General features: G+C 37.8%; 38 protein-coding genes and 1 pseudogene. 26 read left to right on the top strand and 13 right to left on the bottom strand.

The features are described from left to right. The first annotated feature begins 117 nt into the window (after nt 1-117). The 11 genes from ACWITO_RS11795 to dapA all read left to right on the top strand — a co-directional run bounded on the left by ACWITO_RS11795 (nt 118) and on the right by dapA (nt 12,810). On the top strand, nt 118-540 hold the full coding sequence (locus ACWITO_RS11795; RefSeq protein WP_448530198.1) for a Fur family transcriptional regulator: 423 nt from the start codon (nt 118-120) through the stop codon (nt 538-540). A 3-nt stretch (nt 541-543) separates the two neighbouring features. Then, nucleotides 544-2,262, top strand: a complete 1,719-nt coding sequence (locus tag ACWITO_RS11790; RefSeq protein ID WP_448530197.1) for an AAA family ATPase — start codon at nt 544-546, stop codon at nt 2,260-2,262. Between the two features lie 30 nt (nt 2,263-2,292). Then, nucleotides 2,293-3,957 carry an ArnT family glycosyltransferase gene (locus tag ACWITO_RS11785; protein ID WP_448530196.1) on the top strand — a complete coding sequence of 555 codons (1,665 nt, stop codon included), beginning with the start codon at nt 2,293-2,295 and terminating at the stop codon, nt 3,955-3,957. A gap of 83 nt (nt 3,958-4,040) precedes the next feature. Further along, nucleotides 4,041-4,331, top strand: coding sequence for a hypothetical protein (locus ACWITO_RS11780; RefSeq protein WP_448530195.1), 291 nt, complete (start codon nt 4,041-4,043; stop codon nt 4,329-4,331). 214 nt (nt 4,332-4,545) lie between these two features. Next, entirely contained in the window at nt 4,546-5,277 is a 732-nt protein-coding gene (locus ACWITO_RS11775) for a hypothetical protein (RefSeq protein ID WP_448530194.1), read from the top strand. Between the two features lie 8 nt (nt 5,278-5,285). Then, nucleotides 5,286-6,494: a chromate efflux transporter gene (gene chrA / locus ACWITO_RS11770; RefSeq protein WP_448530193.1), complete on the top strand. Its 1,209-nt coding sequence runs from the start codon at nt 5,286-5,288 to the stop codon at nt 6,492-6,494. 2 nt (nt 6,495-6,496) lie between these two features. Continuing rightward, entirely contained in the window at nt 6,497-7,510 is a 1,014-nt protein-coding gene (gene murB, locus ACWITO_RS11765) for a UDP-N-acetylmuramate dehydrogenase (RefSeq protein ID WP_448530192.1), read from the top strand. 123 nt (nt 7,511-7,633) lie between these two features. After that, nucleotides 7,634-8,155: a hypothetical protein gene (locus ACWITO_RS11760; RefSeq protein ID WP_448530191.1), complete on the top strand. Its 522-nt coding sequence runs from the start codon at nt 7,634-7,636 to the stop codon at nt 8,153-8,155. A gap of 147 nt (nt 8,156-8,302) precedes the next feature. After that, a complete protein-coding gene (locus ACWITO_RS11755) occupies nt 8,303-11,314 on the top strand; it encodes an ATP-binding cassette domain-containing protein (RefSeq protein WP_448530190.1) in 3,012 nt (1,003 codons plus the stop codon). 1 nt (nt 11,315) lies between these two features. After that, nucleotides 11,316-11,954, top strand: a complete 639-nt coding sequence (locus tag ACWITO_RS11750; protein ID WP_448530189.1) for a hypothetical protein — start codon at nt 11,316-11,318, stop codon at nt 11,952-11,954. Continuing rightward, nucleotides 11,929-12,810, top strand: coding sequence for a 4-hydroxy-tetrahydrodipicolinate synthase (gene dapA, locus ACWITO_RS11745; protein WP_448530188.1), 882 nt, complete (start codon nt 11,929-11,931; stop codon nt 12,808-12,810). Before ACWITO_RS11750 ends, dapA begins: the two co-directional genes overlap by 26 nt. A gap of 2 nt (nt 12,811-12,812) precedes the next feature. On the opposite strand, the gene ung is transcribed toward dapA, so the two are convergent. From ung to ACWITO_RS11730, 3 genes are all read right to left on the bottom strand, one after another. Further along, on the bottom strand, nt 12,813-13,475 hold the full coding sequence (gene ung / locus ACWITO_RS11740; protein ID WP_448530187.1) for a uracil-DNA glycosylase: 663 nt from the start codon (nt 13,473-13,475) through the stop codon (nt 12,813-12,815). Between the two features lie 98 nt (nt 13,476-13,573). Beyond that, entirely contained in the window at nt 13,574-14,191 is a 618-nt protein-coding gene (locus ACWITO_RS11735; RefSeq protein ID WP_448530186.1) for a Uma2 family endonuclease, read from the bottom strand. Further along, a complete protein-coding gene (locus tag ACWITO_RS11730; RefSeq protein WP_448530185.1) occupies nt 14,188-14,721 on the bottom strand; it encodes an inorganic diphosphatase in 534 nt (177 codons plus the stop codon). Before ACWITO_RS11730 ends, ACWITO_RS11735 begins: the two co-directional genes overlap by 4 nt. 92 nt (nt 14,722-14,813) lie before the next feature. On the opposite strand from ACWITO_RS11730, the gene ACWITO_RS11725 reads away from it, so the two are divergent. Both ACWITO_RS11725 and coaBC read left to right on the top strand, forming a co-directional pair. Further along, nucleotides 14,814-15,359, top strand: coding sequence for a hypothetical protein (locus ACWITO_RS11725; protein WP_448530184.1), 546 nt, complete (start codon nt 14,814-14,816; stop codon nt 15,357-15,359). Beyond that, nucleotides 15,346-16,542 (top strand): bifunctional phosphopantothenoylcysteine decarboxylase/phosphopantothenate--cysteine ligase CoaBC, encoded by a 1,197-nt coding sequence (gene coaBC / locus ACWITO_RS11720; protein WP_448530183.1) that lies wholly within the window; start codon nt 15,346-15,348, stop codon nt 16,540-16,542. Before ACWITO_RS11725 ends, coaBC begins: the two co-directional genes overlap by 14 nt. Before the next feature lie 38 nt (nt 16,543-16,580). Here the strand turns inward: coaBC and ACWITO_RS11715 are convergent, their stop codons facing one another. From ACWITO_RS11715 to pbpC, 4 genes are read right to left on the bottom strand one after another with little or no spacing between them, the layout of a single operon-like run. Next, entirely contained in the window at nt 16,581-17,969 is a 1,389-nt protein-coding gene (locus ACWITO_RS11715; protein WP_448530182.1) for a hypothetical protein, read from the bottom strand. Then, entirely contained in the window at nt 17,959-19,026 is a 1,068-nt protein-coding gene (locus ACWITO_RS11710; RefSeq protein ID WP_448530181.1) for a DNA adenine methylase, read from the bottom strand. Before ACWITO_RS11710 ends, ACWITO_RS11715 begins: the two co-directional genes overlap by 11 nt. Next, nucleotides 19,027-19,953 (bottom strand): DNA adenine methylase, encoded by a 927-nt coding sequence (locus ACWITO_RS11705; protein WP_448530180.1) that lies wholly within the window; start codon nt 19,951-19,953, stop codon nt 19,027-19,029. Between the two features lie 48 nt (nt 19,954-20,001). After that, nucleotides 20,002-22,314 carry a penicillin-binding protein 1C gene (gene pbpC / locus ACWITO_RS11700; protein WP_448530179.1) on the bottom strand — a complete coding sequence of 771 codons (2,313 nt, stop codon included), beginning with the start codon at nt 22,312-22,314 and terminating at the stop codon, nt 20,002-20,004. Between the two features lie 160 nt (nt 22,315-22,474). Here pbpC and ACWITO_RS11695 point away from each other — a divergent pair, with 160 nt between their 5' ends. After that, the gene (locus tag ACWITO_RS11695; protein WP_448530178.1) at nt 22,475-22,918 is read left to right on the top strand and encodes an Hsp20/alpha crystallin family protein; all 444 of its coding nucleotides are present in this window, start codon (nt 22,475-22,477) and stop codon (nt 22,916-22,918) included. A gap of 303 nt (nt 22,919-23,221) precedes the next feature. Here the strand turns inward: ACWITO_RS11695 and ACWITO_RS11690 are convergent. The 6 genes and pseudogenes from ACWITO_RS11690 to ACWITO_RS11665 all read right to left on the bottom strand — a co-directional run bounded on the left by ACWITO_RS11690 (nt 23,222) and on the right by ACWITO_RS11665 (nt 29,031). Beyond that, nucleotides 23,222-24,190: pseudogene (locus tag ACWITO_RS11690) on the bottom strand (Na/Pi cotransporter family protein). Between the two features lie 71 nt (nt 24,191-24,261). Next, nucleotides 24,262-25,143 carry a bifunctional methylenetetrahydrofolate dehydrogenase/methenyltetrahydrofolate cyclohydrolase FolD gene (folD, locus tag ACWITO_RS11685; protein WP_448530177.1) on the bottom strand — a complete coding sequence of 294 codons (882 nt, stop codon included), beginning with the start codon at nt 25,141-25,143 and terminating at the stop codon, nt 24,262-24,264. A 20-nt stretch (nt 25,144-25,163) separates the two neighbouring features. Continuing rightward, nucleotides 25,164-26,273 carry a non-hydrolyzing UDP-N-acetylglucosamine 2-epimerase gene (gene wecB, locus ACWITO_RS11680; RefSeq protein ID WP_448530176.1) on the bottom strand — a complete coding sequence of 370 codons (1,110 nt, stop codon included), beginning with the start codon at nt 26,271-26,273 and terminating at the stop codon, nt 25,164-25,166. After that, entirely contained in the window at nt 26,233-27,498 is a 1,266-nt protein-coding gene (locus ACWITO_RS11675; RefSeq protein WP_448530175.1) for a glycosyltransferase family 4 protein, read from the bottom strand. Before ACWITO_RS11675 ends, wecB begins: the two co-directional genes overlap by 41 nt. Beyond that, entirely contained in the window at nt 27,495-28,064 is a 570-nt protein-coding gene (locus ACWITO_RS11670) for an anthranilate synthase component II (protein WP_448530174.1), read from the bottom strand. The genes ACWITO_RS11675 and ACWITO_RS11670 overlap by 4 nt, the downstream gene beginning before the upstream one ends. Nucleotide 28,065: 1 nt before the next feature. Continuing rightward, nucleotides 28,066-29,031 carry a sodium-dependent bicarbonate transport family permease gene (locus ACWITO_RS11665; RefSeq protein WP_448530173.1) on the bottom strand — a complete coding sequence of 322 codons (966 nt, stop codon included), beginning with the start codon at nt 29,029-29,031 and terminating at the stop codon, nt 28,066-28,068. 114 nt (nt 29,032-29,145) lie between these two features. Between ACWITO_RS11665 and ACWITO_RS11660 the strand changes: the two genes are divergently transcribed. The 12 genes from ACWITO_RS11660 to ACWITO_RS11605 all read left to right on the top strand — a co-directional run. After that, nucleotides 29,146-31,350 carry a S9 family peptidase gene (locus tag ACWITO_RS11660; protein WP_448530172.1) on the top strand — a complete coding sequence of 735 codons (2,205 nt, stop codon included), beginning with the start codon at nt 29,146-29,148 and terminating at the stop codon, nt 31,348-31,350. Between the two features lie 81 nt (nt 31,351-31,431). After that, on the top strand, nt 31,432-32,739 hold the full coding sequence (murA, locus tag ACWITO_RS11655; RefSeq protein WP_448530171.1) for a UDP-N-acetylglucosamine 1-carboxyvinyltransferase: 1,308 nt from the start codon (nt 31,432-31,434) through the stop codon (nt 32,737-32,739). Between the two features lie 266 nt (nt 32,740-33,005). Then, nucleotides 33,006-37,298: a T9SS type A sorting domain-containing protein gene (locus ACWITO_RS11650; RefSeq protein WP_448530170.1), complete on the top strand. Its 4,293-nt coding sequence runs from the start codon at nt 33,006-33,008 to the stop codon at nt 37,296-37,298. A gap of 67 nt (nt 37,299-37,365) precedes the next feature. Then, nucleotides 37,366-37,650 (top strand): hypothetical protein, encoded by a 285-nt coding sequence (locus ACWITO_RS11645; RefSeq protein ID WP_448530169.1) that lies wholly within the window; start codon nt 37,366-37,368, stop codon nt 37,648-37,650. 11 nt (nt 37,651-37,661) lie between these two features. Further along, on the top strand, nt 37,662-40,532 hold the full coding sequence (uvrA, locus tag ACWITO_RS11640; protein WP_448530168.1) for an excinuclease ABC subunit UvrA: 2,871 nt from the start codon (nt 37,662-37,664) through the stop codon (nt 40,530-40,532). Nucleotides 40,533-40,632: 100 nt separating this feature from the next. Continuing rightward, complete coding sequence (locus ACWITO_RS11635) at nt 40,633-41,106, top strand: ribosome maturation factor RimP (protein ID WP_448530167.1); 474 nt, start codon at nt 40,633-40,635, stop codon at nt 41,104-41,106. Between the two features lie 42 nt (nt 41,107-41,148). After that, nucleotides 41,149-42,420 (top strand): transcription termination factor NusA, encoded by a 1,272-nt coding sequence (nusA, locus tag ACWITO_RS11630; RefSeq protein ID WP_448530166.1) that lies wholly within the window; start codon nt 41,149-41,151, stop codon nt 42,418-42,420. A 183-nt stretch (nt 42,421-42,603) separates the two neighbouring features. Beyond that, nucleotides 42,604-45,540 carry a translation initiation factor IF-2 gene (gene infB, locus ACWITO_RS11625; RefSeq protein WP_448530165.1) on the top strand — a complete coding sequence of 979 codons (2,937 nt, stop codon included), beginning with the start codon at nt 42,604-42,606 and terminating at the stop codon, nt 45,538-45,540. Between the two features lie 92 nt (nt 45,541-45,632). Next, a complete protein-coding gene (locus ACWITO_RS11620) occupies nt 45,633-46,601 on the top strand; it encodes a glycosyltransferase family 2 protein (RefSeq protein ID WP_448530164.1) in 969 nt (322 codons plus the stop codon). Nucleotides 46,602-46,606: 5 nt separating this feature from the next. After that, the gene (locus ACWITO_RS11615) at nt 46,607-47,653 is read left to right on the top strand and encodes a dipeptide epimerase (protein ID WP_448530163.1); all 1,047 of its coding nucleotides are present in this window, start codon (nt 46,607-46,609) and stop codon (nt 47,651-47,653) included. A gap of 122 nt (nt 47,654-47,775) precedes the next feature. Then, nucleotides 47,776-48,507: an iron-sulfur cluster repair di-iron protein gene (locus ACWITO_RS11610; protein ID WP_448530162.1), complete on the top strand. Its 732-nt coding sequence runs from the start codon at nt 47,776-47,778 to the stop codon at nt 48,505-48,507. A 100-nt stretch (nt 48,508-48,607) separates the two neighbouring features. Beyond that, the coding region (locus ACWITO_RS11605) for a peptidylprolyl isomerase (RefSeq protein WP_448530161.1) at nt 48,608-49,635 on the top strand (1,028 nt) is incomplete at its 3' end.

Below are 49,635 nucleotides of genomic sequence, written 5' to 3'. Positions count from 1 at the left end.
AAGATTTTAGAAAATAGATAGCAAACAGAAAAAATGAGAGATAAAGCCCTTGAAGGCTTAAACATAAAAAGATAACTTTTTGAACATAAATAATTACAAAAACTCAAAATTGCTTTTATGAGTAATGTTGCCGATATTCTTACCAAACACCAGCTACGCCATACCGATTGCCGTTTAGAAACGCTTTCTGTTTTTATCAATAAAAATTTTGCTATTAGCCACAACGATTTAGAAGAAATTTTAGTGCCTGCCTTTGATAGAGTAACGCTTTACCGAACGCTCAAAACTTTTTTAGAAAAAGGGATTATTCATAAAGTTTTAGATGACGAAGGAACGCCCAAATATGCTCTCTGTTCGCCGCATTATTGCTCTACCCACGAACATCATCACAATCACGTCCATTTCAAATGTTCTACCTGTGGCAAAACCCAATGTTTGGATAATACAATTATTCCCGAAATCTCTTTGCCCAAAGGTTTTGTAGCCAAAGAGTTCAATTTGCTTATTCAAGGGTTCTGTAATGCGTGTTCTCAAAGATAAAATATGCAAAATAATGTTTTATTTCCGTATGGCATTAGCAATTTTGGAAAAGTAGTACAAGAAGGACTGATTTTTGTAGATAAAACACACTACTTACCTCTCTTGGAACAGCGTTCTAATGCAGTTTATTTGCGTCCTCGCCGCTTTGGCAAAAGTTTATTTGTATCAATGTTGGAAAATTATTACGATATAAGACGAAAAGAGCAGTTTTTTGAACTATTTGGAAAGTTTTATATTGGAAGCAATCCCACACCATTGGCTAATAGTTTTAGAATACTACACTTCAATTTTAGTGGTATCAATACAGAAAATTTGAGCAGTAGCAAAGAAGGTTTTGACAATCGGGTTCGGGCACAGGTAAATAATTTTATGGGCAAGTATCAAATTTTTACCCAAGAACAACGCAATAAAATTCTTGACCTATCGGGTGCTGAAAAAATATTAGCCAATTTTTTTTATGAGTACGAAATTTCCGAAAAAATTCCTATTTATCTCATCATAGACGAGTATGACCATTTTACCAATGAAATTCTTACAAGAGATGTAAGAGAATTTCAAGAAAGCGTATCGTTGAATGGGTATGTTCGTAAATTTTATGAAGTAATTAAAAATGCCACTCAACAGGGGGTTATGGATAGGTTCTTTATTACAGGTGTTTCACCTATCACAATGGATAGCCTCACGAGTGGTTTCAATATTGTTCAGCATCTTACCCACGAAGAAGATTTTGAAGCAATGATGGGATTTTCAGAAATGGAAGTTCGTAGCTTATTAAATTTGGTTTTGTGGGATAAAAATCGTGAAAACAAAATAATGCAAGACCTGAAATATTTTTACAATGGTTACAAGTTTTATCCTTTTAGCCAACAGAGCATTTACAACGCTGATATGATTTTGTATTTTTTGGATAACTTTAAGAAAAAACAACAATATCCTTTGCAAATATTAGACCCCAACATTGCTCCCGACTATGGTAAGCTAAAACGCTTGTTTGAAACAGCCAAATGGATAGAAAATACCGCGGTTTTGGAGGAAATTTTGAGAAAGGGTGAAGTGCAAAGCGAACTTATTTATCAGTTTAGCTTTGAAAAAGATTTTGGTGAGAAAGAATTTATTAATTTTTTATACTATCTCGGCAACTTGACAATCAAAGAAGCAAATATTGCAGGTGAAATAATTTTCAAAATCCCCAACTATGTGATTGGGGAGTTGTATTGGCAATATTATGGCTATTTGTTGCAGAAATTACACGATTTGCCACTGGAAGAAGAAAAGGTCAGAAAAGCTGTGGTGGCAATGGCTTTTGGAAATGTAAAAGATTACTTTGAGGTAGTAGGAAGACTGCTAAAACTATTATCCAATAGAGATTATCAACGCTTTGATGAAAAATATATCAAAATGATTTTTATTGCCTATGCAATGCAAGGCAATGTTTTTCTGATACATACGGAGCGAGAAATTGCGGGTGGAGGATATGTAGATTTGGAACTTTTTGTAAGACCTACCAACCATCATTCGCATCATCAATACGCAATGGAAATCAAATATCTGAAAAAAGAACAAGAACATCTTTTAGCCGAAACATTATCGCAGGCTAAAAAGCAGTTGTGGCAATATTTTGAGCAAGACGAAATCTTACAAAGTAAGCCAATGTTGCATCTTTTGGCTGTTGTAGTGGTGAAAGATGAAATTTATTTTGAGGAGTTAGTTCCTACCCGATAGATTTTTTCCAAAAAACATATCATAAATATTATGCCTACGACTTATCGTTTATATCAACTTTTTTTCCTATTAGCAGGATTGCTTTTTTTTACGACCTTTTTGGGCAGTGTTCATCTTTTTGATTGGGACGAAGTGAATTTTGCCGAATCGGCTCGTGAAATGCTTGTTACTGGCAATTTTACACAAGTACAAATCAATTATCGCCCTTTTTGGGAAAAACCGCCACTCTTTTTTTGGTTGCAAAGCCTTTCAATGAGTTTGTTTGGCATCAATGCTTTTGCGGCACGCTTGCCTAATGCTATTTTTGGGGTAATCACACTGCTTACATTTTTGCGTATAGGTACACGCAAATACTCTTTGCAAATGGGTTTTTGGTGGGCAACGGCATATTTGGGGAGCTTTTTGCCTTTTATGTACTTCAAATCTGGTATTATTGACCCTGTTTTCAATTATTTCATCTTTTTAGGGGTGTATTATCTGGCAGAAACCATTGAAGTCCCAAGCAATCGTAAAGCTATTTTAGCAGGTATTTTTACAGGTTTGGCTGTGCTTACCAAAGGTCCCGTAGGCTTTTTGCTAATATTGCTAACTTTTTTAGTGTTTTGGATAAGTGAGCGTTTTCGCCGAATAGCTACTTGGCAAGCGGTAGTTTTGTATACTTTGTCAACGGCTTTGGTTTCTTCGGCTTGGTTTGCAGTGGAGCTATGGCGGGGAGGCTGGTGGTTTTTCAAAATGTTTATTGAGTACCAAATTCGTTTATTTTCTACCCCCGATGCAGGACACGAACAACCTTTCTTTTATCATTTTGTAGTAGTTTTTTTGGGTTGCTTTCCGATGTCAGTATTTGCTTTGTGGGGTTTTCGTAGAAATCCGAAAGATGAAAGCCCTATTTTTCATAAAAAAATGTTGTTTTTGTTTTGGGTAGTAATGATTTTGTTTTCAATTGTAAAAACGAAAATTGTGCATTACTCTTCAATGGCATATTTTCCGCTTTCATTTTTCGCCGCCAGAGCCATTACACAATTTATTTCTCAAAATTCAATTCCCAAGCGTTTTAATTGGTTTTTAGGAATATTAGGCGGGATTTTTGCTCTTATTCTTATGGCTTTGCCGCTATTTGCCTATTACAAGGAAAATTTTTATACTTACATTGATGACCCTTTTGCCGTAGATTGCCTGAAAACTGATGTAAAGTGGGCAGGTTGGGAATTTTTGATAGGTTTTTTGTATGGTGTAGCGGTATTGTGGGCTGTTTGGAAAATAAAAAAGCAGGTAGCAAAGGCTTCCATAACACTTTTTTTGGCTTCGGCGTTGGTTATAGCTACTTATTTGGCAGTGGTTGTACCGCTCATTGAGCAATACTCACAAGCCCCCGCTATTGAGTTTTACAAAATGCTTCGCCGAGAGAATCCAAATAGTTATGTAACTACGGTTTGGTTCAAAAGTTATGCTCATTATTTTTACTTTCAATATCCACGCTACCAAAATCCTAATTTTTATCAAAAAGAAACTTATCAGGAAAATACCGAGTGGCTCTTGAATGGTAAAATTGATAAAGATGCTTATTTTGTGTTGAAAACCGATGAGCTTCAGAGGTTTCAGCAAACGTATCCACATCTTACGATACTTTACAAAAAAGGTGGGTTTGCTTTTTTCAAGCGAGAAGCCTATGAGCCGCCTCGTAGTGAGGACTAAATCTTTCCTTTTTCTAAATCTTGTTTCTTTGTATCTTGTTTCCTGTTTCCTTACCGCAAACTATACCTAAACAATTACAGCATTTGGAAATACTTACAAACTTACGTAATTTGCAAGAAATTATTGCTAAACTTTTAGAAAAAATGGCACTCACATACAATTTAGAAAACGATTTGCGTTTCAAACAAGGTTTGCATAAGGGCTTACAGAAAGGCTTACACAAAGGTATCCATAAGGGGAAAAACCGCAAAGCTATTGTAGCGATTAAAGAAATGCTCGCTGACGGACTTCCTTTTGATTTGATTGCAAGATATTTGCATGTATCTGTTGATTTTGTCCAGAAAGTAGCTGAAAAAGTGCAAAAAAATAAGTAATTGCTTATTTCCCAAAAATTTAGAGTATGGGGTTCGGGACTCTAATCTTGAATTTGTGCCTTAATTCAATTGTCTAAAATCTCGTTTCTTGTATCTTGCTTCCTGTTTCATTACTACAAAGACCTCTTTTCGCTAAATTTCTGTAAAATCATTTGATTTTGGCGAATAAAATTTTAGCTTTGCGGTGTTTTTGGCTTAAAAATCAGAAAAATATATGCTTAGAATAGTAATTTTAGCACTTTTCTTGCTAAACTTTCCTCTTTTTGCTCAAATTCCCTTTGAAAAAGCTAAATTAGAAATTCTTTGTCAGGCAATAAAATTTAACCATATCCAACAAAATAAAGCAGAAATAGCTAATAAAATTGACTGCTCCACCCTGCAAACCTTGGAAAAAACAACACCTAATGCTTCACGGGCTTCTAAAAACATTATTTCTGCCTACAAAAATAAAAATTACTCTAATTTGAGCAGTGAGGAAGAAAAAATAAAGCAATTCAAAAAAGATATTTGGAAAGAACTTCGCAGTTTAGCTCCTCGTATTAGTAAATCTGCTGATTTTCAGGCGAAATGGAAAACAGGTTTGGATTCGCTTTCGGCTTCTTTGGATAAAACTTTGGGTATTACAACTACCGATGAGGGTGTGCAAATGAATGATAGCAAAAACGATACAAACACAGGAGAAATTGAAGAAACCATTATCCCCGCTGAAAATCAGAAGTTACCCCCACCCGAACACAGTAGCAATACAGGACTTTGGATAATCACTATTCTTTCCATTCTTATAGCCTTTGTAAGTGTGGGTTATGCGTATCTGGTAGCCAAAACAACTTCGCATCGCATCAAAGAAATGGAAAATATGTTCAAAGAACGTTATCAGCATTTAGATACTCGTATGGATAAAATGCTTACTCGCGAAGAGTTCAAAAAACTCACCAATACTCACTGATGCTGTAAATGGAATTTCGCAAAATACGATACCTGATTTTTTTGCGTGAGATTTTCGTAATGTCTTGGACATCATTTGGTGGTCCGCAGGCTCATTTGGCACATTTTATCCGTATTTTCTGCGAAAAAAGAGCCTACCTTTCCGAAAGTGCCTTGCTTGAAATTTATGCCCTTTGCCAAATTTTGCCTGGTCCTACTTCTACACAAACCATTACAGGCATAGCTTATCGTTTGGGCGGAGCAAGTTTGGCTTATCTGACACTCGTGATTTGGGTTTTCCCTTCTCTGCTCATAATGACGCTTGCCGCTATTTTTATCACCTATTTAGAACAAAACCAAGTAGATTTTTCTTTTGCACGTTTTACACAAGCCATTGCAGTAGGTTTTATTTTTTCGGCGGCTTGGCAAATAACCCCCAAAGTAGTGCAAAGCAAAGTTTCTGCGTTTTTAGTAGTTTTTTCAGCCATAGTAGCCTATTTTTATCACTCACAATGGTTTTTGCCTTTGCTGATAATTTTTGGCGGCTTGGTAACTACGCGTAATTTTGAAAAATATCCCAAAGTAGCCGATAAAAAAATAAAAATTCGTTGGCGAAACCTCACTTATTTTGTTCTGATTTTTGCTGTTTTGGCTTTTTTTAGCGAATTTACCAGACGTTATACTTTCGGATTGCCTTTTCGTTTGGCTGAAAATTTTTACCGAACCGGCTCTATTATTTTCGGAGGAGGGCACGTGCTTGTGCCACTAATGCTTACGGAATTTGTGTATATCAAAAAGCTGATTACTCGTGAAGAGTTTGATTTAGGCTATAATTTCAATCAGATTTTACCCGGTCCTACTTTTGCTTTTTCTGCTTTTATTGGGGCAATGGCAATGCGTGATTTTGGTACCTGGGGGCAGGTATTAGGGGCTTTTTTGGCAAGTTTTGGTATTTTTATGCCCGGAACTTTGTTTATTTTTTTTGTAATGCAGTTTTGGGACGAGCTGAAAAAATATCGTCCTGTTCGTGCCGCACTGGAAGGCATACACGCCGTAAGCGTAGGACTTGTACTGGTTGCCGTAGTGCTTATGGGGCAGGCTATTTTTGAGCAAAATTCTACCAATGAAATTTTTTTGGATATTGGCGTTGCCATCGGAACTTTTGTAATTTTACACTTTACTAAAATTCCGCCGCCTTTTATTGTAATTGCAGGTTTAATACTTGGTTATTTGCTCTGATTATGAATATTTTGGAAAACGTTTCGCTCAAATCTTTCAATACTTTTGGTATTGATGTAAAGGCTCGTTATTTTGTGGAATGTTGGCATATTCACGAAATTTGTGATGCCGTGCATTGGCAAAAAACAAACAATCTGCCTTTGCTGATTTTAGGAGGAGGAAGCAATGTGCTTTTTACCCAAGATTTTGAAGGATTGGTTCTAAAAATCAGTCTTTTAGGGAAAGAGGTTATCAGGGAAGATGAGGAGAATGTTTGGCTGAAAGTGCAGGCAGGTGAAAACTGGAATACACTTGTGGAGTATTGTGTGGCTCGTAGTTGGGGAGGCATTGAAAACCTGACACTCATACCTGGTACCGTGGGGGCGGCACCTATGCAAAATATTGGGGCTTATGGGGTTGAGTTACAAGAAGTTTTTGAATATTTAGAGGCTTTTGATATTGCATCAGGCACAATTTATCGTTTTGATAAAAAAGATTGTAAATTTGGCTATCGCGAAAGTATTTTCAAAAATGAATTAAAAAATCGTTTCATCATACTTGCAGTGGTTCTGAGGCTTTCCAAAAAGCCTACCTTAAATTTTTCGTATGCTGATGTTGAGAAATTTCTCAAAGAGCGTCATATGGAGCCTTCTATCCAAAGCATCAGTGAGGCGGTTCGGCAAATTCGTACCGAAAAACTTCCCAATCCCGCGGAAATAGGTAATGCAGGTAGTTTTTTCAAAAATCCATATATTTCTAAAATGCACTATGAGTATCTGAAAAGAGATTATCCGAGCTTGCCTGCTTACCCACTCGACGAGAATACTTACAAAGTGCCCGCGGCTTGGCTTATTGAGCAAGCAGGCTGGAAAGGCTATCACGAAGGAAACGCAGGCGTACATCATAGACAGGCTTTGGTGCTTATCAATAAAGGAAACGCACAGGGCAAAGAAATTTGGCAACTTGCTCAAAAAATCAAAAAAAGTGTAGAAGATAAATTCGGGATTGTTCTGCAAACCGAAGTGAATATTTACTAATTGGCTTGAGACTAAACTTTTCAAAAATTTAAATCGGAGCTGTCTAAAAAAATTACTCATTTTCTTGTTTTTCAAGCATATTTTGTAAATTGAAAGCGTTTTCCACAATAAAAACGCTTTTTTATGTATCGTTTATTTCTGCTTTTCTTGCTTTGCTTGGTCATCTCTTTACCGCTTTTTGCTCAAAAAAATACCTTGCTAAAAGAATGGCAAGGTGTATGGAAAGGTAATTTGGAAATTTGGAGTACCAAAGCAGAAAAGCCACAAATTGTTCCAATGGAACTGCATATTTTGCCTACTGATTCGGCACAAAAATTTATATGGAAAATTGTGTATAACCAAGAGCCACGCAATTACATTCTTTATGCCCAAAATCCTGAAAAAGGTATATTTTTGCTTGATGAGCAAAATGGAATAAAAATGGAAATGAAGTTGTGGCAAAATCTTTTCGTAAGCACTTTTGAGGTAGAAAATAATTTGCTGGTAGGTACTTATCGCTTGCAGAAAAAGGAAATTTGGTTTGAAATTCTATTTTATCCTAAAAGCAATGCCCAAAAAACAGGTAATTTGCCCGAACAAAAAATCCCCGAAGTTGTATTTTATCCATCGCAGGTTTTGCAAAGAGCCGTTTTGAAAAAAAAGTGAGCTGGCTATCAGAATGCTGTGGCTAAAAAATTCAAGATTTGCAAAAAGTAATTGTTTAGCACTAATTTGCAGTAGGGAAGCAGGAAACAGGATTTGGGACAATTGATGTAAGCACAAAAGTAAATCAACTTAATCGTACTATAAAAAATGAGTGAAAAAGTTTTACGAGCCATTATTCAACTGCTTGCGGCTTCAGCTCAGATAGATGGCGTAACTGACGAAGAAAAGCAAATTATTCGCAAATTTTTAGAAGAAAATTTTGATGAAGAAATTGTAGCCAAGTATATTGCTATTTTTGATAACTACGCCGCAGGAAAGCTCAACCCTCGTGAAATTTGCGAGCAACTCAATAGCGAACTTACCAAAAACCAGAAAATTATTATTCTTGCTTACCTACTAGAACTCAGCATTGCCGATGGAGTAGCAAGCGAAAGAGAACAACGATTTGCCCAAAGAGTTAGCGATTACTTTTTTTTAGAGCCAGCCGAGTACGAATTATTGCGGCATTTTATTTTAGAAGATTTTTGCGAAAGCAATATTCACAACAATATCGTATGGATTGACGGCAAAGAAAGCACCGAAAGAGAATACAAGCATATTTATCGTAAAAGTTTGGAAGGGGCTATCGGCATTTTACGCATTCCCAGTGCCGAAATGTATCTGCTGAAATATGTTGGCAAAACCGACTTGTATCTCAATTCTTTGCCTATCAAAGACCACCACGTTTATCCCTTTCCTGTGGGAAGTAGCATTAGGAATGAAAACATTAAGCCTGTTTATTATAGTGATGTGGTAGGGCTATTTTTGAGCGAAACGAATGAAGTGAAGATTTCTTTTGAGGCACAAGATATTTGGTACAAATTTGCCAATGGACGCATAGGCTTGCGAGGCATTAGCCTTGCCGAAGGAGCAGGGCAACTGATTGGACTAATGGGGGCGAGTGGTTCGGGAAAATCTACTTTGCTCAATGTACTCAATGGTACGCTCAAGCCCACACAAGGCAAAGTGCTTATCAATGGCATTGATATACACGAAAATAAAGAAGCTACCGCAGGGCTTATTGGCTATGTACCCCAAGATGATTTGCTCATTGAGGAACTCACCGTATATCAGAATTTGTATTATGCGGCAAAATTGAGCATTAGCGATGCCTCTGAAAAAGAACTTGATGAACTTGTGCAGAAAACCCTCAAAAGTTTGGGTATTTTGGAAATACAAGACCTCAAAGTGGGCAATCCACTGCAAAAAACTATTAGTGGTGGGCAAAGAAAGCGGGTAAATGTAGCTTTGGAGCTACTGCGTGAGCCGTATATTCTTTTTGTTGATGAGCCTACTTCGGGGCTTTCTTCAAGAGATTCCGAGAATATTATGGTGCTATTCAAAGAGCTTGCTCTGCGTGGAAAACTCGTTTTTATTGTTATTCATCAGCCCTCTTCCGATATTTTCAAAATGTTTGATAAACTGCTCATTCTTGATGTTGGGGGCTATCCGATTTATTATGGCAATCCTTTGGAAGCGATTACTTATTTCAAAGGCATTGCAGGCTTTGTGGATAAGGATAAGAATATGTGCGGCGAGTGTGGGAATGTCAATCCTGAGCAAATTTTTAATATCATTGAAACCAAAATGGTGAATGAATACGGCTCACTGACCGATAAACGCAAAATGACGCCTCGGAAGTGGCACGAATTTTACGAAAAACATATTCCACCGCCACAAATTGCTACACAAACCGAAAAACCTACGATACATTTCAAAATTGCCTCTTTTTTCAAGCAAATGCAAGTGTATCTGACAAGAGATGTGCTTTCCAAGCTCAGCAATACGCAATATATGGTTATCAATTTGTTGGAAGCACCACTTTTGGCTCTTATTCTTGCCTTCATCGTCCGATTTTATCAAGTTTCTGACGGCACTTATATCTTTGCCAAAAACAATAATTTGCCTGCCTATATTTTTATGTCGGTTATTGTGGCTCTTTTTGTGGGGCTTTCGGTGAGTGCCGAAGAGATTATTAAAGATGCCAAAATTCGCAAAAGAGAGCGTTTTTTGCATTTGAGCCGAATGAGCTACCTCATTTCCAAAGTAATACTGATGTTTTCGTTTTCGGCAATTCAGATGTTGAGTTTTGTACTGATTGGCAACTGGATTTTGGGCATAGAAGGAATGAATACAATGTATTGGCTTGTGCTTTTTAGCACGGCTTGCTTTGCCAATATGCTTGGGCTGAATATTTCGGCTACTTTCAACTCAGTGGTTACGATTTACATACTTATTCCATTGCTTCTTATTCCGCAATTGCTTTTGGGGGGTATTGTAGTGCGTTTCAATGAAATAAACCCTGTACTTGGCTCAAACCGAAAAGTGCCACTACTTGCCGAATTTATGGCTTCTCGTTGGGCTTTTGAGGCACTTGTAGTGGGGCAATTCAAGAACAATCGTTTTGAGCAAGATTTTTATTCTTACGACCAAAAAATTGCCCAAGCCGAATACCACAAGGTGCTTTATGTACCCGAATTGGAAACCAAATTGGATAATGCTTTCAATTTCCAATCTGCTGATTCTCTTAAAGATGAAGCCAAAGAAAATTTGGTAATCCTAAAAAATGAATTGCAAAAACAAAATGCACTGACGGGTATTATTTGGGAAAATCCTGAAAAGTTGGATTTGCCTGCTTTGAAAGAAAAATATCACGCTCTTAAAGAGCATTTACAGAAAATTAAAAAGTTTTACATTCTTTCTTACAACGAATACAGCGAGCAGAAAGATAAACTGATAGCTTCACTTACCAAGAATGAAACAGAACGCAAGAATTTTCTGGCTATGAAAAACTATTACCATAACGAAGCGATTGAAAAACTTGTCAAGGCGGTAGAAACTCCCGAAAGAATCATTACCGATGGCAGAAGGCTTATTCAAAAAATTTATCCCATTTTCCAAAATCCTGAGCCTAACCATTCACTCGATTTTAGGACACATTTTTTTGCACCGCAAAAGCATTTTTTAGGCAAATTATGGGATACACCTTATTTCAACGTAGCCGTTGTTTGGCTGATGAGCGGAGTGTTTTTCGTAACACTTTATTTCAATGTTTTCAGGAACTTTTTAGAATACCTAACTAATAAAATAGGCAAATTGCAACATAAACAAAAAAACTGATATGCACTTATTCATTGCTATTTTGGTTTTTGTGATTTTCGGCGGCATAGTGTTTTTTGTATTTTATTTTCGCCTGCAAACCATTCAAGAAAGCCGAAAAATAGTGGGTTATTTTGAAAAAATTGCAGAAAAATTTGCTTTACAAGCCGATTTAGAGCGTAAAAATGGAAATGTAGCACTACCACATTTACAAGGAGTATGGGAAAATAGACACGTGCTTGTAGAGCGTACTATTCAGGAAAAATACAATTATTTGGTAATAAGCATAGAGCTAAAAAACTTACAAAAAATTCATTTGCAAATTACTCCGAAAAACCATTTAAGAGCCAAAGAAAAAGCCGATGAAAGTCAGCTTATTCGTACTGAAATTGATTGGATTGATAAGGATTATTTTGTCAGTGGCTCGCCTGCCGAAATGGTGAAAGAAATTGCTCAAAAGTTTTTTGTGCCTTTTGCCAAAAAATATGCTCAAATTTGGTTTTTGTTCAGTACGTTTCTTATTTTCCAAAATCGTATTACGATGGTACTGCTTTCTTCGCCTAAAAAATTACGTTACGATTTGATTATTGAACAAATGCTATTAGATTTGCACCATTTGGCAAAACAATTAGAAAATGAAACTACCACAAAACCAACTTAAAGGGGTAGGTGTTGCTCTTGTTACACCTTTTACAGAAGACTATCAACTTGACCTTGCCAGCTTTGAAAAGCTCTTGGCTCATACCACTGCTATTGGCGTGGATTATTGGGTAATTCAAGGCACTACGGGTGAGTCGCCTACCACTACTGCAAAAGAAAAGAAAGTTTTGTTAGAGTTTGCTAAACAAAACAACCCCAAAAATTTGCCCATTGTATATGGCATAGGTGGAAACAATACAGAAAATTTATTGCAAATTATTCAGGAAACGGACTTTTCGGGTATTACGGCAATTCTTTCAGCAAGTCCTTACTACAATAAGCCTTCGCAAGCGGGTATAGTGGCTCATTATGAAAAATTAGCAGAGGCTTCGCCTGTTCCCATTATTTTGTATAATGTTCCTGGGCGTACGGCTTCCAACCTTACGGCTGAAACTACGCTCAAATTAGCCCAGCACCCCAATATTATAGGCATCAAAGAGGCTTCGGGAAATTTGTTGCAATGTATGGAAATTGCACGTCTAAAGCCCCAAGATTTTTTACTTATTTCGGGTGATGATATGCTTACCGTGCCTATGATAAGTTTTGGAGCAGTAGGCGTAATTTCGGTGATGGCAAATGCCCTCAAAGCCTTTAATGATATGACGCATTATGCACTTGCAGGCGATTTTGCCAAAGCTACTGAAAAAATGTTTGAAATACTACCACTCAACGACCTGATGTATGTAGAAGGTAACCCTGTGGGTATCAAGCAGTTGCTTGCAGAAATGGGTGTTTGTGGCTCACAAGTGCGTTTGCCGCTTGTAAAAGCAAGCAAAGAACTTGCTGAAAAAATACGCAAGGCAATGCAAAAGTCCTAATTTCACCAATCAATGGGCTGAAAGCCGTTTTGGGTGAGGTACTCGTTGGTTTTGCTAAAATGCCGATTGCCTGCAAAGCCTCCCCCTGCCAGTGGCGAAGGGTGTGGGGCTTCTAAAACCAAATGTTTGTTTCTATCAACGATTTTACCTTTTTTTTGAGCATAAGCTCCCCAAAGCAAGAAAACCACGTGTTCTTTTTGCTCGGAAATTACTTTGATAACGGCGTCTGTAAATTTTTCCCAACCTTTGTTCTGATGTGAGCCTGCCTCGCCTGCTCGTACCGTAAGCGTAGCATTCAGCAGCAGCACTCCTTGCTTTGCCCAACGTTCCAAATTGCCGTTTTTAGGAAAAGGCTTTCCTAAATCAGCTTGAATTTCTTTGAAAATATTAACGAGCGAAGGAGGCATTTTTACGCCATCGGGTACAGAAAAAGAAAGTCCGTGAGCTTGCCCTTCGCCGTGATAGGGGTCTTGTCCAAGAATTACTACACGGCAGTCATCAAAAGAACATTTTTCAAAAGCGTTGAAAATCAGACTGCCCGGCGGATATACTTTATGCGTTTTATACTCGTGCTTTACGAAGGTGATTAAATCTTCAAAGTAAGGCTTGTTGAACTCTTCTTGCAAATGTATTTTCCAACTTTCTGCGATTTTTACTTCTGCCATATTTAACCAAGATTTACGGGGTTAGTAGATTTTTTAGGATTGGGTTGATTAAAAGTTTATGCAATATGTTTTCAGTAAAGACGCGAGAATCAGAAAAATCAATCTTCAAATACTTTTGCCAAATCAATTTGCAAATCAGGGAAAATGTGCGAAACGAGTATTTCATCTTCGGCGAAAGTGGCTTTGAGATGAAATTTATCGGTTTTTTCGTCTAAAACGAATTGAAGCACGCTTTCCTCGTAAGGATACACTACCCAATATTCTTTCACACCTGCTTCCTCGTAGAGCTGGTATTTGATTTTCATTTCCTTTTTAGAATTGCCCAAAGAAAGAATTTCTACAATTAAATCGGGCGAGCCCAAACAGCCTCTTTCGTCTAATTTTTTTTTATCACAAATCACGGAAATATCGGGCTGAACAACGGTATAGACTTCTTTGCTGGCTTTTTTAGATTTTCGTTTATCAAGCAGGCGAACATCAAAAGGTGCAGAAAAAACCTGACAAGAACTATTTTCTGAAATGCCTTTTAAGTAATTAAAAATATTTGCACTCAAAAACATTGATATTCTTTGGTGCTTCATACTTGGAGCAGGGGACATGGGAAAAATTTTTCCTTTGATAAGCTCCACAGCCTGCTCCAAACGCCAATTCAGATAATCGGCGTAAGTGTAAATACCATTCAAATCTAGGTCTGAAAGGCTTGTAACGGGTTTCATTGTTTGCCAAAAGTTTTTTGGTACAGCTCTATACTTTCTTGTACAATTTGCATAGCTTCAGCTTTACCCAAAAATTCCTCCACAATCACCTTTTTGTTTTCAAGTTTTTTGTAGTCTTCAAAGAATCGTCTAATTTCAACGGTTGTATGTGGGGGCAGTTCGCTGATGTCGTTGATATGATTCACACTCATATCGTACTGAGCTACAGCAATAATTTTATCGTCAGCTTCGCCTTGGTCTATCATTCGCATTACGCCAATCACTTTGGCATCAACCATACACAAGTGGGGCAAATCAATGGACATAATTACCAAAATATCCAGAGGGTCTTTGTCGTCGCAATAGGTTTGTGGTATAAAGCCGTAGTTGGCGGGGTAATGTACTGCCGAAAACAGCACTCTATCCAGCATCAGTAAGCCTGTGGGCTTATGAATTTCAAATTTTCCTTTGCTACCTTTGGGGATTTCAATGATAGCATTGACAATTTCGGGCGGATTATCACCCACAGGAACATCGTGCCAAGGGTTCATAGCAAGTAAATTTTTAGGGTTGCCAAAAGTTTTTTGTTTTGAAATTACGAAAAAAGCAAATAAAAACTATCTTTGCAAGAAAAATTTTCTGAATGGAAAAAATTTATATCAAGGAAGTCAATGAGTTGCAAAGAGCCAAGCAGATTGCTGAAAAGTTAGATTTGCACGAGCACGATTTGAAAGAGGAATACAAACGTTTGCTTTTCAATTTTGAGGAGTCTATCGGGCAAATGAGGCTTATTACCAAAGTAAGCGACAAAATTCAGAAAAAATTAGACAAAGCCAATGCCGCCCTTGACCAAAAAAACCGAGAGCTGGATACCAAAAACCAAGAACTCCAACAGACCATTGATGAACTCACCCAAGCCCGTGCAGGTCGTACAGCTACCACGATTGTATTATTTTTAGCAATTTTACTTTTTTTGGTGGAAGAAATTTTGATTGAGCCAATTATTGAAATAAAATTTGGTGCTAATCAGTGGGCAAGTATTGGCTCAAAGCTCGTCATAGTGATACTTTTGAAACCCCTTGAAAGTTTGCTTGAAAATTTGGTGTTATCTTTTTTGCATAAAAAGCTGAAAAAGCAAAAAACTACTCAAACCCTAGCAGAGAAAACCCCTACAAATGTTGCAGAATAAGAAAATCATTGTAGCCGTAACAGCAAGCATTGCCGCTTACAAATCTGCACTTTTGGTGCGTCTGCTTGTCAAGAAAGGTGCAGAAGTAAAGGTATTGATGAGCCAAACCGCTACCGAATTTATTACACCGCTTACGCTGGCTACGCTTTCCAAAAATCCTGTTTTCGTTGATTTCGTTCAAGATAAAACAGGTGTATGGCACAATCACGTAGATTTAGGCTTGTGGGCTGATGCCATTGTGATAGCTCCTGCCAGTGCCAATACACTTGCCAAATGTGCCAGTGGCATTTGCGACAATTTGCTTACAGCTACTTATTTTTCGGCTCGCTCCCCGGTATTTTTTGCTCCTGCAATGGATTTGGATATGTACAAGCACCCCGCTACTCAGGAAAATTTGCAAAAACTACAAAAATATGGAAATTTTATCATACCTTCTGAGTATGGCGAATTGGCAAGCGGTTTGGTAGGGGAGGGGCGAATGGCTGAACCCGAGCATATTGTGGCTTTTTTGGATAATTTCTTTCAGGAAAAACAAATTTTTGCAGGCAAAAAGGTGATGATAACGGCAGGGGCTACCCGTGAGCCAATAGACCCTGTACGCTTCATTAGCAACCATTCTACGGGGAAAATGGGCTTTGCTTTGGCAGAAAGCTTTGCCCAAAAAGGGGCAGAAGTGCATCTGATTGCCGCTAATACTGCTATCGCTCAACCTGAAAAAGTTAGTTTTTACAAGGTTAGCTCAGCCCAAGAGATGTTTGAAGTGGTTCAAAATCTTGTGGAGCAGATGGATATTTGTGTTTTTTCGGCGGCTGTGGCTGACTACCGTCCCAAAGAAGTAGCTACTGAAAAAATCAAGAAAAGTACCGAAACACTTACTCTGGAACTTATCAAAAATGTAGATATAGCCTTTACTTTGGGGCAAAAGAAAAAGAAAAACCAATTTTTTGTGGGTTTTGCCTTGGAAACCCAAAATGAAACCGAAAATGCTTTACAAAAATTGCAAAAGAAAAATTTTGATATAGTAGTGTTGAACTCACTCAAAGACGAAGGAGCAGGTTTTGCCTACGATACCAATAAAATCAGCATTTTAGACAAAAACGGCAATAAAACCGATTTCCCGCTCAAAAATAAAAAAGAAGTAGCAGAGGATATTGTGAGGTATGTGTATGAAAAATTAGTTTGAAAGCAGAAAAAATAAACTTTGTTGAGGACTGCATATTTTCACGCCCAAAAGTCAAGCAAGTTTTTGATGGCTTCTTGAAAAAGTTGAGGGGCTTTAATTCCTAAAATGAGTTCGCCGTTTTCGTTGAGTAAAAACCCTATTTCTATTTCTACAATTTGCTTTTCTTTACTACCGTAAAGCACCACAGTTCGCAAAATTTTGAATTTTGGGTAATACTTTTTGATGTAATTTTGCTCAATAAAATCGTAATTCGCCAACTCTGCAATGCCTTGCGAACGAAATTTGTACTTTTTGCCTTCAATATTTATTACTTCGCTACGCCCAAAATCTATCAAAATCAGGTCGGGAATGTGGATAATTTGGTCTTTGTCGCCTGCCTTGTATTTCTCTCTATCTTTGTATTTCGCTAACGGAATTGCTTCGCCTTCTTTTGTGATAAAATAGCCTTTTTCACTACCTGCGTGATTTTCAAAAATGGAATATCCTTGCGTAAAATTTTCTACTACCAAATGAATAAAAATTGTACCTAATTTTTCTCCTTCGGTGTTGTATTCCCAATAATTCACGTTCAATTCCGCTTGTGGAATTTCTAAATCTTGCAAAGAAATGCCTAATTTATTGGCTATTTGGATAAACTTATTGGTTTTTCCTACGTGCTTTTGTTCTAATCTGTGCTGTGTAATTTCTAATTTTTTAGTCCAACCCAATTTACGTAAAACCGCACAAATTATACTCAAAGCTCCAATATTTGGGTCGTGAGAAAGTCCGCCACTTTTGTAAAGTCTGCCTGAAATCTCTATTTTATCTGCAAATTTTGTTAGCAAAATAGGGACATTTCCCGCAGGAGCTTTTCGCATATTTGCTTTAAATTCAATGATTTCGTCTATACTCTCAAAAGGTTTGAAAATATCTTCGTCTAATTTTTTGCCCAAAATCTCAACTCCCAACGTCAATAAAAGTCTTGTACCGAAAATATAGGTTTCAGTGGGTTTTTCTTTTTGCTCTACTTGCAAATTGTAAAGCATTATCATTCTGACATTTGGGTAGTAATTTTTGATAAAAACAAACTTACTACAACGCTGATACACACCTGTATTTCGGCTTTCTTTATCGTCTGTTTTGGTTTCCTCTATGGCATAAATGGGCGTATCGGCTTGTGTAGGCTCGTTTTCTTGGTAGAAAACCAAAAAGTCCGTAAAACTAGAATTGCCTGAAACGGTTTTAATAAAAACCTTATTCACTTTATTACACCGAAAACCCGTTACTTCGTAAGTGAAAGTAAATTTATCATTTTCTAAAATGGGCAAAATCCGCAAACTATCCATAAAACACGCAAAACCGTAATCTTTCGCAAACTTTTGGAAGATAGTTGTCAAGACTTCTTTTTTAGGTCTTTCTTCGGTGAGTAGCCAAAGGTTAGGTTTCATTTCGTTTCAAAATATAAAGTTGTTCTTTCACAAATTTCTTGGTTTTGCTCTCACCATTTGAATTTGACTTAAAACGCAAATAATCAAATTCTACCAATTCCACTTCGCCAAAATCGCTCAAAATAGATAAAATTTTATTTTTTGGCATAATACCTTCGCTGTTATAGCTCAAAACCAAATATTTGTAATAGGCGTTTTTAGCAACATTATAAAGTTCTTTTAAGCCAGTTTCTGCATTGCAAAATTGCGATTTTTGATTTTCATAATTTCGCATACCCGACACGCCTTTTATGCTTGGATTATCATATTTAGCAATGGTTTCCAATAAATGATAATTCGGTGCATATTGTCTTTGGTTGTAAGGTGGGTCTAAATACAAAATATCCGTTTGTATTTCTGAAATCAATTTAACCGAATTTTGATTAAAAACCTTGTTTTCTTTGTCGCTAACAATAATTTCAATGGGTCGCAAAGTCAATTTTTTGACTGCTCTTGCATCCCAAACTTTTTGAAACGCCGCATAAACTCCTGAAATATTAGCATAAAAAGGTACGGTTTCAATCAGGCAAGCCAATAAAATATAATATTCGTTTTCAGTTAATAAGTTTTCAGTTTTCCAAGTTTCTATTTGCTTTCTAATAGCATCAATAATTTTTCCGTTTTCGTTGCTAAAATACATTCTCGGAATACCTAAACTTTTCGTTCCTTCGGGTGTGTAATTCTGAAAAATAAAACCTTCTTGTGGTGTGATAGTATTCAGATAATCAACTACCTGCATCAAAGGATTTGCAAAAAGTGAATTAGTTTTGACTTTTATTTTTTGCAACAATTTTTCAAAAATTGGTGCTTCGTTATTTTCAATGTATGCCTTTTGCAAGACGAAGGAAAAATACAACAAATCAGACGAAAAAACTTGATAACCTTTCTTTTTGAAAAACTGCCCTACATTGCTTGTTCCTGCAAAAAAATCAAAAAATGAAGTTCCTACAATACCTTTGCTTTGGAAAATTTGATAAATTTTTTCTACTAAATTCTCTTTGTTTCCAATAAATCTCATCTAATCAAACAAAGTTTTAGGTTTCTCTACTTCGTAATTCGTAATCAAAACTTCTACGCTTGTATTTTTTTCACGCACCAAAGTTTGATAGTTAGAGTTGCTATAATCTGCACGCAAATAATTGACTTTCAAATAGTTGTTTTTATTAAGCCAATTTTTCAAAATTTCATTTTCCTTACCTTTGTGTTCCAACACATTAGACAAAGCAAATTTTATATTTCGCTGATGTAGATTTTCTAAAATTGACAAAAGGTTGTGTTCTTGGGTTTCGTCCCAACCTGTAAAACCACGCTTCCCGTCATTGTACGTGCCTAAACTAATCAAATAAGGCGGGTCGCAATAGACAAAATCGTTTTCGGTTAAGTCTGAAAAATCAAATTTTTCAAAATCAAAGCAAGTAAATTGAATATGAGTAGCCTGAATTTTACGTACAAATTGGATAAGATTTGCCCGCATTGTGTCGTTAAAACTACTTCTTTCTCGCCCAAAAGGATTATTAAACTCGTGAGAATTGTTGAAACGGATTTGATGATTGAACGAAAAAGCCACTAAAACAAATAAATCCAAAGGGTTCTTATGTATGTTGTAATGCTCACGTAGTTTTTTGTAGCCTTCTTCATTACTCAAAGATAATTCAAATTGAGTAATTTGTCTTTCAATATGTTGCAAGATTTCTGAAAGACTATTTTTCTGAAATTCTTGGTACATTTCCACCAAAAATTTCAGGTTGTCGTTGCAGATAACTTTTTCTGCTTTCACATTTAAGCCAACATTGCAACCACCTGCAAACAAATCAATAAAAGTGCTTATCTTTTTAGGAAATAGAGGCAGAATTTGGTCTAAAAGTTTATATTTTCCACCAATGTAATTGAGTGGAGATTTGATTGATTTGAAACTCTTTCTCAATGCAAATGATGCTTCTTGCATAGGGCATTCTTTCTTGCAAATTTAATAAATTTTATCAAATAAGCCCTTCTACTCCCTTTCCACCCAAATACTAATTTTTTGGCTTCTACCTTTGTCATCAACGCAAGTGATGATATTTTTGCCCATTTTGGGTCTGAAAAAGGCATTTTCTTGGGCATTGGTTTCTTGGTAAAATTTTTCGTTGATGTACCAATATACTTTCTTTACATCGTTTTGGGCATAGACTTTGAGCATCAGTTCGGTAGCTTGATTTTCGGGTATGAGGTAGGTTTTATTTGCCACAGGTGAAACGATTTGAGGTTTGCTTTTCTCACTAATTTGCAGTTGATGCTCGCAACTGGGGTGCAAAGGAGGTGTTTTGAGATAAGGAATTTTTTCGGCTTCGTAATAGGTTTGCAACTCGGCAGAAATAACAGGATAGAATTTTTTTTTGTAGCCTGTTTCGGGTAAGCAGTCGGGTAGGTATTGCAGTTTTTCATCTGCCGAAACATATAGCTCTTTTTGATGCTCACAAACTTGCGAAGGCGATACCAGCGGAATGAAGTAATCAATCACTTGGTTTTCACAAAAAGCATTTGGCGGTAATCCCGTTTCCGAGCAAACTAAACGAAAAGTGATATTTGGTGGAGCAAGTGGCAAAGCAGTTGTTTGGTTATCTAAGGCATTGAAAATTTCAAAAAGTAGGGGAGTAGCTACCTCAGAGCCTGAAAGCTCGGGTACGCCTCTACCCGAAAAGTTGCCTATCCAAACTCCTATGGTATATTTCTGATTGTAACCAATGCTCCAAGCATCGCGTTTGCCATAAGATGTGCCTGTTTTCCAAGCAATAAGGGGCTTATTTTTAGCATTTAGATAACTTTTGGGCAAATCGGGACGTTGGGCAAGCGTAAGCACTTGTGTAAAGCTATATGCCGAAATAGCTGAAATAATTGTATCGCTTCGTTGAGTGCTATCAGTAGCTAAAAAATTCAAAGGGGCATATTGCCCATTATTGGCAAAAGCAACGTAAAGGCTGGTAAGTTCTTCTAAATTTGTTCCAAATCCGCCCAAAATCATTGAAAGACCTACTTTCTTTTCTTGCTTGCCCAGTGTTTTGAAACCTGCTTGTTTGAGCTTTTTTACAAAATATTCTACTGAAATTTCTTGCAGTGTAGCAACCGCAGGAATATTGAGCGAAAGTGAAAGAGCAGTTTCCACGGAAATTTTGCCTCGGAATTTGTTATCAAAATTATCGGGAGCATATCCGCCCCAGTCGGTAGGAATATCCAAAATAGTAGTTTTGGGGGTGAGTTTGCCTAAATCCATCGCGAGTGCATACACTAAGGGTTTGAGCGTACTACCCGGAGAGCGTGTAGCGGTAATGCCATCTACTTGGCTTTCAGCGAAGTTTTGTGAGCCAATATATGCCCGAATTTTGCGAGTTTTATTTTCTACAACTAAAATGGCTACATTTTCAATTCCAAGCAAACGGAGTTTTTTTACGTAGTTTTCGGCAAGTGTTTGTACTTTATTTTGCAGGGGCAGATGCAAGGAAGTTCGTATGTTTTCGTTTTTAGGATACTTTTGCCCCAAACGAATACACCAATGCGGTGCAAAACGAGGAATTTCATTTCTTTGGACATTCAGAGGTTCCTGTAGAGCATTTGAAATTTCTTTTTTATCAAAAATACTTTTCTTTTCAAAGTTTTTGAGCCATTTGTTTCTTTCTTTTTGGATAAGCAAATTATCTTTCCCCAGTGCCAAACTGCGAGGACGATTAGGAATAATGGCAAGCGTGGTGATTTCTGCAATGCTCAAATTTTGTGGTAATTTTTGAAAATACAATACCGAAGCCGATTTTACCCCCTCTACATTGCCTCCGTAAGGCACTAAATTGAGATACATCTGCAAAATTTCTTTTTTAGAATAGTGCCATTCCAATTGCATTGCTCTAAACATTTCCAAAATTTTATTTCCATAAGTGCGAGGCTTGGGGTCTAACAGGCGAGCTACTTGCATTGTAATAGTAGAAGCCCCCGAAGTGCGTTTCTGAGATAATAAGTTGTTGAAAATCGCTCTTACAACTGCCAGAGGATTTATACCAAAATGGTAGAAAAAATATTGGTCTTCTTTGGCGATAAAAGCTTTTTGCAAATCTTCGTTGATTTCCGATAGTTCTGTTTTCATTCGCCATTTTTCATCAGGGCTTAAAAATGCCCCTAAAACGCGATTTTCTTCATCTAAAACTACCTGTGAATAGCGAATATGAAAACGAAAAGGGAAAATAAAATCTAAAATCAGAAAAAGTACAAAGCAAGTCAGTAAAGTCCAGAATGATTTGATAAGCACTTTTTTCCAAAAAATACGGCTAAAGAGAAACATAGACGAAATGTCAGTTTACTATGGCAATTTAAGGCAAATTTAGGACAATTCGTCCATTGTGCTTGACAAAAATGCCGAAAATTTTGCCAATAAGTAAGTATTTGGAAAATGGTATGTGTTTTGCATTTCAAAATACTGAAAACCAAAACCTTAAACTGCTATGGCTATGGATTTGCTCAAATGGACTAAAAATCTAAAACCCAAATTCCCTGAAATGATTGAGCGGTTTTGGGGAAAAGTAATGGGCAAAGATGCCAAAGAAAGTGAAGAGGTCGGTCTTATGCCCTCTGTGAATATCAGCGAGGAGCAAAAGGCTTATGAAGTATCGGTTGCCGTACCCGGTTTGGACAAAAAGGACATCAAAGTAGAAGTAGAAGACGGCTATTTGCGGATTTATTCCGAAAAGCAGTACGAAAACGAAGAAAGAGAGAAAAACTGGCTTCGTAGGGAATTTGGCTATGCTTGCTTTCAGAGAGTTTTTCAAATTCCTGAAAGTGCAGACCCCGATAGAGTGGAAGCCTCTTTGAAAAATGGCATTTTGAATATTAAAATTGCCAAAAAGAAAGGTTACGAAAATTTGGTTAAAAAAATACCTGTGAAATAAGTGCTAAACTTACATTTTTTCAGCGTCTATGGAAAAATTAAGTTTGAGCCTTACACTGATAGCTCTATTGTATGGGCTAATGCTTACTTTGATAAACTATTGGATTTTTGCAAAAAATAAGACGCAGTGAAAAAAATGTTTTTTTCACTGCATTTTTTACATAGAGAAGTTGTTTAGGATTAACGCGTAATTACCACTTAAAAAATTGATAGTCAAAACTTTATTTGTAAAGAAAGTGTAGTGCAAGCGATGATGTCGCTACGAGCGACATCATCGCTCTAAGCCCAAAAAACACCTAAAACTTCAATGATGAGCCAGAGATTCTTGTTTCCTGCTACTTGCTTTATCAGGCAAGATAGAGTTTAGAAGTTTTTCAAACAAAGGCACAAACCAAACAAAAATTACTACGCCCAAAAGATTGAAAAGTAAATGAGCGTTGGCTAAAATCTTTTCTGCTTGATTGGTAGGGCTAATCCATTCTACCAGATTTACAAAGGGTGAGAAAAGTACCAAGCCAAGAACAATAGAAAGCAAATTGAAAACAAAGTGAAAAAGTCCTGTTTTGATGGCTTGTCTTTTGCCGTTAATGGTTGCAAGCAAAGTATCGCTTACGGTTCCGAGTTCTGCCCCCATCATTACCGAAATACCCGCCTTCAGTGATAGCATACCTTTTTTTACCAGCACAATGGCTATGCCAACAGTAGCCGAAGAAGATTGAATAATAAGAGTAGTTGTCATTCCTGCCAAAGTACCCACGAGAAGATTATCCAGATTGGATAAGAAATTCACAAACTATTCGCTTTTTTTGAGAGGCTCAACCGCCTGCTCCATAGTAAGCAAGCCAAAAAATAAAAAACCAAAGTACAAAATTACTTTACCAAGATTTTTCCACCAATCGTTACGGATAGCAATGCTTAAAATTAGCCCAAGAGCAATGAAAATAGGGGAAATTTTACCCAAATCCAAAGCTACAATTTGACTGCTAATGGTAGTGCCTACATTGGCACCTAACACTATTCCGATAGCTTGTCGGAAACTGAAAACATTAGCATTTACAAGTACAATCGTAATAATAATAACGGCAGAAGATGAGCCCAAAATAGCCGTTACGATTGTTCCTGTAAGAATACCCCAAAATAAATTTCTTGTAAAATAACGCAACCACTGCTCCAATTTTTCACCTACAACCGCTTGCGTAGCATCAGAGAGAGCAGTAATAGCGTACAAAAATAGCCCCAGCCCGCCTAAAATAAGTAAAATAGTATCCCACATACACAATTTTACCCAAAAGTAGCAAAAGGCTGTTAGGTTTATTTTACGTTAGTTTTAAGTTTTCAGTAATTTTATGAGTAAATAGCTTTTTTTGCTGCAAGTAAAGTATTTTGCAAAAGCGAAACAACGGTCATTAGTCCTACGCCGCCGGGTACGGGTGTGATATAGCTACATTTGGGGGCAACTTCCTCAAATTTTACATCGCCTACAATTTTATAGCCTTTTGCCGCATTTTCATCAGGGAGTCGGGTAATGCCTACATCTATGACTACTGCACCTTCTTTTACCATATCAGCTTTCATAAATTCAGGTTTTCCAAGTGCAACTATCAGTATATCAGCTTCTTGGGTGAATTTTCTTAAATCTTTGGTTTTGCTATGGCAAAGTGTTACGGTGCAGTTGCCGATAGGGGCATTGCGAGCCATTAAGATACTCATTGGTGAGCCAACAATATTACTTCTGCCTACTACAACACAGTGTTTGCTGGTGGTTTCAATTTGATAGCGTTCAAGCATTTGCAAAATACCGAAAGGTGTAGCAGGGATATAGGCAGGCAGATTTTTGGTCATTCTGCCGATATTGATTGGGTGAAAGCCATCTACATCTTTTTCAGGGGCGATGCTTTCAATAATTTTATTTTCTGAAATGTGTTTGGGCAAAGGAAGTTGTACAATGAAACCATCAATATCAGGGTTTTCATTCATTTTTTGAATTTCGCTTAGTAATGTTTGCTCGGAAATATCAGCTTGCAAACGCAAAAGCGTAGAATGAAATCCTACTTCTTCACAAGATTTTACTTTGCTTCTGACGTAGGTTTCGCTTGCTCCGTCATTGCCTACAAGAATTGCCGCCAAATGGGGAATTTTCCCCCCATTAGTTTTGATTTTTTCTACTTCTTTTTTGAGTTCCGCTTTGATTTCAGCAGAAATTTTTTTGCCGTCAAGTAATATCATTGGATTGCGATTTTGAGAAATTAAATCGTTTTCTGTAAAATTTCAATAATTCTTTGAGAGGTTTTGCCGTCCCAAAGGGGTATATTTTTGCCTTTTTTCTTTTTGCCTTTCAGAATTTCATTTATTTTTTCCAACAAAAGGTCAAATTGATTGCCGATAAGTGTATTGGTGCCTTGCTCAATGGTGATAGGTCTTTCGGTATTAGGACGCAAAGTAAAACAAGGCACTTGTAAAACGGAACTTTCTTCCTGAATTCCCCCCGAGTCCGTCAAGATACATAATGCGTTTTTCTGCAAATTTACAAAATCTAAATAGCCCAAAGGCTCAATAATTTGTAAATTCGTATTTAAGGAAATATCGGATAAATTTTCTTGTAACTGCTTGTAGGTACGAGGGTGAATGGGTAATATAATAGGTGTAGTTGCTGAAATTTGATTGAGCATCTGAAATAGCTTGAATAGTTCGTCTTTGTTATCTACATTGGAAGGACGATGCACCGTAGAGAGAATATAGCCCTTTTTACCAAATTTTTCTATCCATTGATTACTTTTTTGAACTTTTTGAGCTTCTTTTTCAATGATTTCTAAGGCTACAAAAAGGCTATCAATCATAATATTGCCAACCAAATAAATTTTTTCTTGGCTGATACCTTCCCTCAATAGATTTTCGTTGGCATCTTCCGAGGGGGTAAATAACATATCGCTTACTCGGTCGGTTAGAATACGATTGATTTCTTCGGGCATTGAGTTATCAAAAGAGCGTAACCCTGCCTCTACGTGAGCAATACGCAATCTCATTTTGGTACAAACCAGCGTAGCGGCTAAGGTAGAATTTACATCTCCATACACCAAAACGCAATCAGGTTGTTCTTGCTTCAAGATAGGTTCTAAGGCAAGCATAATTTTAGCGGTTTGTTCGGTATGGCTACCAGAACCTACTCCTAAATGATAGTCGGGAGAGGATATTTGAAGTTCTTCAAAAAAAACATCAGACATACGTACATCATAGTGCTGTCCTGTATGAATGATTTTCTGCTCAAAATATCCACAATTGGCTATATTTTTTTGCAAAGGAGCTAATTTCATAAAATTAGGTCTTGCTCCTACTATATGGATAATTTTTGGGGGCATATACCAACTGATATTGATTTGAGGTTACTGCATTAAAGGCATTGACAAAGTTTTGAACTACTGCGTGAATATTGATTTTGGAAAAAATCAAATTTTCTGCATTCTTACCCATTTGTTGTGTGAGTTCAATGTTATGGAACATAAACTCAATTTTATCTTGCAAATCTTTAAGGTCATCTTTTTGGAAAAAAAGCCCTGTGGAATGATTCAGAACCAAATCTTGTTCTGTTCCATCTGCCTCCGAACACAATACAGGTTTCCCCCAAGCCATTGCTTCATTGATAACCAGCCCGCCTGCTCCTACTAATACGCAAGCCAAACTTTCTGAAAAATATCTACCCAAAATCTCGGTATTATGGATAGCACCTAAAAAAAACACATTTTTTTCAATTTGAAGCTCGCAAGTTAGCTTTTGGAGGTTTTCTTTTTCGGGTCCATCGCCAATTATAATCAATTCTGCTTTTGGAAAATTGGATAATACTTTCAAGAAGGTTTTGAGAAGCATATCCACTTTTTTCCATTTGATAAGCCTGCCTACGTGAATAATCCTGTAAGGATTAGGGGCAAGAATATTTGGCTGATTCTTAACTTTTTCTTTGGCTTCCCAGATTTTATCGGTATCAATGGAATTGTAGGTTACAAAAATTTTCTCTTTTTTTACGCCGTATGAGGGTAGAATATCAAGGGCTTTTGTGCAATAGTTCAGATGACCATCTACCCATTGAAAATACAACTTATTGATTTGCGTAATAAGCCAGTATTTTATCTTTTTGGCAAAGCTATCTGCTTTGATATGGTTCATATTTTCATCAAAAAAGCCTTGTTGGGCATAAAATTGGAGAGCTTGCTCATATTTAGGTAGCTGGTAAGGGATACTTCTGTAAAAGACCTTCACACCTTGCTTGCGAATCCACCATTTTAGCCCCCAATTGAAATATAAACCCAAAATATAAGGCCAGCCTACAACAATAATCTGAGGTTTTTCGGATTTGATGATTTTACTCAAATTTTTGATATAAGATTTTTGCCCCAGAAGCAGTCCTTCTTTGGCATATATTTTCTTGAATTTGGCATTATTTTTTACTTCCAAAACCCCTGAGCCGATCGTTGAACTTTTACTTTCGGGCAATATAACCGCTACTTCTAAATTTTCCGTTTCGTTGAGTTTATTGAGAAAATCTTCTAAATAATGCGGTATTCCTCCAAAAATAAAAACCACTTTCATAAAACATTGAGCCAATTTCTTAAAATCTCTAATCCATACTCACACAAGATAGCTTCGGGGTGAAATTGAACGCCAAAAATAGGTAAATGCTTGTGCTCCAAAGCCATTATTTCTTGGTAGCTATCCGTAGTAAATGCAGTAATTTTCAAGGTTTGGGGAATATTCTGCAAAACAAGTGAATGATAACGCACCACCTTGAATTTTGGGGGCAAATTTGCAAATAAAATACCTTCTTGCGTAATAATTTCTGAAATTTTTCCGTGCATAGGTTGGTGTGCCTGTGTGAGCGTAGCTCCAAAAAACTCACCAATTGCCTGATGACCCAAACAAACCCCCAAAATAGGTAATTCTTGATGATAAAAATCCAAAACACTCATCAAGTTTCCCGCTTTACGAGGTGTAGCAGGACCTGGCGAAAGAACTACGCCATCGTATTTTTGTTGAGTAATACGCTCTAAATCAATGTTATTACGAAATACACTACATTTTGCCCCCAAACGTTCCAGATAGTCTTGTAAATTGTAAGTAAAGGAATCAAAATTATCTAAAAGCAAAATGTGAGGCATATCAAATAGCATTGGCTACTGCAAAATAAAGAGGAAAACCCACAGAAATATTAAAGGGGAAAGTAAGTCCCAAAGCCATAGGAATATAGATACCAGGGTCGGCATTGGGGGCGGCAAACTTCATAGCCGCAGGCACCGCAATATACGAACCACTTGCCGCAAGCACACCAAATATAAATCGGTTTCCAATATCGTGGGTAATAAGCGAACTGACCGCTACCGCCATAATACCATTAAAAGCAGGCAAGAAAATAGCCAGTAAGGTGAGAAAAAGCCCTTGCTTGCGGAAAGAAGCAAAACGCCGAGCCGTTACCATTCCCATTTCTAAAAGAAAAATAGCCAAAAATCCTTTGAAAATATCGGTAGTAAAGGGTTTAATACCTTCGGCTTGCCTATCATCAGAAATAATACCAATAATCAGACTGCCGAAAATCATCAGAACGCTCCCATTGGTAAAGGAATGTTTGATGATTTCCCACATATTGCTACTTTGTTTGGAAGCGTCTTTTTCAAACTTCTTGATGAGCGTAACCCCAACAATAATAGCAGGGGCTTCCATAAAAGCCATTACGGCAACCATATGCCCACCAAAAGCCATTTTTTGAATTTCCAAAAAAGATACTGCCGAAACAAAAGTTACAGCACTTACCGAGCCATACGTGGCGGCTATCGCTCCTGCATCGCCTATGCTCAATTTTCTTTTCAGCAAGAAAAATGTGTAAAGTGGAATAATCGCAGAAATAGAAATACCCAGCAGTAACGAAAAAATAATTTCGGAAGTAAAATGGCTATGTACTAATTCCTGCCCACCCTTGAAACCAATGGAAAAAAGCAAATACAAGGATATAAACTTGCTTGATGATTGTGGAATTTCCAAGTCGCTTTTGAGCGTAGTTGCCAAAATCCCAAGCAAGAAAAATAAAATCGTGGGATTGGTCAGGTTGCTGATAAGTATATGAAAATCCATTATTCCAAAAATTTGCCTGCAAATTAAACATTTTTTGTTGCAATTTTTTTCAAGCCAACTTTTTTCTTTTGGCGAGAATATGTTTATTTGCAAGGTAATCTTAACTGTTGATTTATGCAAAAAAGATTTTTACTATTTGGCTTTGCTGTTTTGCTTACATTCTTTACCGCTCAAGCCCAAGAAAAAAAGCGTTTTGCTTCGCTTCAAGAGGCTTTGAGTTCGGGAGGGAAACTTACAGGTAGTTTCGGACCCAGAAGTGTAAATTGGATTGAGGGCGGGGAAAAGTTTTCTTTTATAGAAGGAGTAGGGGAAATCAAGGTTTTTTCGCCCAAAGAAGGCAAAGAAGAAGTTATTTTCAGTGCTTCGGGTTTGAAGTTTCCTGATAAAAACCAAAATTTCAGTTATAGTGCTTTCCAGTGGTCAAAGGATAGTAAATACTTGCTTTTTCAAACCAATTTTCGTCCTATTTATCGCCGTTCGGGTATTTCGGACTATTATTTTTATGATGTAACGGCTAAAACGCTCAAACTTGCTGCCAAAGATGCTCATTCAGCCGAGCTTTCCCCCGATGGCAAAAAAATAGCCTATGAAAAAGGGGGCAATCTTTTTGTATTTGATTTTGCCACCCAAAAAGAAACACAACTTACTTCCGATGCCCAAGAAAACGTATGGAATGGGCGTTTTGGTTGGGTATATGAAGAAGAGTTCGGTTTGGCTCAGGCTTGGGAATGGTCGCCTGATAGCCGTTATATCGCTTTTTGGCAAACTGATGAACGCAACGTTCCGATTTTCCAAATGACTGATTACAGCGGACTTGCCGATACTTACGAAAAACTACCTTATCCCAAAGTGGGCAATAACAATCCGCTTGTGAAAATCGGAATGATTGATGTGGAAAAAAATCAGCGTACTTGGGCAAAAGTAGATTTAGGCGATGGCTATATTCCACGCATTTATTGGACTTCGGTAGCAGGGCAACTGGCAGTAATGCATCTCAATCGCAAGCAAAATCATCTGAAATTGTATTTTACCAATGTACAAAATGGCGAGGCAAAACTCATTATGGAAGAAACTTCCAAAGCGTGGATAGATGTATTTGATTTCTTTGCAGGTATTATGCACTATGCTTTTTTTCCGCAAGGGGTACAAGAGTTCTTTTGGATTTCCGAACGCGATGGCTTTGCTCATTTGTACCGATACGATTACAACGGAAAAATACTTGGACAAGTTACCAAAGGCAATTGGGAAGTAGTTTTTGTGCATAATGTTGATGCTAAAAATAAGAAAATTTTTTACACTTCTACGGAAAGTTCTCCTTTGGAAAGACATTTGTACGAAATAGATTTTTTAGGAAAAAACAAACGCCGTCTCACACAAGTTGCAGGAAGGCATATCATTGATTTTTCGCCGAATGGTAAATATTACTTGGATAGATACTCCAATACTACCACACCTATGCAAGTAGAGCTTTGGGAAGTGGCTAAAACACCTAAAATGCTCAAAAAAATGGTAGAGAATGCCGAAGTGAGCAAATTTATTCAAGAAAATGCCTATTCGCCTCGTGAACTTACCAACTTTACTACTTCCGATGGGCAAAAAATTGATATTTACCTTGTAAAACCTCAGAATTTCAATCCTAACCAAAAATATCCTTTGGTTCTGAATATCTACGGCGGGCCTGGGGCTCAGAGTGTGTATAATGAATTTGGTAGAGACGCTTGGGAACAATATTTAGCTCAACAAGGTTATGTTGTTGCAAGCATAAATAACAGAGGCAGTGGGGGATATGGTTATGCTTTTGAAAAGATTGTTTATGAACAACTTGGCAAATACGAAAGCAAAGATTTTGCCGAGACTGCTCAATTTCTGATAAAGCAAGGCTTTGTAGATGCCAATCGTATTGCTATTCGTGGGCATAGCTACGGTGGCTATATGTCGGCTTTTACAATACTGAATTATCCGGATATTTTCAAGGTAGCCATTGTAGGGGCACCTGTTACCGATTGGCGTCTGTATGATAGCATTTATGCGGAGCGTTATATGGGACTTTTGCCCGAAAACGATGCCAAATATGTGGCTTCCTCTTGTATGAATTATGTTAAGAATTTTAAGGGCAAAATGCTTTTGGTACATTCGGCAATGGACGAGAATGTACACGTAAAGCACACTTTCCAACTTACGAAAGCAATGATTGATGCAGGTAAAGATGTTGATTTGCGTATCTTTCCGCCCGGTAATCACGGCGTAGCGTATAGTTGGCAAAGTCGCTTGCTTTTATTTACTCTTTATACCGATTATTTGGAAAAAAATTTGAAGTAATTTGAAATATAAAGTGATAACCTCACTACTATTGTGTGGTTGCTTGCAATCAATTTTCAATGTCTAAATCCACAAACAAAAATGTCTGCATTTCAAGTAATAGGTGGCAAATCGCTTCAAGGAGAATTGAGCGTTCAGGGAGCAAAAAATGAGGCTCTACAAATTTTATGTGCAGTGTTGCTTACCCCCGAACCCGTAGTTGTGCATAATATTCCGCAGATACGAGATGTGCTTAAACTTATAGAAATTCTGCAAGATTTAGGTGTAAAAGTTGATAAAATTAACTCTCATTCCTATCGGTTTGAGGCTCGCAATATCAATTTAGAGTATCTGGAAACGCCTGCCTATACTCAAAAGGCTTCTGCTTTACGAGGTTCTATAATGATTTTAGGACCTTTGCTTGCCCGTTTTGGTAAAAGCAAAATTCCTAAACCCGGTGGCGATAAAATTGGCAGAAGACGCTTGGATACACATTTTTTGGGCTTTCAGGAACTTGGAGCAAAGTTCAATTACAACCCCAAAACCGAATTTTATGAAATAGATGCCTCTAATTTGCAAGGCAAATACATTCTGCTTGATGAGGCTTCTGTAACAGGAACAGCCAATATCATAATGGCGGCGGTACTTGCCAAAGGCACTACTACGATTTATCACGCCGCTTGCGAGCCTTACATTCAGCAGTTGTGCCGTATGCTTTGCCGAATGGGGGCTAAAATTTCAGGGCTTGGCTCTAATTTGATTACCATTGAAGGGGTAGAAAGCCTGCAAGGCACCGAACACACCATTTTGCCCGATATGATTGAAGTGGGTAGTTTTATTGGTCTTGCCGCAATGACTGCCTCCGAAATTACTATCAAAAATTGTGGTATAGAGTATTTGGGTTGTATTCCGAGAGTTTTTGGTAAGTTGGGTATAGAAATGGAGTTTAGAGGTGATGATATTTTTATTCCTGCACAAAAAAATTATCAGATTAGCACTTTTATCGATGGTTCTATTCTGAAAGTTGATGATGCTCCTTGGCCTGGCTTTACACCTGATTTGCTAAGCATTGTACTTGTTACGGCTATTCAAGCAGAAGGAACAGTGCTTATTCATCAAAAGATGTTTGAAAGTCGTTTGTTTTTTGTAGATAAACTGATTGATATGGGGGCTCAAATTATCTTAAACGACCCCCATAGGGCTACGGTAATAGGCATCAATCGTAAATATCCTTTACGAGGGATTAAAATGAGTTCGCCTGATATTCGGGCGGGGGTAGCCTTGCTCATAGCGGCTCTTTCCGCCGAAGGAGTAAGCATTATTGAAAATAGCGAACAGATTGATAGAGGTTACGAAAACATTGACGGCAGGCTCAATGCCATTGGTGCAGAAATTCGGAGAATTTCTTAATTTTTAATTTGCTGATTTTCAAAAAAAATACACTTTTTTTTTCAAAAAAATGTAAAATTTTTGGTTACCTTCCCAAGTTTCGGAGTATAAATAGGCAAAGCTCTATTAAACAACTATTCTCTTATTTGTATTTTTATACAAATTGACGCTATTCTTTTTAGTTTTCCTCATTATTATTTTGTCCAAACCATTTAACTTTTAGAGTAAAACTTTGCAAAATATATTTTGCTGAAAGATAGTTGTTTAATCTTAAAACTAAAACTAGTATGAAAAAGCTAAGTTTATCATCTCTTGCATTTTTACTTTGTATTATTGTAAAAGCTCAAACTCACTATTATGTTTCCACTACTGGGAATGATTCTAATAATGGTCTCTCTTGGGCTTCTGCCAAATTGACAATTAATAATGCAATAGCAACCGCCTCAAATGGTGATGTGATTAACATTGATAATGGTACTTATGATGGTTGTACTTTGAATAAATCCGTTAGCCTTATAGGGCAAGGTATAGGTGTAACTATCATTCAAGGAACGGGTACGGGCTATGGAATAAATGTTACTACATCTATAAACAACGTTACAATTTCTAATCTTACTATCACTAATTTTCAAAACGGCATTTATTTCAGCAATACTGCAACAAATATTCAAAACCTCACTTTTAATAGCATTTCTGTGAGTGGAAACGCCAGTCACGGTGTATTTGCTACATTTAGTCATAATTTCAGCAATTTTGTTATACAAAACTCAAGATTTAATAATAATGTAGGTACGGTTACAAGGGGTATATTTCTTTTTAACAACAATATTTCCATATCCAACCTTACATTGAGTAATTCAGAGTTTAATAATAATGGTTTAGTAGGTTTTGATATTGGTATATGTCAATCTTTAAGTGGTAGTTTTGTTGTCAGTGGTTGCGAGTTTCGTAATAATGGGGACTCCCAGTTAGCAATTTATGAAGGTTATTCCTCACCTGCTAGTAATGTAATAGAAATTACCAATAATATTGTAGAACTTACAGGTAATGCACGTTTTGGGATAGAACTTAAAAATACTACAGGTAATAGTTCTAATACAGGGGGGGGGAGAGTAGTAGTTTCGGATAATCGCATTTTTCAGTCTTCTACAGGAAATGGTTCAAGAGATGTAGCAGGAATAGCTATAATTTGTAGGAGAGAAGGAGTTGCCGCTTTCCCTGAACCAGCGGGAGTTTTTGTAGCCAATAACACCATAGAAAATATACAACCAGGTAGTGGAACTTGTGGCACTTGTGGAGGAAATCAGGGAAATGGTTTTGGTATCGTGGCAGGAGGGAATAATCATAGAATCTTAAATAACAGAATAACAGGCTGTCAGATTGGTATTCAACTACAAGGCGGAAATATCAATGCAGGTACGGCGAATAGTAGTCCTTCAATTACTGGACACGCTAATACACTTTATTTTGATAGGGACAATTCAACAACAGCTAATGGAAATATTGTTCGTTACAATAATGTAACAAGCTATACTTTCAAAGCAATGAGATTACTTCAAAATTCCAATTTTCTCCCTAATAACCTCAACGATTATACTGGGAACTGGTTAGGAAATGTAGCATTTGCTTTAACAGATATTGAAAGCTATTTAGTTGCTAACCCTGGTGTTACCGCACCCAATTTCCCTGAATTTTCGGCGACTACAAATAGTAACGTAGCATTTAATCCTTGGGCGGCAGTAGATTTAGATGATGTAGCTGGCAACGCTTCGGGACAAAGAGGAGTGCAAATCAATAGTTCTAAAACTTACAGAGCTACTCCTACAGAAACCTCAACCGCAATTGGTCCTATTAGGCAAGGAATTCTTATAGCCAATACTGCCTTCAAAGATGTTTTGGATATTCGTTCTGGTCTGCCAAACTATACTATTGATGCAGATATTTTGGTAAATAAGGCTATTCATTTATTAGGCAATGGAGGTGTAGCACCACGCCCTATTCTGATTATGCAAGCTCCTTGTGAAAGCATATTGATAGCTTCTGCACCGAATATCACTATTGAACATTTACATTTACAAGTAAATGGAGCAGGTGGTACAAGCACCAATGGTAGGCACGGTATTTTTGTGGCAAACCACGCTACTCCCGGGTCCTACAACAATTTAGAGATTTTCAATAATTACATAGAAAATATCAACAATGTTCCTAATAGCGTAGATGCACACGCTTACGGCATTCGCCTTTCAGAAAATAACATCATTTTCTTTACACCGGGCAACAATTTCGTAAATATTCAAAACAACATTATTACGAATGATGTTGCAAACAATTCTTTTTTTAGGGTAGGTATTAGAATTATTGGCAACTATGGTACTGTGAGCAATAATACCATTACGGGTGGAGGCTGGTATGGATTGCAGTGGGCAGATGTAAGAGGAAATTCTAATATTACTAACAATACCATATTATCTCTCAATCAGGCGGCTATTGAAATGAATATTCCTGTTGCTAATACAACACATAATATTGCCAACAATAATCTTAGTGTTCCTGCTTTTGTTCCTGATACGGTTTCTTTTTCTGTAATAGAAATCAAAGATAACTACAATGCTAATTCTATTGTTAATATCAACAATAATACCATTTCAGGGCATCCGAATGTAGGTATTTGGCTGGGGCGTTCTATGAATGTGAATATTAACAATAATACATTTACGCCACGAGCTACTTCTACCACTTACAACCATATAGTTGTTAATACCAAAAATCGCACTTTCGCTGTTGCTTCTGGTCCTGCAATGACGGTGAGCAATATTTCTATCCTGAACAATACGTTCAATCATAGTAGCTTATTGGGAGGGATAGCTTTGCTTTTTGCTAATCATCATAGTGGGGCTAATCCTGCATTTAACAATATCACTATTGGTTCGGCAGGGCAGGAAAATAGATTTCACCCCAATATTTCAAGATTTATTGCCTTAGATGCTTTTTTTGGAAACACCCACTCATCAACGCTTGCACTTCCGCTTGCACCTGCTTTCCCCAATCCTTACGCAGGTGTATGGGTATCGGGTATTCCTGCTACTACAATGGCAAGTGTAAATGTAAATTTCAATGCTGTTCATAATTTATATGATGTAGGTTCGGGCTTGCAATTGCCTACGGCTATGTCTAATCCCAATCTTATTTTGCTTGAAAATCGCATTCAGCATACCATAGACTATGCTCCTTTGGGCTTTGTAACCGTAAAACCTAACCACGTGTTTGTTACGCAAGCCTCTTTTATTGCACCTGCTTTTACGGCTTCACCTCGTATTCGTAGAGGCACTAATGTTATCAATGCCGATGGATTTACCTTAAATGTTGAACAAGGTACTTATTTTGATGATGGTTCTGCCACAGACCGACCTCTTACGGCTTACGATACCGATTTTGTACCTGTGGGGGCTTCGCCTGTTATCAGTGAAAACTGGGAAATGAATGGTTCAGGAAAAACACTTAATATGCTTGGCGACCTGACTATCAACAACCAAGTAATTTTCAATGACGGATACATTCAGACCAATGCCAATACGCTTAATTTTACACCTGTTGCCATAGACCCCGCCGCTAATCCACTTACGGTTGGCGAAAAAAATAATAGCCGAATTTTAGGGCGTGCCCGAACTATTCGCAATGTTGGTGTAGGTGCTTTTGACTTTTTAGGTCTGAATTTACCTGCAGGGGCAGATTTGGGCGTATTAGATTTGTTGAGAGTTTCAGATGTTGCAGGTATTCAGATAGTAGGTACATTTACTTCTATTGCCTGTACTTGGTACATTGAGCCTTCGGTGGCTAATGGTAGAAACGGCGTGGAGTTTCGTTGGTTGCCTGCTATCAACAATGGCAAAGATGTCAATCAGTTGCAGGCTTGGCGTAACAATGGAACCGTATGGGAAATTCGTAGTCCAATTTTTGCCGCACCTACCACAACTCCACTGATTAGCAGTATTCCTATCAATATCACGGCGTTTTCGCCTTGGACAATTTCGGATATTGTCAATCCTTTGCCTGTAGAGTTTTTAAGTATTCAGGCTCGCTACAACGAAAATCGTATTCCCGAAGTTTTGTGGAATACACTCGGCGAAATCAACACCGATTTTTATGAAGTAGAAAGAAGTTTTGATGCCCGAGAATTTACAAAAGTTGGTCAAGTTTCTGCTAAAAAGAAATCCGAAAACCGTTATGTATTTGAAGATAGAGGCTTGAGCAGTAAAATTACAGGCAAAATTTACTACCGTATCAAGCAGATAGATAAAGACGGCAAATTTGCTTACTCGCGTATCGTTTCACTTTCTTCCGAAAAGTCTAATTTGCTGGCAGGTATCTATCCCAATCCTACACGTGATATTTTGTTTGTAAATAGCTTGCAAGAAAACTTGGAAGTTAAAATCCAAGATGTACACGGCAGAACCTTGCGAGTAATGGAATTGAAGTTTGGCGAAAATCAAATAGATTTCTCTCTCTTACCACAAGGCGTGTATCTGGTAGAAGTGAAAGGGACAAGCTCACGAGAGCTATACAAGATTGTCAGAAATTAGCAAACAAAAATTGTAAAAGTCCTCTGTAAAAGAGGACTTTTTTCTTTACCTTTGCCAAAAAATACAGATGCTTCAAGATTTAGAACTCCTTCAAAACCATTTGCAAAAGCATTGTGAAGATTTTACGCCGCAAGCCTTGCTTTCTTGGGACGAATTGCGAAATTATCTTTTGTTTTTTGTGAAAAATCTTTTACAAAAAGCCCCTGAAAGGCTTCTGCAAGTTGCCTATCGCTTAGATTTACCTGAAAACGAATTTTCAGAGGCTTTTGCCAAACAAGATGCTGAAAAAATTGTTGAAATCATACTGCAAAGAGAACTGAAACGATTAGAGTTCCGCAAAAAATATTCTTAAATGGCTTTTATATGCAATCGGCTGTTGAGTTTCCAAAAGATAATTTTGAAAATCTTTCTACCAAAGAATTTATACTTATCAAGGGTGCAAAGTTACACAATCTAAAAAATATAGATGTAGCCATTCCTCGTAATAAGTTGGTAGTGGTAACAGGTGTTTCGGGTTCGGGCAAATCTTCTTTGGTGTTTGATACGCTTTTTGCCGAAGGGCAAAGAATGTATGTAGAAAGTTTGAGTGCTTATGCAAGGCAATTTTTGGCTCGTATGCAAAAGCCCGAAGTGGAATATATCAGAGGTATTTCGCCTGCTATCGCCATTGAGCAAAGGGTAAGTTCTAAAAATCCGCGTTCTACCGTAGGTACAACCACCGAAATTTACGACTACCTCAAATTACTTTATGCTCGTATAGGCAAGACTTTTTCGCCTGTTTCGGGCAAAGAAGTTCGCAAAGACACCGTAGATAGCGTTACGGATTACATTTTTACTTTTCCTGAAGAACAAAAAGTCATCATTGCCAGCCCGCTGAAAAATCTTTACGACCGAACCCTTGAAACAGAGCTACAAATCCTTCTGCAAAAAGGTTTTACAAGAATTCTACTAAACGACGAAGTGGTATTTATTGAGGAGTTTTTGGAGCAAAAAGGCAAGGAATTGGCTCAAAAGCATTGGGAAAATGTCTTTGTACTCATTGATAGAACTTCTGTAAAGCATAATGATGAGGAAAGCCGTTTTCGTATTGCAGATTCGGTACAAACAGCGTTTTTTGAAGGAGCAGGAGAGTGCCTCATAGAATTTGTAGGTGTTGAAAAAAGAACTTTTTCCGATAAATTTGAACTGGACGGCATAGCCTTTGAAGAGCCTACCATTCACTTTTTCAATTTCAACAATCCTTATGGGGCTTGTAAAACTTGTGAGGGTTTTGGTAATATTTTGGGTATCAGTGAAAAACAGGTTATCCCTAACCCCAATTTTTCTGTCTATGAAGATGCAGTAGCCCCTTGGCGAACCGAAAAAATGGGAGAGTGGAAAAAAGATTTTATGCGTAAAGCAACCCTACTCTACGATTTCCCGATTCATAGAGCTTACAAAGACCTTTCCGAAGCCGAAAAAGATTTGCTTTGGCAAGGCAAAAAAGGAAAAAAAGAAAAAGATACTATCTACGGCATCAACGACTTTTTTAAGTTTTTGGAGAGCGAAAGCTATAAAATTCAATATCGTATTCTTTTGTATCGTTACCGAGGTCGTACCATTTGCCCCGAGTGTAAAGGCACACGCATACGCAAAGATGCTTCTTATGTAAAAATTGGTGGAAAATCTTTGCAAGAGCTTCTCCTGATGCCCGTGGAAGAGGTAGCAGATTTCTTTGAAAAGCTCAAACTTGATGAATTTGAGCAGAAAGTTTCCAAACGCATTCTTACAGAAATTCGCAACCGCTTGAATTATTTGTTAAAAGTGGGCTTGGGCTATCTAACGCTCAATAGAGCTACAGCAACGCTTTCGGGAGGGGAGTTTCAGCGAATAAAACTTGCTACGGCTTTGGGCAGTGCTTTGGTGGGTTCTATGTATATCCTTGATGAACCCAGCATAGGTTTGCACCCTCGCGATACCCAACAACTCATTGAAGTTCTCTTACAACTTCGCAATTTAGGCAATACTGTGGTGGTTGTAGAGCACGAAGAGGAACTTATGCAAGTAGCGGATTACATTATAGATATTGGTCCCGAAGCGGGAGCAAGAGGAGGGGATATTGTTTTTCAGGGTAATAAAAATGATTTTGACACCCAAAAATTTCCTTTATCCAAAACCATCAGATATTTAAGCGGTAAAGACCAAATCGCTATACCTACTTTTCGCCACAAATGGGCAAATAGCATTTGGGTAAAAGGAGCAAGGGAAAACAATTTGCAAGATATTGATGTACAAATTCCTTTGGGGATTTTTTGTGTGATAACGGGTGTTTCGGGTTCGGGTAAATCTACGCTTGTCAAGAAGGTTTTGATGCCTGCTCTTGCCAAACATTTTGACCTCACTTTTTCGGAAGAAAACGAGATAGGGGCTTACGATAGTTTGGAAGGAGATTTGAATTTGCTTAAAGGGGTGGAATACATTGACCAAAACCCAATTGGAAAATCCTCACGTTCCAATCCTGCTACGTATAGCAAAACCTACGATTTGATAAGGGAGCTATTTGCCGCCCAGCCACTTGCCAAACAGCGAGGCTACAAAGCAGGTATTTTTTCTTTTAATGTAGAAGGGGGACGTTGCGAAGTGTGCAAAGGCGAAGGAGTGGTAAAGATTGAAATGCAATTTATGGCAGATATTTTTCTGCCTTGTGAGGCTTGTAAAGGCAAACGATTCTTAGAGAGTGTCTTGGAGGTTACTTACAAAGGGAAAAACATCACAGAAGTTTTGGATTTAACCGTTGATGAAGCCATAGAATTTTTTGCCAAAGAGCCTAAAATTGTAGAGCGTCTGAAGCCTTTGCAAAAAGTGGGTTTGGGCTATGTAAAGTTAGGGCAATCTTCTGATACGCTTTCGGGAGGGGAGGCTCAAAGAATAAAGTTGGCTTCGTTCTTGGATAGTAATTTGAGCAAACAAGGCAAGAAACTCTTTATTTTTGATGAACCTACAACAGGATTACATTTTCACGATATACAAAAATTGCTTACAGCTTTGCAACTGCTTGTAGAAAATGGAAATTCGGTGCTTGTGATTGAACACAATGTAGAAATTATTAAATCTGCCGATTGGATTATAGATTTGGGACCCGAAGGGGGGAAGCGTGGTGGTAAAATTTGTTTTGCAGGCACACCCGAACAGATGATAGCCATTGCTTCGCAAAATCATACTGCAAGATTTTTGGCAAAAAAGTTAAAAAAATAAAAGAAAAATTTGCAAAAAGCATTTTTATTTGTAACTTTGCAACGCAAGTTTGAAAGGGGGCATAAGTCCCCTTTTGTTTTTGCCTGATAAAATTTCTGCTATGGATATTGAAGCCTTGAAGCAAAATATATGGCAAGCCACAGAAAGCCTTTTGGAAAAGGAGTTTTTTGTGGTAGATGTGATTATCAAGGAACTGAAAGAAAAGCTCAAAGTGAGCGTACTTTTAGATGGTGATAAGGGTGTAAATATTGAAGTATGTGCCAAAACAAGCAGAGCGTTGGGAAATATCATAGAGGAGCAGAATTGGATTGAAAGCAAGTATGTTTTGGAGGTATCTTCGCCCGGTGCCGAAAATCCGCTTAAAATGCTACGCCAATTGCCCCAACACATTGGCAGAACTTTACAAATTGCTACCAAAGATAATCAGAACTACGAAGGTACGCTCAAAAGTGTTGAAAATGATACTATCACACTTCAGCAAACCACAGGCAAAGGTAAGAGGGCTCAAAGCGTGCTTCATCAAATTGTTTGGAGCGATATTGCTTCTGCCAAAGTTGTAATTTCTTTTAGATAAATTTTTCTTGTTTCCACTGCGAATCCAAAAAATACAACAATTATGGTAAATAACAAGGAACTCACCGAATCGTTTATGGAATTTGCCAAACAAAAAGGCATAGACCGCCCTACGATGATTAGTGTTTTGGAAGATGTTTTCAAATCAATGATTCGTAAGCAGTATGGTACAGACCAAAATTTTGAGGTGATTATCAATCCGAATGGGGATTTAGAAATTTTCCATTATCGCCAAATCGTGGCAGATAATGAACCCGAACTTGCTCACAATCCTAATCTTATTAGCCTTACAGAGGCACGAAAAGTGCAAGATGACTTTGAAATTGGCGAAGAATATGCCGAACCCATTGATATTAGCAAATTTGGCAGGAGAATAGTACAAATGGGCAGACAAACCCTCATTCAGAAAATCAAAGATTTAGAGAAAACCAATCTTTACGAAAAATACAAAGATAGTGTGGGTGAAATTTTGGTAGGTGAAGTTTATCAGATTGTAGGCAAAGATATTATTGTTACAGATAGTGAAGGGAATGAACTGCTTTTGCCAAAAAATCATCAAATACCCAAAGACCGATACCGCAAAGGTGATACCGTAAAAGCAGTTATTGAAAAAGTAGAACTTATCAATGGGGCACCGCGTATTACCCTTTCGCGTACTTCACCTAAATTTTTAGAACGCTTGTTTGAGCAGGAAGTTCCTGAAATTTACGAAGGGCAAATTATTATTCGTAAAGTAGTACGCGAACCCGGCGAAAGAGCCAAAGTAGCCGTAGAAACTTATGACGACAGAATAGACCCCGTAGGAGCTTGCGTAGGTATGAAAGGTTCAAGAATTCACTCTATTGTCCGTGAGCTACATAACGAAAACATTGATGTTATCAATTATACCGATAATTTGGAGCTATACATTCAGCGTGCTTTGAGTCCTGCCAAAATCAGCTCTATCAAGATTGAAGAAAATGGCAGAGTTTCGGTATATCTCAAACCCGACCAAGTATCTATGGCTATTGGTAAAAATGGCTTAAATATTAAATTGGCGGGCAAACTTATTGGCAAAGAAATAGATATTTGGCGAGATATTGATGAGTCGGAAATGGACGAGGAGGATATTGATTTGCAAGAATTTGAGGACGAAATTGAGGCTTGGAAAATTGAAGAACTGCGTAGAATAGGTTTGGATACTGCCAAGAGTGTTTTGGCAGTGGGCAGAGAAGACCTCATCAAGCGTACGGAATTAGAAGAAGAGCAAGTTGATGAAATTTTGGAAATTATTAAACGTGAATTTGAGGAAGAAGAGGAAGAAGAAAACGAATAAAAGGGCTTGTCCTGTAAGCTACTGAAACCTTACAGGACACCCAAAAGCCAAAAACAAAACCAAAAATTTGTAGTTTGATAGAATTTGCGTACCTTTGTGCTTTCAAACACATAAAACCACCTTTTTCTCGTCCAGCCTTTACTAAAAAGCATTATTAAGCGTCATTTACCACAAAAATTTATTATGTCGGAGGAAAAAACAATGAGATTAAGCCAAGCGGCAAGACAATTCAATGTAGCTACCGAAAAAATCGTTGAAACCCTCAAAAACAAGGGTTTTGGTGGCGATTACAATCCTAATAGCAAGTTGGGAAACAAAGAAATAGAAGTTTTAGAAAAAGAGTTTCGCGGTTCTTTTTTAGAAAAAAAAGAAGCGGAGCATATTGCTTCTATGACCAAAACCCTTGAAAGCAAAATAAAAAAACAGCAACAGGCTGAAAAAGAAAAAACCAAAGAACTCACCCCTCTATTTCCTGCGGAAACTACCACTAAAAAAGAAACAGAAAGCAAAGTAGTAGAGCCTATTGCTACCGAGGAAGTTAATGTTAAACCTATTCAGGAAGAAAAACCACTGGAAGTGCCACTAACCGAAAATAAAGTAGAAAGCAATGAAATGCCCAAAACTGAACCTAAAATCGGGCTAACGGTGGTAGGTAAAATAGATTTGGACGCTCATAAGAAAAACAAATCGGATAAGCACAAAGACGAGAAAAAAGATAAAAAGGAGCAGAAAAAACAACCTGAAAAGAATTTCAAAAAGCAAGAAAATCAAAAAAAGCAAGAAAAAGAAAATAAAGTAGAGAAAGAAAAGCAAGAAGAGAAGCAACTCAAACCGCTTGAACAAAAAGTTCAAGAACAAAAGAAGCAAGAACCTATCACCACTATCAAGGAAGTACCCAAAGCAGAACCGCAAACTGAAATTATAGAAAAAACTACTCAAGAACCCGAAGTAGAAGTAATCAAGGCAAAGGCTGATACGCTCAAAGGGCTGACCGTTCTTGATAAAATTGAACTTCCCGTAGAAAAGTCTTTCAAAAAGAATAAACCTGTCGCTTCTACAGATGAAGCCAAAGATGAAAAGAAAAAGAAAAAGAAACGTAAGCGTATCAAGAAAGAAAAATTAGATGCCAAAGTAGCGGTACAAGAACCCAAAAAAGAACTTAAAGATAAAGACCAAAAAGATAAGGGCATCAAAGAGAAAGATAAGAAAAAGCCACGTTTTGAAAAAGAAGAAGTAAGCGAAAAAGAAATTCAAGAACAAATCAAGGCTACGCTGGCTCGTATGGGCGGTGGGCAAAAGAAAAAATCTATCAAGAAAGTCCTTAAAAAAGAGCGTGAGAATGAAACAGAACTACAAGAACAAAGCAACCATTTACGAGTAACAGAATTTATTTCTGCGATGGATTTAGCCAATTTGATGAATGTTTCTATCAATGAGCTAATTTCCAAATGTATGGCTTTGGGTATGTTTGTTTCTATCAATCAACGCCTTGATGCCGAAGCTATTACCATTATTGCTGATGAATTTGGCTACACGGTTGAGTTTATTTCTGCCGAAGAAGAAATAGAAGCGGCTTTGGAGGAAGAAGAAGACGCACCCGAAGATTTGCTTCCTCGCCCCCCAATTGTTACCGTTATGGGGCACGTAGATCACGGAAAAACTTCCCTCTTGGACTATATCCGTAAAACCAATATCGTTGCCAAAGAATCGGGAGGTATTACACAGCACATAGGAGCATACAGCGTAACTACCAAAGATAACCGAAAAATTACCTTTTTAGATACCCCCGGACACGAAGCCTTTACGGCTATGCGTGCCAGAGGTGCTAAACTTACAGATGTGGCTATCATTGTAATTGCCGCTGACGACAACGTAATGCCTCAGACCAAAGAGGCTATCAATCACGCCCAACTGGCTGGCGTACCTATTGTTTTTGCAATTTCCAAGATAGACAAACCTACTGCCAATCCTGATAAAATTCGTGAGCAACTTGCCGCTGAAAATATTTTAGTAGAAGAATGGGGAGGAAAGTATCAGTGTCAGGAAATTTCTTCTAAAAGTGGGCAAGGTATTGATGAACTTTTGGAAAAAGTGCTTTTGGAAGCTGAAATTTTAGACCTGAAAGCCAATCCTAATAAAAAAGCATCAGGAACCGTTATTGAAGCGAGTTTGGACAAAGGTAGAGGCTATGTGTCTAATCTTTTGGTGCAAACAGGAACGCTCAAAGTAGGGGATATTATTTTAGTTGGAGCTTTGTATGGACGTGTCAAGGCAATGACCGACCATATCGGAAAAGCTATCAAACAGGCGGGTCCCTCAACCCCCGTGCAAATTCTTGGTCTGAGCGGAGCCCCGCAAGCGGGCGATAAGTTCCAAGTAATGGAAACTGAAAGAGAAGCCAAAGAAATAGCCAATAAACGTGAGCAGATTTTGCGTGAGCAAAGTATTAGAGCTACCAAACGCCTTACGCTCAGCGATATTGGTCGCCGAATAGCTTTGGGCAATTTCCAACAACTCAATATTATTATCAAAGGGGACGTTGATGGTTCGGTAGAAGCTCTTTCTGATTCCTTACTCAAACTTTCTACCGAAGAAATTCAGGTAAATGTAATTCATAAAGCCGTAGGGCAAATTACAGAAACGGACGTTAATTTAGCCGCTGTTTCTGATGCTGTAATTATTGGTTTTCAGGTGCGTCCTTCGGCAGGAGCGAAGAAACTCGCCGAGCAAGAGCAAGTAGAAATTCGCCTATACTCTATCATCTACGATGCTATCAATGAAGTAAAAGATGCTATGGAGGGTATGCTTGCACCTACTATTGAGGAAGTAACCGTGGGCAATGTGGAAGTACGTGAGATTTTCCATATCAAGAAAGTAGGTACTATTGCAGGTTGTATGGTTACCGATGGAATGATAAAACGCCAAAGCAAAATACGCGTGATACGTGACGGAATTGTAGTGCATACAGGCGAGCTGGATAGCCTCAAACGTTTCAAAGATGATGTTTCTGAGGTAAAGGCAGGTTACGATTGTGGCTTGAGTATCAGAGGCTTTAATGATATTCAGAAAGGCGATGTAATTGAGGTCTTTGAACAAAGAGAAGTAAAAAGAAAGTTGTAAAATTTAACTTCAAGACTGAAAGATTAGAGGCATAATACAAATTGCCTCTGTTTCTTGTTTCCTGCTTCCTATTTCCTGACTCCGTTTTTGCTATGTACGATATTTCTGTGGTCATTCCTGCATACAACGAAGCCGAATCCTTACCCGAACTTTGTGCTTGGATTCGGCGAGTAATGCAGGAAAATCATTTTTCTTACGAAATTGTTATCGTTGATGACGGAAGCAACGACAATACTTGGCAGGCTATTGAGCAAATAGCTCAAAGCGAACCTCATTTGCAAGCTATTTCTTTCAATCGGAATTATGGTAAATCTGCCGCTTTGCATACAGGCTTTCAGCACGCACAAGGTAGCGTAGTAATCACAATGGACGCTGATTTGCAAGACGACCCCGAAGAAATCCCCGAACTCTACCGAATGATAACCCAAGAAGGCTATGATTTGGTTTCGGGCTGGAAGCAAAAACGCCAAGACCCTCTTTCCAAAACTATTCCTACGAAACTCTATAATGCTGTAACTCGTTGGTTTTCAGGTATTCCTCTGCACGATTTCAACTGCGGGCTGAAAGCCTATAAAAAACAGGTGGTAAAAAGCATTGAAGTATATGGCGAAATGCACCGCTATATTCCCGTGATTGCCAAATCGGTAGGTTTCAAGAAAATAGGAGAGAAAAAAGTCAAACATCACCCACGAAAATACGGATATACCAAATTTGGTATGGAGCGTTTTCTATATGGCTTTTTAGATTTGCTCTCAATTACCTTTGTAACCAAATTCCGTAAGCGTCCTATGCACTTTTTTGGAGGTTGGGGAGTGCTTTCGTTTCTGATAGGTTTTGGTATAGCTTTTTACTTGATAGCCAATAAGGTGATTAGTATTTATCAAAAAGAACCTTATCGGAATGTTACTGAGCAACCGCTGTTTTATTTAGCTCTCGTAGCTATGATTATAGGCGTACAATTATTTACGGCAGGCTTTATTGGTGAAATGATTATTACAAACTCCTCCAAAACACAAGAATACGTTGTAAGAAAAAAAATTGTTACTTCGGAAAAGGCATAGACATAATGCTCCAATTGCATACATTCATTTACACGCTTCAAAATAAAATTCCTTTCACTACGGCTTATGGCTCACGAAAGCAAACAGAAAGTTTGATAGTGGTGCTGAAAGATGAGCAAGGTAATTGGGGCATAGGCGAGGGTGTGCCAGTGAGATATTTGGGTTATACTGCCAAAGAGGCTCAAAATCTATTAAAGCAATACCAAACAACCATAGAAAGTTACGATTTGCAAGATGCCTCCGCTTTTTGGGAGTTTGCTAAGCCCTTTTTACATAAGTACCCCGCCGCTCAATGTGCTTTGGATATTGCCGCTCACGACCTTTTGGCTCGTAAAGTCCAAAAGCCTCTTTACCAGCTTTGGGGATTGCATTTACATAGCCAAATACCTCTTTCCAACTATACTTTGAGCCTTGCTGAAAAAAGTGAAATGCTTGCCCAAATGCAAAGCGTGGATTTTCCTATCTATAAAGTGAAAATGGGTAAAGATACGGATATAAGCCTTTTGAAAGATTTACGCAAACAAACCGATGCCATTTTGAGAGTTGATGCCAATGCTTCTTGGAGTGTGGAGCAAACTTTGCAAAACTTTGCTACGCTTGCCGAAACTCATATTGAGTTTTTGGAGCAACCGCTTCCCCCAACGGATTGGAATGGTATGGAAATTTTGAAGAAATATAAAACCTTGCCTATCATAGCAGATGAAAGTTGTCAGGTTTTGGAAGATATTGAAAAATGTAAAGCAGTATTTGATGGCATCAATATCAAACTTACGAAATGTGGAGGGCTAACACCTGCTCTGCAAATGATACAACTTGCCAAAAGTTTAGGCTTTCAAGTAATGGCAGGTTGTATGACGGAAAGTTCGGTGGGCATTTCGGCATTGGCTCAACTTTTGCCTCTGCTGGATTATGTAGATATGGACGGCTCTATGCTCGTTTCCAACGACTTCGCCGATGGCGTATTCTTGCAAAACGGAAAAGCTATCTTCCCCGATAGAGCAGGTATTGGTGCAAGGCTCAAACAAGAATATCTTTCGTTTTTTGGGTTTTAGTGCAAATTGCTTATTTTTGTAACAACAAACTCCAAATTTGATGTGCAAAGATTTCACTTTTTTGGCTTAATCTCTTGCTTCTTGTTTCTGCTTCCTAAAAAAACTAAAAACAATTACGCTTAATGTACGCCAAAAGCACGATTTCTGCAATATTAGCTCAAAATTTTGCCAAAGCCTATACGCTACACACTTTGGGCATACCCTTTTATTTGCACGAAAATGATGTCTTGGAGCAAATCTGTGAGCAAAAAAATTTAAGTTTGCCTTATGTAGAGAAATTGTTGCAAGAGGATAATACGTTCAAGCCCTTGGATACTCGCAAATTCAAAAATGCTTCTTTAGATACGCTCATCAGCTATCTGAAATATCAGCACGTTATTTTTCTGCAAAAAAAAATTCCCTTTGTAAAACATCTGATAGAACAACTTTCAAGCAAAGATACCCAAAACCAACGCCTTATCAACGACTTGCAAATAATGTTTCCACTTTTTGCCGAAGATTTCGTACTGCATACACGCGAAGAAGAGAATAATTTGTTTTACTACATCAATGCTTTGCAGGAAACTAATTCGGTGCAGAAATACGAACTTTTGCAAAAATATTCTTTGCAGGCTTTTGCAGTGGCTCACGATACCCACGATGACGAACTGGAAGGTATCCGAGAAATTACCCAAGATTACATCTTACCTACTGATGCCTCTTTGCTTCTGAAGGTAACTTTTTGGTATTTGCAAGAATTAGAAAAGCACCTCAAACAGCACGCTTACATAGAAAACGAAATACTTTTTCCCAAAGCACTGGTTCTTGAAAATGATGTAAAAAGCAAATGGAGCAAGCATAGCCAATGGAATTGAGACAGGGGCTTTTGTTATCTTAGAACTCTTGCACCTTTTTCTTGCTCTGTATTCAAAAAAAAATTAAACTTGCAAGTCTTTTTGAAAACGCTAAACATTTATGAGGAAAATCTACTTCTTGCTTGTAGCCCATTTGATTGCCTTATTTGCTTGCAAAACTACCCAAAAAACTACTTCTACAAAGAAAAACCAAGAACCTATTTTGATGTACGTAGGTGATATGCCTATTACGGTGGGGGAGTTTAAGTATGTCTATGAAAAAAATAACCCTAACAAAGATAGTTTGTATGTAGAAAAATCTTTGAGAGAATATCTTGACCTTTACACCAAGTTCAAGCTCAAAGTTTGGGACGGTATCAAAAGTGGTATAGATACTACCCGCGAGTTTCAGACTGAATATTACGGCTACGAAGTGCAACTGGCTCGCCCTTATCTTATTCCCAAAGAAGTTACGGATAAATTGGTGCGTGAGGCTTACGATAGAATGCAAGAAGAAATCAATGCTTCGCACATACTCATACGCATAAATCCCGAAGCCGACCCCAAAGATACGCTCACAGCTTACGAAAAAATCAAAAAAATTCGTGAAAGAGCCTTGAAAGGCGAAAGTTTTGAAAAACTCGCCCAAGATTTTTCCGAAGACCCTTCGGGAAGTGCCAATGGGGGCAATTTGGGATATTTTACAGGCTTAAAAATGGTATATCCATTTGAAACTGCCGCTTACAAAACACCCAAAGGGCAAATTTCGGATATTGTACGCACAGAGTTTGGCTATCATATTATCAAAGTGCTTGACCGCCGCCCTAATAGTGGTAAAGTAACTGCCGCTCATATTATGCTTCGTACCGCAAAAGGCATTTCTCCCGAAGATTCCATAGCTTTACGCAAAAAAGTGTATGAAATTTACGAAAAAGCCAAAAAAGGGGAGGATTGGAACAAACTTGTTCAGCAATTTACCGAAGATTCTAACACCAAAAACAATGGCGGACAGCTTCGCGAGTTTGGTGTAGGCGACCTTATTCCTGAATTTGAAAATGCCGCCTTTGCTCTCAAAAATCCGGGCGATATCAGCGAACCTGTGCTTTCGCCTTATGGTTGGCACATCATCAAACTGATTAGCAGAGGCAG

The sequence above is a fragment of the Raineya sp. genome, assembly GCF_053497555.1.
This window is presented reverse-complemented; position numbering and strand designations above follow the sequence as displayed.

Bases quoted from the DNA above. Each gene is read 5' to 3' on its own strand.
- ACWITO_RS11795 (WP_448530198.1), top strand. From the start codon at position 118: ATGAGTAATGTTGCCGATATTCTTACCAAACACCAGCTACGCCATACC.
- ACWITO_RS11790 (WP_448530197.1), top strand. From the start codon at position 544: ATGCAAAATAATGTTTTATTTCCGTATGGCATTAGCAATTTTGGAAAA.
- ACWITO_RS11785 (WP_448530196.1), top strand. From the start codon at position 2,293: ATGCCTACGACTTATCGTTTATATCAACTTTTTTTCCTATTAGCAGGA.
- ACWITO_RS11775 (WP_448530194.1), top strand. From the start codon at position 4,546: ATGCTTAGAATAGTAATTTTAGCACTTTTCTTGCTAAACTTTCCTCTT.
- chrA (WP_448530193.1), top strand. From the start codon at position 5,286: ATGGAATTTCGCAAAATACGATACCTGATTTTTTTGCGTGAGATTTTC.
- murB (WP_448530192.1), top strand. From the start codon at position 6,497: ATGAATATTTTGGAAAACGTTTCGCTCAAATCTTTCAATACTTTTGGT.
- ACWITO_RS11760 (WP_448530191.1), top strand. From the start codon at position 7,634: ATGTATCGTTTATTTCTGCTTTTCTTGCTTTGCTTGGTCATCTCTTTA.
- ACWITO_RS11755 (WP_448530190.1), top strand. From the start codon at position 8,303: ATGAGTGAAAAAGTTTTACGAGCCATTATTCAACTGCTTGCGGCTTCA.
- ACWITO_RS11750 (WP_448530189.1), top strand. From the start codon at position 11,316: ATGCACTTATTCATTGCTATTTTGGTTTTTGTGATTTTCGGCGGCATA.
- dapA (WP_448530188.1), top strand. From the start codon at position 11,929: ATGAAACTACCACAAAACCAACTTAAAGGGGTAGGTGTTGCTCTTGTT.
- ung (WP_448530187.1), bottom strand. From the start codon at position 13,475: ATGGCAGAAGTAAAAATCGCAGAAAGTTGGAAAATACATTTGCAAGAA.
- ACWITO_RS11735 (WP_448530186.1), bottom strand. From the start codon at position 14,191: ATGAAACCCGTTACAAGCCTTTCAGACCTAGATTTGAATGGTATTTAC.
- ACWITO_RS11730 (WP_448530185.1), bottom strand. From the start codon at position 14,721: ATGAACCCTTGGCACGATGTTCCTGTGGGTGATAATCCGCCCGAAATT.
- ACWITO_RS11725 (WP_448530184.1), top strand. From the start codon at position 14,814: ATGGAAAAAATTTATATCAAGGAAGTCAATGAGTTGCAAAGAGCCAAG.
- coaBC (WP_448530183.1), top strand. From the start codon at position 15,346: ATGTTGCAGAATAAGAAAATCATTGTAGCCGTAACAGCAAGCATTGCC.
- ACWITO_RS11715 (WP_448530182.1), bottom strand. From the start codon at position 17,969: ATGAAACCTAACCTTTGGCTACTCACCGAAGAAAGACCTAAAAAAGAA.
- ACWITO_RS11710 (WP_448530181.1), bottom strand. From the start codon at position 19,026: ATGAGATTTATTGGAAACAAAGAGAATTTAGTAGAAAAAATTTATCAA.
- ACWITO_RS11705 (WP_448530180.1), bottom strand. From the start codon at position 19,953: ATGCAAGAAGCATCATTTGCATTGAGAAAGAGTTTCAAATCAATCAAA.
- pbpC (WP_448530179.1), bottom strand. From the start codon at position 22,314: ATGTTTCTCTTTAGCCGTATTTTTTGGAAAAAAGTGCTTATCAAATCA.
- ACWITO_RS11695 (WP_448530178.1), top strand. From the start codon at position 22,475: ATGGCTATGGATTTGCTCAAATGGACTAAAAATCTAAAACCCAAATTC.
- folD (WP_448530177.1), bottom strand. From the start codon at position 25,143: ATGATATTACTTGACGGCAAAAAAATTTCTGCTGAAATCAAAGCGGAA.
- wecB (WP_448530176.1), bottom strand. From the start codon at position 26,273: ATGCCCCCAAAAATTATCCATATAGTAGGAGCAAGACCTAATTTTATG.
- ACWITO_RS11675 (WP_448530175.1), bottom strand. From the start codon at position 27,498: ATGAAAGTGGTTTTTATTTTTGGAGGAATACCGCATTATTTAGAAGAT.
- ACWITO_RS11670 (WP_448530174.1), bottom strand. From the start codon at position 28,064: ATGCCTCACATTTTGCTTTTAGATAATTTTGATTCCTTTACTTACAAT.
- ACWITO_RS11665 (WP_448530173.1), bottom strand. From the start codon at position 29,031: ATGGATTTTCATATACTTATCAGCAACCTGACCAATCCCACGATTTTA.
- ACWITO_RS11660 (WP_448530172.1), top strand. From the start codon at position 29,146: ATGCAAAAAAGATTTTTACTATTTGGCTTTGCTGTTTTGCTTACATTC.
- murA (WP_448530171.1), top strand. From the start codon at position 31,432: ATGTCTGCATTTCAAGTAATAGGTGGCAAATCGCTTCAAGGAGAATTG.
- ACWITO_RS11650 (WP_448530170.1), top strand. From the start codon at position 33,006: ATGAAAAAGCTAAGTTTATCATCTCTTGCATTTTTACTTTGTATTATT.
- ACWITO_RS11645 (WP_448530169.1), top strand. From the start codon at position 37,366: ATGCTTCAAGATTTAGAACTCCTTCAAAACCATTTGCAAAAGCATTGT.
- uvrA (WP_448530168.1), top strand. From the start codon at position 37,662: ATGCAATCGGCTGTTGAGTTTCCAAAAGATAATTTTGAAAATCTTTCT.
- ACWITO_RS11635 (WP_448530167.1), top strand. From the start codon at position 40,633: ATGGATATTGAAGCCTTGAAGCAAAATATATGGCAAGCCACAGAAAGC.
- nusA (WP_448530166.1), top strand. From the start codon at position 41,149: ATGGTAAATAACAAGGAACTCACCGAATCGTTTATGGAATTTGCCAAA.
- infB (WP_448530165.1), top strand. From the start codon at position 42,604: ATGTCGGAGGAAAAAACAATGAGATTAAGCCAAGCGGCAAGACAATTC.
- ACWITO_RS11620 (WP_448530164.1), top strand. From the start codon at position 45,633: ATGTACGATATTTCTGTGGTCATTCCTGCATACAACGAAGCCGAATCC.
- ACWITO_RS11615 (WP_448530163.1), top strand. From the start codon at position 46,607: ATGCTCCAATTGCATACATTCATTTACACGCTTCAAAATAAAATTCCT.
- ACWITO_RS11610 (WP_448530162.1), top strand. From the start codon at position 47,776: ATGTACGCCAAAAGCACGATTTCTGCAATATTAGCTCAAAATTTTGCC.